Consider the following 56,624-nt stretch of genomic DNA (forward strand, 5'->3'; position numbering starts at 1 on the left):
CAGCAGCGTCGCCGACGGGGGAAGCCGCGAGATGGCCTCCTTGTGTCCGACGAAGGCCGAGAACGACGCCGGCATGCCCGCCACCAGCGGATCCGCCCGGCCGTCGTCCGTGAGCGTCACGTCGACCACGCTGATCGGTTCGGAGTGGACGCGGTCGATGACCGCGCCCTGGTGCGCACCGAGCGTGCCCACGCCGTAGCACGCACCCAGGAACGGGATGTCCCGTGCGACGACGTCGTCGAGCAGCGTCGCGAACTCGCGCTCCACGCGGACCTGGACGCTCGACTTCCGCTCCGCGGGATCGGACGCGTTGAAGGGGCCGCCGCCGACGAAGATGCCTGAAAGCGAATCGAGGTCGAACACGGGCATCGGGCGGGATTCCAGCCGCACCCGGAGGAGGTCCCGTTCCTCGAGGCCGGTGTAGCGCAGGAACAGCGCATACTCCTCATCGGCGGGTACGTCCTCGGCACGCGTGGACAGGAGGACGAAGGGCTTCACGTGACCACGATAGTCGGCCGCGCGCAAGTGCCTCATCCCGCCGGTGGGGGCGGACTATGCTCGCGGCATGGCTATCGCACGACTGCATCAAGGACCCCTCGACGGACAGCTTCTCCCTCTGGAGGAGGACGACCTCGAGCGCCTCATCGTCCCCTACAGCGAGACCCAGGTCGTCTACGAACGCAAGGGTGAGCCGGAGCACACCGGGGACAGCGACGGACCGACCGAGATCAACTTCTGGTTCGTCGAGGCCGCGGACGTCATTGATCCCGCGGGCGATTCGGTGTGAGCGCAGCGACCGATCCGGCGGCGTCGTCGTCCGCCGACGGGGAGCCGTCGCGGACGGTGGAGATCGAGCTCAAGTTCGATGTCGATGACACTGTCTCCCTTCCGGACTGGACCGCGCTGCCCGGCGTGGCGACGGTCGGCGATCCGGAGCTCCGCGACCTCGACGCGCTCTATTTCGACACGCTCGACTTCGCCCTCGCCCAGCGCGGCTACGCTCTGCGGCGTCGCCTGGGCGGACCCGACGCCGGGTGGCACATCAAGGGCCCGCGCGTGCGGGGCGCTCGCGTGGAGATCGGCTGGCCGCTGGGAGACGAGGATTCGGCGACCCCAGCAGAGGCGGAGGGCATCGGCCTCGTCCCGGCGATCCCGGACGAGGTCCGGGCGGCGGTCGCGGAGATCGTCACCGGAACCGTGGGTCCCATCGCCCGCCTGCGCAACACGCGCACGGCGTACGCTCTGACGGATGCCGCGGGCGACACGGTGGCGGAGGTCGTCGACGACCACGTCGCGGCGCTGGACGCACGCACCGGCGCCGAGCGCAGCTGGCGCGAATGGGAGGTCGAGCTCGGTCCCTCGGCCCCGGCGGACGATCACGAGCGCGCGGCGTTCTTCGCCGCCGTCGTTGAGGCGGTCACCTCCGCGGGCGGCCGGGAAGCCGCCTCCGCATCAAAGCTCGCCCGCGCCCTCGGCTACTGACGCCGGGCGCCCGCGCGGAGCCGCCTCTAGCGACGCGGCGGGCGGTCTGCGGGGAAATGGGCCAGAACGGTAGCCGACCCTCGTCTCGCGCGCTCTCGCAGCGCGGTCAGGCTGTGGAACGGGCGCATCGACATCGTCATTCCGGTGCGCCGGACGAACTGGATGCGTCCTCGTTCGCCGACGTGGAACGCCAAATCGAGATCGTCGTGCAGGTCTGCGTCGTGACGATGGACGTGAGCGCGTACCTCTCGCCAGCACGACGCACGGATGCCGAGGTTGGAGCCGAAAAGCGGGAGATGGCCGAGCAGGGGCGTCATCACCGCGGCGTAGGCGAGAAGATACGCCGCGGCGAGCGGCCCGCGCAAGAGCGCAGGACTGTCGGCGAACCGGGCCCCGCCCGTGACCGCCACCGTGCCGGGGTGGGCATCGAACGCATCGGCCATCGTCCGCACCCACGCGGGGCCCGGGTGGCAGTCGGCATCGAGGCGGAGCAGGACGTCGCCCGAGGCCGCGTCGTACCCGGCCGCGCTGGCGGCGGGGATGCCGGGCTCCTCACACACGATGACGCGCGCACCGTGGGCCTGCGCCACCCGGGCGCTGTCGTCGCGCGAGCCGTTGTCCACGACGAGCACTTCGTCGGGAACGCGATCCTGTCGGCGGAGAGCGCGCAGACACCGCGCGAGGTGCGGTGCGTCGTCGAGGACGGGGATCACAACGGTGACGCGGGAACGGTGCGGCTGCGGCATCCGTCGACCCCATCGGAATTGTGTCGATCCGGCGAGGGGGTTGACTCCGCCCGGACACCTTCACGCCGATACGCGGCGGCGGGGCACGGGCTCGTGCCCGTGCCCCGCTCGATCGTTTCGGATCAGAGGTTGATCATGTGCCCCGCGAGGCCGTGGAACGCCTCCTGGAGGCCCTCCGACAGCGTGGGGTGGGTGTGGATGTTCCGGGCCGCCTCGAGCGCGGTGAGGTCCCACTTCTGCGCGAGCGTGAGCTCGGGGAGAAGCTCCGAGACATCGGGGCCGATGAGGTGACCGCCGAGGAGCTCGAGGTGCTCTCCGTCGGCGATGAGCTTGACGAAGCCGATCGGCTCGCCGAGACCGTTGGCCTTGCCGTTCGCGGAGAACGGGAACTTCGCGACCTTCACGTCGTAGCCGGCGTCGCGCGCCTGCTGCTCGGTGAGGCCGAAGGACGCCACCTGCGGCGAGCAGAACGTCGCCCGCGGCATCATGCGGTAGTCGCCGAGGGTCATCGTCTCGGCCTTGCCGATGGTCTCTGCGGCCACAACACCCTGCGCTTCGGCCACGTGCGCGAGCTGGAGCTTCGCAGTGACGTCGCCGATCGCGTAGATGTGGGGCACGGAGGTGCGCATGTGGTCGTCGATCTCGATGGCGCCGCGGTCGGTCAGCTTCACGCCGGTGGTCTCGAGGCCGAAGCCCTCCACGTTGGGCGCGAACCCGATCGACATCAGAACCTTGTCGGCCTCGATCGAGCCCTGGGCGCCGTCCTTGCCGGTGTAGGTGACGGTGACCTTGTCGCCGGAGTCGACGACCGTCTCGACCTTGGTGGAGGTCAGGATGTCGACGCCGTACTTCTTGTACTGACGGGCGATCTCCTTGGACACGTCGGCGTCCTCGTTCGGCAGTGCACGGTCGAGGAACTCGATGATCGTGACCTTCACGCCGTAGTTGGTCATCACGAAGGCGAACTCCATGCCGATTGCGCCGGCGCCGACGATGACGATCGACTCCGGAAGTTCGCGCGTCATGATCTGCTCTTCGTAGGTCACGACGTTCTCGCTCAGCTCGACGCCCGGCAGCAGTCGCACCTTCGAGCCGGTCGAGATGATCGCGTTGTCGAAGGTCACCTCGTCGGTGGAGCCGTCGCTCTTGGCGACCGTGAGGGCGTTCGGGCCCGTGAAGGTGCCACGCCCTTCGTACTCGGTCACCTTGTTCTTCTTCATGAGGAAGTGGATGCCCTTGACGTGGGTGTCCGAGACCTTCCGGCTGCGATCCCACGCGACACCGAAGTCGAAGTGGACGTCACCCGAGATGCCGAACAGCTCGGCCTTGTCGTGGAACGTGTGGGCGAGGTCGGCGTTCTTCAGGAGAGCCTTCGAGGGGATGCACCCGACGTTCAGGCACACACCACCCCAGTACTTCTCCTCGATGATCGCGACCGTGAGGCCGAGCTGGGCGGCGCGGACGGCCGCGACGTACCCGCCGGGGCCTGCGCCGAGGATGGCGACGTCGTAGTGAGGCATGGCTCCCAGCCTATCGCCCGCCGGCGGCGTCGGAACCGTCGCGCGCGCCCGCCCGGGTACGTCGCGCGCGGGACACGATCAGGTACGTCACCGCGGCGGCGACGAGGAGCAGGATCACGACACCGCCGATGATCCAGGAGGTGGCCGAGGACGCCGGCTCGGTCGTCACCGGTTCCGGAGTCGTCGTCTCCACCGGGGTCACCGTCGGCTCCACGGTCGGCGTCGGCTCGACCGTGGCCGTCGGCGACGCCGTCGCGGTGGGGCTCGGTGCCGGCGGAGCGGTCACGATGAAGGAGAGCTCGCCGGAGATCGGGTGCCCGTCGCTGGAGACCACCTTCCACAGGACCGTGACCTCGCCGGAGGCCGTGCCCGCCAGCGCCTGGGACAGGGTGGTGCCTTCGACGACGGGTGCCCCGTCGTTCAGGGCCGTGCCGGCGGCATCCGTCACCTGGATCTCGGACGCCCCTTCGTCGGGCGCGATGTCCGCGCTGAAGGTCAGCGTCAGAGCAGCCGGGAGCGTCTCCACGGCGGATCCGGCAGCGGGGTCGCTTCCGACCAACTCGTCGTGCGCCGCGGCCGGAGACGCGGGAAGGAGCACCGCGGCGAGCAGGACGGCGAACGCCAGCCACGCGGCGGCGAATGTCTGTCGAGGGGAGCGGCGGGCGGGAAGGGAGGCGTGTGCGGTCATCACGCGGACGAGGGTATCGACCCGCGTTCCACGGAACCTGAACGGGTGGGCGCGCAACGGCTCCCGCTCATCGTCCGGCTCTCATCCGGGTCCGCGCATCGGCTAGGCTGGCACCTCGAAAGGAGCACCACGTGGAGGACTACCGCCGGCCAGAGCCGGACGACATCCGTCGCTCTGCCGATGCACGGGGCGACATCGTCGGCTCCGATCGCGGAAGCGACATCACCCAGACATTCGGGCATGACTCCGACCTGTCGTTCGTGCCGTTCGGCAGCGACCTCGGCGAGGCCGAATTGGAGGCGATCGACGCTCTGCCGTCGGGCGCCGCGCTCCTGATCGTCCGGTCGGGTCCGACCGCCGGTGCACGCTACCTCCTCGACTCGGACGTGACGACGGTGGGGCGGCATCCCGAGGCCGACATCTTCTTCGATGACGTCACGGTGTCCCGTCGCCACGCGGAGATCGCCCGCCAGGGGGCTTCGTTCGAGCTCGTGGACCAGCGCTCCCTCAACGGCACCTACGTCAATGGCGAACGGGTCGACCGCGCGACGCTGACCAACGGCGCCGAGGTGCGGGTCGGGAAGTTCCGACTGAACTTCTTCGTCTCGCCCGTCGATCTCGCCGCATCCTCGGAAGGCTGATGCCGGCCGCCGCCGCCCGCGAACGTTCGTCGTCCGCGGGTCTTCTGAGCATCGGTCAGGTCCTGGCCCGGCTCTCGCCGGAGTTCCCCGCGCTCACCTCCAGCAAGCTCCGCTTCCTCGAGGTCCAGGGGATCGTCACCCCGATGCGCACCGAGTCGGGCTACCGCAAGTTCTCCATGGCGGATCTCGAGCGGCTGCGCCTCGCCCTCACTCTGCAGCGCGACCACTATCTGCCCCTCTCGGTGATCCGCGACTATCTCGCCGACGTCGACGCGGGGCGCGACCCGGCGACGCCCACGGCCGTGCCGCCGCCGTCCATCGTCCCCGCGCCGCGGCGCTACCGTCGGGACGAGCTGCTGTCGGCCTCCGGCGCGGCACCGCAGCTCCTCAACGACGCGATCAGCACCGGGATCATCACGGCCGCGGAGTCGTACCCCGAGCAGACCGTCGCGCTGATGCGATCGCTGGTCGCCCTCGACCGGCACGGTATCGAGCCGCGCCACGTCCGCGCCCTCCGCCAGAACGCCGATCGTGATGTGGCGCTCGTGGAACAGGCGCTGGCGCCCATCCTGCGTCGCACCGACGCCGCCTCCCGCGGTCGTGCGGGCGAAGTCGCCGGAGAACTGACCCGCCGTCTCGACGAAGTGCGCTCCACGTTCGTGCGCGCTGCGCTCGAGAGGCTGCTGTCCTGACCGTGGTGGGCGACACGCCGAGACCCGATCGCCGGATGTCGTTGCCGGAGGGCTCCGGCTCACCTAACGTGGAGACATCCGAATCTAAGGGGGGACGAGCATGAGCGCTCGTGAAGCGGCCGACGAACAGCCTTTCGTCGCCGACCTCCTTTTCACCGACGGTCTGCCCCAGATGGACGACGAGGTCGGATACCGCGGGGCCGTCGCCGCACGGGCCGCGGGGATCACCTATCGGCAGCTGGACTACTGGGCTCGCACCGAGCTCGTCGAGCCCACCGTCCGCGGTGCGAGCGGGTCAGGGTCGCAGCGTCTCTACGGTTTCCGCGACATCCTCGTCCTGAAGCTCGTCAAGCGGCTCCTCGACACCGGGATCTCCCTGCAGCAGATCCGCACCGCGGTCGACCAGCTGCGCGCCGCGGGGATCCGCGACCTGGCCGGAACGACGCTCATGAGCGACGGGGCATCGGTCTACCTCTGCACCTCGAACGACGAGGTCATCGATCTGGTCAGCCGCGGGCAGGGTGTGTTCGGCATCGCCGTCGGGAAGGTGCTGCGCGAGGTCGAGTCCACACTCGTCGACTTCGACGCGCAGACGCCCGAGATCATGGACGAGCTCTCCGCTCGTCGCGCCGCGCGCACGGCCTGAGTCGCCTCGCGATCACCCTGCATGGGCTGCGCCTTCAGGCGCAGCATCGGTCGAGATCGCGTGGCCGATCGCCGAAACAGCTGTTGTCGGCGCGCTTCGTGCGCGTGTCATCCCGCGTTCTCGACGGCGCGCGGTCGCTGATCGGCCGATCTCCCGGTGGAGGTCGACCCTGATGCTCAGGCGGTGGTGGCGCCGGGGACGGGGATGCGTCCGGTGCGGATGATGCGGTCGAGGAGGGCGTCGAAGTCGGCCGCGAGCTCTTGAGCGGAGTCGCCGGGCCAGATGTGCAACGGCTTCGCCGCGCCCTGAGCCTGCTGGAGCGAGGTGCGCTCGGGCAGCTGGGGCGTCAGCACGAGCGGGCCGAACATGTCGCGGAGCTCCTTGATGCGGAACTGATGCTCGATCGACTGGGGGCGCACGCGGTTGACGACGATCCCGAGCGGCTGCAGGCGCGGGGAGAGGCCGCGGCGGATCTCTTCGATCGCCCGCAGCGCACGGTCGGCGGCGGCGACGGAGAACAGGCCGGGCTCGGTGACGACGACGACCCGATCGGATGCCGCCCATGCGGTGCGGGTGAGCGCGTTGAGCGACGGGGCGCAGTCGATGAGGACGAGGTCGTACTCGTTCTCGATCGTCGCGAGCGCCTCCTCGAGCTTCCACACGTCGCGGACGGAGGGGTGCGGACCGTCGAAGTTGATCGCGGACGGACTGCCGATCATCACGTCGATCGTGCCCGGGTGCACCTTGGCCCAGCCACTGGAGGTGATCGCCTGCTTGACGACCTTGTCCTTCGGATTCGCCAGGACGTCGGCGACGTTCAGACGCCCCGCCACCTGGATGTCCATGCCCGTCGACACGTCGGACTGCGGGTCGAGGTCGACGACGAGCGTCCGGACTCCCCGCGCGAATGCGGCGGAAGCGAGTCCCAGCGTCACGGTCGTCTTACCCACCCCGCCTTTGAGCGAGCTGACGGAAAGTACGTGCACAAGGCCCTACGTTACCGTCCCCTAGGCTGAGAGCACACTCAGCCCGTCCGCACCTCACCGCTCGGAGGTCGAATGTTCCGCAAGATCCTGGTGGCCAATCGTGGAGAGATCGCGATCCGCGCCTTCCGCGCGGCATTCGAGTTGGGAGCCCGCACGGTCGCGGTGTTCCCGTACGAGGACCGCAACTCCCTCCACCGGCTGAAGGCCGACGAGGCGTACCGGATCGGCGAGGAGGGGCACCCCGTCCGCGCCTACCTCGACGTCGACGAGATCATCCGCGTCGCCCTCGAATCCGGCGCGGACGCGGTCTACCCGGGCTACGGCTTCCTCTCCGAGAACCCCGAGCTGGCCGAGAAGGCCGCCGCGCACGGGATCGCGTTCATCGGGCCGCCGGCATCCGTTCTCGAGATGGCGGGCAACAAGGTCACGGCCAAGGCGCATGCCGTCGCTGCCGGCGTTCCCGTGCTCCGCTCGACCGAGGCCTCCGACGACGTCGACGTCCTGCTCGGCCAGGCCGAGGACATCGGCTTCCCGATCTTCGTCAAGGCGGTCGCCGGCGGCGGCGGTCGGGGCATGCGCCGCGTGGAGACCGCGGGGGAGCTCGCGCCGGCTCTCGCCGAGGCGATGCGCGAGGCGGGGAGCGCCTTCGGCGACGCCCGGGTGTTCCTCGAGCAGGCCGTGCAGCGGCCCCGCCACATCGAGGTCCAGATCCTCGCCGACACGGCGGGGGAGACGGTCCACCTGTTCGAGCGGGACTGCTCGCTGCAGCGCCGGCACCAGAAGGTCATCGAGATCGCGCCGGCTCCGAACCTCGACCCGGGCGTCCGCGACGCGCTACACGCCTACGCCGTGGCGTTCGCCCGTTCCATCGGGTATCAGAACGCCGGGACCGTGGAGTTCCTCCTCGAGACCGCGGGCCCCCGCGCGGGGGAGGTCGTCTTCATCGAGATGAACCCCCGGATCCAGGTCGAGCACACCGTCACCGAAGAGGTCACCGACGTCGACCTCGTCCAGTCCCAGATGCGCATCGCCGCGGGGCAGTCCCTCCAGGACCTCGGGCTCACGCAGGATCGCATCCACCTGCGGGGGGCGGCGCTGCAGTGCCGCATCACGACGGAGGATCCGTCCCAGGGGTTCCGACCCGACACGGGCAAGATCACCACCTACCGTTCGCCGGGCGGTGCCGGCATCCGCCTGGATGGCGGTACGACCGCCGCCGGCGCGCAGATCAGCCCCCATTTCGACTCGATGCTCGCCAAGCTCACCTGCCGCGGGCGCGACTTCGGTGCCGCGGTGGTCCGCGCCCGGCGCGCCCTGGCGGAGTTCCGCATCCGCGGGGTGTCCACGAACATCCCGTTCCTGCAGGCGGTCCTCGACGACGCGTCCTTCATCGCCGGCGATGTCAGCACCGCGTTCATCGACGAACGGCCGCACCTCGTCCGCGGCCGCGAATCCAAGGACCGCGGTACGAAGATCCTGAACTGGCTCGTCGACACCACGGTCAACAAGCCGCACGGCGACAACCCGCTCACGGTGGACCCGCGCCTGAAGCTCCCCGCCCTCGACCTGACGGCTCCGGCGCCCGAGGGATCGCGTCAGCGTCTTCTCGCACTCGGACCCGAAGGCTTCGCGCGCGACCTGCGGGCGCAGACCGCCCTCGCCGTCACCGAGACGACATTCCGCGACGCGCACCAGTCCCTCCTCGCCACGCGCGTGCGGACGAAGGACCTCGTCACCGTCGCGCCCTACGTGGCGCGACTGACCCCGCAGCTCCTCAGCGTCGAGGCGTGGGGAGGCGCGACCTACGACGTCGCGCTTCGATTCCTGGGCGAAGACCCGTGGGAGCGGCTCGACCGCCTGCGGCAGGCCTTGCCGAACGTCGCGATCCAGATGCTGCTGCGTGGCCGGAACACCGTCGGATACACCCCGTACCCGACGGAGGTCACCGATGCGTTCGTCGCCGAGGCGGCTGCGAGCGGCATCGACATCTTCCGGGTGTTCGACGCGCTCAACGACGTCGCTCAGATGCGTCCGGCGATCGACGCCGTGCGCGCGACGGGAACCGCCGTCGCCGAGGTGGCCCTGTGCTACACCGGCGATCTGCTGAACCCGGCGGAGGACCTGTACACGCTGGACTACTACCTCCGGCTCGCGGAGCAGATCGTCGAGGCGGGCGCGCACATCCTCGCGATCAAGGACATGGCGGGTCTGCTGCGGCCGGCTGCCGCGAGCCGCCTGGTGTCGGCGCTGCGCGAGCGCTTCGACGTCCCCGTCCACGTGCACACGCACGACACCGCGGGCGGTCAGCTCGCGACGCTCCTCGCCGCCAGCGCCGCCGGAGCGGATGCGGTCGACGCAGCCGCCGCACCGATGTCGGGCACGACCAGTCAGCCGTCGCTTTCGGCGCTGGTGGCTGCCCTCGCCCACACCGAGCGCGACACGGGGCTCGATCTCGACGCGGTCGGCGACCTCGAGCCCTACTGGGAGGCCGTGCGGCACCTCTACGCGCCGTTCGAGTCCGGGCTGCCCGGACCGACCGGTCGGGTCTACCACCACGAGATCCCGGGTGGGCAGCTGTCCAACCTGCGCCAGCAGGCGATCGCGCTCGGCCTGTCCGAGGACTTCGAGCTCATCGAGGACATGTACGCCGCGGCGAACCGCATCCTCGGCCGCGTGCCGAAGGTCACCCCATCGTCCAAGGTCGTCGGCGACCTCGCGTTGCACCTCGCCGCGGTCAAGGCCGATCCGGCCGACTTCGAAGCGAACCCGGGTGCGTACGACATCCCCGATTCCGTGATCGGCTTCATGGCCGGCGAACTCGGCGACCTCCCGGGCGGCTGGCCGGAGCCTTTCCGCAGCAAGGTGCTCGCGGGCCGCGACGTCCGTATCGCGATCACCCCGCTGACGGATGCCGAGGCCGAGGCGCTGACCGAGGACCGCGCCACGCGCCGGCAGACGCTCAATCGCCTGCTCTTCCCCGGGCCCACCCGCGCCTTCGCGCAGGTGCGCGAGGTGTTCGGCGACGTGAGCGTCCTCGACACCGCGGACTACCTGTACGGGCTTGCGCCGGGCACCGAGCACGTCGTGGAGATCGAGCGCGGCGTGCAGCTGTTCGTCGGGCTCGAAGCCATCGGCGAGGCTGACGACAAGGGCATGCGGACCGTCATGACCACCCTGAACGGTCAGCTGCGACCGGTGTTCGTCCGCGACCGGAGCATCCAGGTCGAGGCGCGGCAGGCGGAGAAGGCGGACACGACGCGACCCGGTCAGATCGCCGCACCGTTCTCCGGCGTCGTGACGCTCAAGACCGGTGTCGGTGAGCGCGTGAGCGCCGGCGACGCGGTCGCGTCGATCGAGGCGATGAAGATGGAGGCGGCGATCACCGCCCCCGTCGACGGGGTGGTGGAGCGGCTCGCGATCGGGCCGACCGCGCAGGTCGAGGCCGGAGACCTTTTGGTCGTCATCCGCCCCGCCCAGTAGCCTGGAGCGCGGCGAGATCGCCGCCCCCTTGCTTTTTGGAGACACCCGCAGTGACGCCCGACCATCCCGACCAGCCCGCCGACGACGCCGAGAACGGCATCCTCGCCGACACGGGCAGCATCGACTCCGCACCCCTCGGGCTGCTCGGAACCCCGACGGCGCACGTCCCCGTGCAGCTTCCGAGCGAACCCGAGGAGGATGACCTCGACGAAGACGAGGTCATCAGCGGTGAGGTGCCTTTCGTGGTCGAGATCCCGGCTGACACGGCCGAGGCGGAGATCGTGGACGACGCCCACGACACTGCCCCCGCGCTCGACGCGCCCGTGGAGGACCGCCCCGACACCGAGCCCGCCGCAGACTCCGTCGGTGAGGATGTCGAATCCTCGCCGGTGATCGAAGACGGGGGGAGCGACGTCGCCCTCTCCCGCCACGACGACGAGGACATCCACGACGCGGAGATCGTCCAGACCGGTTCCGTCGCCGCAGCTCCGGTGACGGCATCCGTGCCGGTGCGGCCCTCCGACGCCCCCGTCACGGGGGCGCAGCCGGTGGTCCCGGCTCCCGCGCCCTCGACGACGCCCGCGCCGGCGATGACGCGGGCGGAGGCGCACGCCGCCGCGGCCCACGACAAGCCTCGTCGTCGATCCGAGGTGGCGTTGACGTCGAAGCGGCTCGGTGAGTTCGAGCCGGACCGGGAGACCGCCGACCTCCTCACCGCCGACCGGCTGCTCGATCCGAGCCGCACCACGCGTCCCGAGCCGGACGGCGTGTGGCAGCACCTGATCTATTCGCTCTCCGGTCGTCGCATCAATCTCGGCGACGGCAAGCGTGCGCGGGCGCGCAAGGAGCTCGACCGCCGCATCTCCGCACCTCTGGCCGGCGGTGCGCGGTTCGTCCCCGTGCTCTCGCGCAAGGGCGGGGTCGGCAAGACGACCATCACCACCCTTCTCGGCATGGCGCTCGCGGACGCGCGCGACGACCGGATCATCGCCGTCGACGCGAACCCCGACCGTGGAACGCTCGCGGAGCGGATCTCGCGCACGAGCAACCGCACGGTCCGCGACCTGGTGCGCTCCCGCGCCGACGTCTCCGGGTACAACAACCTGTCGGCGATCGTCGCGCGCGACGAGACCCGCCTCGACGTCCTCGCGTCGGACACCGACCCGCACGTCTCGGAAGCCTTCAGCGACACCGACTACCGGCAGGTGGCCGAACTCGCCGCCCACTACTATTCGGTGGTCCTCACGGACACCGGAACCGGCATCGTCCACTCGGTCATGGGGGCGACCCTCGACCTCGCCGATCAGGTGGTCATCGTCGCAGGACTCAGTGTGGATGAAGCGCGCCTGGCGTCGGAGACCCTCACGTGGCTCGAGACCAACGGGTACGCGGAGCGCGTGCGTTCCGCCGTCGTGGTGCTGAACAACTCCCGTCCCGGGCGCCCGGTCGTCCAGCTCGAAGAGTTGGAAGCCCACTTCCGCTCGCGTGTGCGCAGTGTCGTGCGGATGCCGTACGACCCGCTCATCGCGGCCGGGAGCGCGATCACCTTCCGCGATCTTCAGCCCGAGACGCGGCAGGCGGCGCGCGAGATGGCGGCGACCGTGGTCGAGGGACTCCGCTCCCTGGCGTCGGCGGCCTGAGCATGGCCGTACGACCCATCCGCGTCTTCGGCGACCCGGTGCTGCGTGCCGTGTGCGCGTCGATCGACACGATCGACGACGGGGTGCGCGCGCTCGTCCAGGATCTTCTGGACACCGTCGCCGTCCCCGGCCGCGCCGGCGTCGCCGCACCGCAGATCGGTGTCGGCGTCCGCGCCTTCAGCTACAACATCGACGGCGACATCGGCTACGTGCTCAACCCTGTTCTGGTCGAGGTGGCGGGGGAGCCCTCCCGCATCGGCGAGGGCTGCCTGTCGGTGCCGGGTCTCTGGCACGACGCCCTGCGGTACCCGCGGGCGAAGGTGGTCGGCATCGACCTGAACGGCGACGAGGTCGTCCTGGAGGGGGAGGGCCTCATGGCGCAGGCGCTCCAGCACGAGACCGATCACCTCGACGGGACGCTGTATCTGCAGCGCCTTGCGCCGGAGGACCGACGCCAGGCGATGAAGCAGATCCGGGAGTCTGAGTGGTTCTGACCCTGCGGGTCAGAACCACTCAGACTCCCGGCTACGTCTGCTTCTCGGCGATCCTCAGCTGATCGACGTGGACGTCGTGTTGACGGGAACCGTGTAGAGCTCTTCGATCTGCGCCGCGAAGTCGTCCATGATGACGTTCCGCTTGATGCTCATCTTCGGCGTGAGATGCCCGCTCGCCTCGGTCCACTCGGTGGGGAGGATGACGAACTTCCGGATCGACTCGGCGCGCGAGACGCTCTTGTTGGCGACGTCGATCGCCCGCTGTACCTCGGCGCGGACGGCGTCGTTCTTCGCGGCATCCTCCAGCGACATGTCTGAGGGGAGGCCGTTGTTTCCGAGCCAGGTCGGGAGCATCTCCGGGTCGAGGGTGATGAGGGCGGAGATGAACGGCTTCTGATCACCCACGACGACCACCTGACCGACGATCGGGTTGGCGCGGATGGGATCCTCGAGCCCGGCGGGGGCGACGTTCTTGCCTCCGGCGGTGACGATGATCTCCTTCTTGCGCCCGGTGATCTTGAGGAAGCCCTCCTGGTCGAACTCACCCAGGTCGCCCGTCCGGAACCATTCACCGTCGAACGCCGCAGCGGTCGCCTCGGGATTGCGCCAGTACTCCTTGAACACGTTGATGCCGCGGACCTCGACCTCGCCGTCGTCCGCGATCCGGACACCGACGCCGGGCAGTACGGGGCCGACGGTGCCGATCTTCGACTTCGTCACGAGGTTCACCGTGGCCGGCGCGGTCGTCTCGGTGAGGCCGTATCCCTCGAGGATCACGACTCCCAGGCTGTGGAAGAAGTGCCCCAGACGCGGCCCGAGCGGCGCCGATCCCGACACGGCGTGGCGGACACGGCCGCCCATCGCCGTGCGCAGCTTGCTGTACACGAGCTTGTCGAACAGTGCGAACTTCAGCCGCATGCCGAGGGGGATGCGCGCGCCCTCCTGAAGCAGGCGAGAGTGCTCGATCGCGGTGTGCGCCGCGGCCCGGAAGATCTTCCCCTTGCCGCCGGCCTCGGCCTTCTGCTCGGCGGAGTTGTAGACCTTCTCGAAGACGCGCGGGACGGCGAGGAGGTAAGTGGGCTTGAAGGAGCCGAGGGCCGGCAGTAGCTGCTTGGTATCGGGCTGGTGTCCGGTCTTCACGCCCGCGTGGACGTTGAGGATCGAGATGAACCGGGCGAACACGTGCGCCGTGGTGATGAAGAGCAGCGTGGACGCGTCCGGCTCGGCGACGACCTCCTGCAGGGCCTTCCCGGAGTTGCGGGCGAGCTCGACGAAGTTGCTGTGGGTGAGGACGCAGCCCTTCGGGCGCCCGGTCGACCCGGACGTGTAGATGAGCGTGGCGATGTCGGAGCCGACGGCGATCTTCCGCCGACGTTCGATCTCGGCATCCGTCACGGCCGCACCCTGAGCGACGAGGGCGTCCAGGTCGCCCGCGTGCATCTCCCACACGGAGGTCACGAGGGGAACGTCCGAACGGACCTCGGCGAGCCGCGCGGAGTGGTCCGCGGACTCGGTGATGCAGGCCACGGCGCCGGAGTCGCTGAGGATCCATCCGATCTGTGCCGCAGAGCTGGTCTCGTAGATGGGGACCATGACCGCGCCGGCGAAGAACAGTGCGAAGTCGACCAGCGTCCAGTCGTACGTGGTGCGGGCGATGAAGCCGACCTTGTCGCCGGGCTGGATTCCCGCGGCGGCGAATCCCTTCGCGAGGGCGATCACCTGCGCGTGGAACTGCGCGGCGCTGATGTCGCGCCAGCCGTCTCCGTCGGGCACGGCGAACAGTGCACGCTGCGGGGTCTGGCTCACGCGGTCGACCAGCAGGTCGCTCACGTTCGCGGTGGGATCGGCGGGGACGATCGCGGGGACGTCGAATTGTGCCACGGCAGCTCCTTCGGTACCGGTACGGAATCTCGGGTTCGTTCGTACTGAGTCTAATCAGAGCATGAGCCGGGCACACCGACGCCCGCTCGCGCGTGAGCGGGGACCGGCATGCCGCGGGGGCGATCTCGACGCGCCACTAGACTTCAAGGCGCCGTCGCGCGCGCGTCGGCGGAGAGGAACGCGGTGCTCAAGGTCGGAATCGACATAGGCGGCACGAAGATCGCCGGCGGTGTGGTGGATGCTGAGGGGCGGATCGTGGAGAAGCTGCGCGTCGACACGCCCAAGGACACCGGTGCGCTCGCGCGGGCGGTCATCGACATGGCCGCCCACTTCCGGGCCGCACACGAGATCTCCGCGGTCGGTGTCGCCGCCGCCGGTTTCATCGACCGCGACCGCGCCGTCGTCATCCACGCCCCGAACATCGCCTGGCACAACGAGCCGCTCAAGGCGACCCTCGAGCAGGGCATCGGTCTGCCCGTCACCATCGAGAACGACGCCAACGCCGCGGGGTGGGCCGAGTTCCGGTTCGGGGCGGGACGCGACGTCGACCACATGGTGATGCTCACGATGGGCACCGGCGTCGGTGGAGCGGTCGTCCTCGACGGCGCGCTCTTCCGCGGCGGACACGGAATCGGCGGCGAACTCGGCCACACGCGGTTCGCCCGGGACGGACGCGCCTGCGGCTGCGGTCAGAACGGATGCCTCGAACAGTACGCATCCGGGCGCGCGCTCCAGCGGGAGGCGAATGCGATCGCCGACGGCGGCGGCATCGGAGAAGCCCTCGCCCAGCTCCGGGAGGAGAACGGCGTGATCAGCGGGCCGGCGGTCTCGCGTCTGGTCCTCGCGGGTGATGCGGGTGCGATCGAAGCACTGCGCCGGGTCGCCACGGCCCTCGGGGAGGCGTGCGGCGGCTTCCAGGCGGTCCTCGACCCCGAGCTCTTCGTCATCGGGGGTGGCGTCGCCCAGCTGGGGGATGATCTGCTGGAGCCCGTGCGCATCGCCTACGAGACCTCGCTGCCGGGCTACGGGGATCGCCCGGTGGCGCGCTTCGCCATCGCCCAGCTCGTCAACGACGCCGGCGTCATCGGCGTCGCCGACCTCGCGGGGGAGCAGGTCTAGTCCGATGTTCTATTGGCTGATGAAGTACGTGGTGATCGGGCCGATCGTGAAGGCGATCTTCCGACCCTGGATCGTCGGCCGCCGGAATGTCCCCGCCGAAGGCGGCGCGATCCTCGCCAGCAACCATCTCTCCTTCGTCGACTCGGTCTTCCTGCCGCTGATGATCGACAGGCCGGTGGCGTTCCTCGCCAAGAGCGACTACTTCACCGGCAAGGGGCTGAAGGGCTGGGCCACCCGGGTCTTCTTCAAGGCGACCGGTCAGCTTCCGATCGACAGGTCCGGCGGCAAGGCGTCGGAGGCGTCCCTGAACACCGGTCTCCAGGTGCTCGGGAGAGGGGAGCTCCTCGGGATCTACCCGGAGGGCACCCGCAGCCCCGACGGCAAGCTCTACCGCGGCCGCACCGGCATCGCCCGGATGGCGCTCGAAGCGCGCGTCCCCGTCGTCCCCGTCGTGATGGTCGACACCGACACCATGATGCCGATCGGCACCCGCATCCCGCGCGTCGCCCGGGTCGGGGTGGTCATCGGCGAGCCGCTGGACTTCTCTCGCTTCGAGGGGATGGAGGGGGACCGCTACATCCTCCGTTCGATCACCGACGAGATCATGGTCGCGCTGCAGCGGCTCGGTGAGCAGGAGTACGAAGACGTCTACGCGTCGACCGTGAAAGACCGCCTCGTCACCCGCCCCCGCCGCCGCTGAAACGTGCATCTGCCCGCGCGTCGGCGCGGATAGACTGAGCGGATGCTCCAGCAGCTCGATCCCCTCGACCACTGGCGGACCCTGCCCATCAAGCAGCAGCCGTCGTGGCCCGACCCCGAGGCGGTCGCCGCGGTGTCCGCAGAACTGGCGACCCTCCCGCCGCTCGTCTTCGCCGGTGAAGTCGACAACCTTCGCGATCGGCTCGCGCGCGTGGCCTCAGGTCGCGCCTTCCTGCTCCAGGGCGGCGACTGCGCTGAGACGTTCGCCGGCGCGACGGCCGAGAAGATCCGCAACCGCATCAAGACCGTGCTCCAGATGGCCGTCGTGCTCACCTACGGCGCGTCGATGCCGGTCGTGAAGATGGGGCGCATGGCAGGGCAGTTCGCCAAGCCCCGCTCGAGCGATTCCGAAACGCGCGGCGATGTCACCCTGCCGGCCTACCGCGGTGACATCGTCAACGGGTACGACTTCACCGAGAACTCCCGTCAGGCCGACCCCGCCCGCCTGCTCAAGGGCTACCACACCGCGGCATCGACGCTGAACCTCATCCGCGCCTTCACCCAGGGCGGGTTCGCCGACCTCCGCGAGGTGCACTCGTGGAACAAGGGATTCGCGGAGAACCCGGCGAACCAGCGCTACGAGCGTCTCGCCACCGAGATCGACCGCGCCATCAAGTTCATGGAGGCGGCCGGAGCGAACTTCGACGAGCTCCGCGGGGTGGAGTTCTACACCGGCCATGAGGGTCTCCTCATGGATTACGAGCGCCCCATGACGCGCATCGATTCGCGCACCAGCACGCCGTACAACACCTCGGCCCACTTCCTGTGGGTGGGGGAGCGCACGCGCGAGCTCGACGGCGCGCACATCGACTACTTCTCCCGCATCCGCAACCCCATCGGCGTCAAGCTCGGACCGGCGACGTCACCAGACGTCGCTCTTCAGCTGATCGACAAGCTCGACCCGGAGCGCGAGCCCGGTCGTCTGACATTCATCACGCGCATGGGGGCCGGCAAGATCCGCGACGCGCTCCCGCCGCTGCTGGAAGCGGTCAAGGATGCCGGGGCCACGCCGGTCTGGGTCACCGACCCGATGCACGGCAACGGCATCACCACGCCCACCGGCTACAAGACGCGTCGCTTCGACGATGTGGTGGACGAGGTCCGTGGGTTCTTCGAGGCTCACCGCTCCGTCGGGACCTACCCCGGCGGCATCCACGTGGAGCTCACGGGCGACGACGTGACGGAGTGCCTCGGCGGCTCGGAGATGATCGACGAGGCCACCCTCGCCACACGCTACGAGTCGCTGTGCGACCCGCGTCTGAACCACATGCAGTCGCTGGAGCTCGCGTTCCTCGTCGCCGAGGAGCTCGAGAAGCGCTGATCGGCCGCGACGGCGTCGACCCGGATCGTCGGGGTCGGCGCCGTCAGCCGCTGACGGAGATCTCGATGTACACGCGCGTCCCCCGCAACAGCAGGGAGCCCGCGGCGGGGTTCGAGCTCGACACCCGCGTGATCGCGTCGGGGAACGGCGCCCACAGTGCCGAGTAGTCGACCTGGAAGCCGGCGTCCTCGAGGGCTCCGATCGCCTGATCGCGGGTCTGTCCGACCACGTCGGGGACCTCGAACAGGGGGGGACCGGTGGAGATGATCAGGGAGATGGAGTCTCCAGGACGCCACCACCCGCCTCCTTCGCGATCGGTCGTTCCGACCACGAGCCCCGCTGCGATGTCCTCGCTGGACTGCTCGAGTGCACCCTCGGCCACCTCGAGCCCCGATGAGGTCAGGGTGGCGCGTGCATCCTCAGCGCTCATGCCACGCACGTTGGGGAGCGTTCCGAGCGAAACCCACAGCGTGGCGGCGTCGCCCTGGGTAGCGGTGCATCCGTCGCCGCACGGCACCTCTTCACCGCCCGCGCTCGGCCGGATCACGACGCCGACGACGCTGTCGCGTGCGGCGTCGGTGTAGAACCCGGACTCGCCGTCCGCGGTGATGTCCTGCTGGGCGAGGGCCTCGATGGCCTCGGTCTTGGACGTGCCGACGAGAGCGGGCACCTGCACCTGCGCGGGGCCGAGCGAGACGATGACCTCCACCGCGGCATCCTGCTCGAGGCGTGTTCCCGCTTCGGGATCTGTCCCGATCGCCTGGCCTGCGGGGACGTCGAGGCTGTGCTCACCTCGTTCCCGGGCCACCAGGCCTTCGTCGGCGAGTCGCTCGCTCGCCGTCTCGAAAGTGAGTCCGGCCACGTCGGGGACGGCGACCAGGCTTCCGGGGCCGGAACCGAACCACCACCCGGCGCCGGCGGCCGCCGTCGCGAGCAGGACGATGAGGAGGAAGACCCACCCGCCCACCGCACGCCGGCGCCGCGAGGCGCGACGCAGGCGCGCGGCGTTGTCGTTCCCCTCGGACGCGGCTGCCGGTGCGGTGCCGGTCGTGGCGGGAAGCACGGCGGTGAGGTCGCCCGAGGCGATTCCGTCGCCACGGGTCGCCGAGATCGGGCCGGTCCGGGTGACGACGGGGGTGATGTCGAGGTGGCGCTCGATCTCGCGCAGACGGTCGAGCATCTCCTTCGCATCCGCCGGTCGGTCATCGGGGACCTTCTCGGTCGCCCACAGAACGAGCTCGTCGAGCGGTTCCGGCACGGCCGGGTTCTTCACACTGGGCCGGGGAACCGAGTCCGTCGCGTGCTGGAAGGCGATCTGCATCGGCTGCTCGCCCTTGTAGGGCTGCTCGCCGACGAGCATCTCGTAGAGCATGATGCCGAGGGCGTAGATGTCACTGCGCGCATCCGCGGTCCCGCGCGTGACCAGCTCCGGGGCGAGGTAGGCGATGGTTCCGAGCAGTTGCGCCCCGGTCGCGGTGTTGGCCGTGGTCGCGCGCGCGAGGCCGAAGTCGCCGATCTTGATGCGACCGTCCTCGGCGAGCAGGACGTTCTCCGGCTTGACGTCGCGGTGGATGATGCCGGCCCGGTGCGCGGCCGCCAGGCCCGAGAGGATGGCGTCCATGATGGTCACCGCCTGAGGAACGGTCAGGCGTCGCTGGTCCCGGAGCAGGTCGCGCAGGGTGATCCCGGGCAGGTACTCCATGACGAGGTAGGCCATCTCGCCGTCCTGGCCCTGATCGAAGACGTTCACCACATGGGGGTCCGCCAGGCGGGCGGCGGAGCGGGCCTCCTGGATGAACCTGCTCTGGAACACGCTGTCGTCGCTCAGGTGGCCGTGCATCACCTTCAACGCCACGCGCCGTTCCAGCCGCAGGTCGGTCGCGACGTAGACCGTCGCCATGCCGCCACGGGCGATACGAGCACGCACCCGATACCGGCCGTCGACGAGACGGCCGATCAGCGGGTCGGTCTGCTGACTCGTGCTCACGCTCAGAGTCTACGGACGCCGAGCCGTGAGTCCGCGGAGCGGCTCACCCCAGCGCGGCCAGCCATTCGTACGCCGCGTGCTCCCAGGCTCCGTAGCGGTCGGGGTACGCAGAGATCTGCACGGCCTGGGCCGCATCGGCGAACGACATCTGCTCCCACCCGGGGATATCGAGCAGACCGCGCGTCGCGGGGCCGTTCGGGTCGGCCGGGCCGCCGTAGAAGACGCGGATCGCGTGATCGGGCGTCCGGAGCTGAGCTTCCGTGCCCCAGCCGGTGCTCGGCCTCTGCTGGAAGAGCCCGAGGGAGTCGCGGTCGCCCCAGTCGAGGTTCCGGATCCACGATTCCTGCATCGCCGCGCCCAGGGCGATCGCTATGCCGCGGTCGGGAACCCCCAGTTCGCGTCCCACCGCGATGATGTGACGGGCGTGGGTGGACTGCTCGTCGTCCAACGGCACCGACAGCCCGACCGGGGCGGGCGTCGTCGCGGCCGCGGGCGTCGCCGCCAGCGGGAGCGCCAGTGTCTGACCCGGATAGATGATGGACGACCACTGGAGCCCGTTCGCCGCCAGGATGCTCTCCACGCTCACGCCGTGTCGCCCGGCGATCCCGCTGATGGTGTCGCCCGCGACGACGGTGTGCGACGCGGCGGCGGGGGTGGGGGTCGGCGCGGCGGCGGCGCGCACGACGAGCTCCTGCCCCGGGTGGATCACGGACTCCCACGCGAGACCGTTGAGCGCGAGGACGTCTTCGGTGCGTACGCCGAATCGGGAGGCGATGCCGCTGACGGTGTCGCCGGCGACGACCGTGTGGCGGGTCGCGGCACCCGTCTCGGCGCTGCCGATCACCGAAACCGCGGCCCGGGGGGCCTCGACGGGACTCGCCGTGCTCTTCGGGTCGGCGTGCGTTCGGAGGGTGTCCGCGTGTGACGGGGGAGCTGCGGAGAGGGCGACGGCGAGCGAACCGACGACGGCGAGGGGGAGGGCGGGGCCGCGGGTGGGAGCGGTGAGATGACGCATGGGGTCTCCTTCGTCGAGGGCACACGATGCGTGTCGCGCGCGGGCGTCCGGCTTTCCCATGTTAAAGGTGTGGCGAATGAGGTTCATGAGGGCTGTGTGAGAGTTGGGTATCAGCGGTCGATTGCGGCAGTGAGATAGTTGACGGGTGACTGCCGATGCTTCCCCTCTCGCCACCGAGTGGCTGACGCTCCCTGATCTCGTCGAGGTCCTCGACGAACCGCTGGGTCGGGTGCGGCGCCTGCTCGACGATCACCACCTCGTCGGAACGCGACGCGACGGATCCCTGAAAGTCCCCGCGCTCTTCGTCATGGACGGTGCACCGCTCCCGTCCCTCCGGGGCACGGTCATCGCCCTGCACGACGCGGGTTTCAGCGACGATGAGGCGATCGATTGGCTGCTCGCGGACGAGGACTCCATCGGCATGGCGCCGATCGAGGCGCTCCGCGCCGGCCGCAAGAGCGAGGTGCGCCGCGTGGCGCGAGCTCTGGCCTGACCGTCTTCTCCATCCGATCAGGCTCATCCCGTCGGGTCAGGTGACCCGGACGGTCGCCGCCCGTGCCAGCTCGCGCAGGTCTCCGACGGCCGCGTTGTCCAGGCGTGCGCCGGACAGCGCGCGCTCCGCCTGTCGGGCGTAGTCGGCGATCAGCTGCTCCACGCGCTCCAGAGCGCCGGCGTCGATGATCGTCTGCTGAAGGGAGGCGATCTGGGTGTCCTCGAGGGAGGGGTCGCCCAGGAGATCGTCCACGACGCGCCGCGCGGGAAGGGGTAGAGCCTCGCGCGCATAAGCGATCAGGACGGTGCGCTTCCCCTCGCGCAGGTCGTCGCCGGACGGCTTCCCGGTCTCCTTCTCATCGCCGAAGACGCCGAGGACGTCGTCTCGGAGCTGGAAGGCCATGCCGAGCGGGTGCCCGAATGCCGCCAGCGCGGCGGACTGTGCTTGGTCGGCTCCTGCGATCGCCGCGCCGATGAGGAGGGGTTGCTGGATGCTGTAGCGGGCGGACTTGAGCGACGCGACGCGCAGTGCGCGTTCGGCGTGGCGCTCGTCCGGTTCGGTGCGGAAGGCTGACTCCTCCGCGACGTCCAGGAACTGGCCGATCGTGACTTCGCTCCGCATCTTGGCGTACTCGGCCCGGGCGGCGCGGGCGCGCGACGCGTCCACCGACCCGACGGCCTCTTCGAGAAGGTCATCGCTCCACGCGACGAGCAGGTCGCCGAGGAGGATCGCCCCGGAACGACCGAACGCCTCCGCGTCGCCCTGCCACTGCGCTGCGCGGTGCGCGGCCTCCAGCGCCCGGTGGGCGGAAGGGTGCCCTCGACGGGTGTCGGAGTTGTCGACGACGTCGTCGTGGACGAGGGCTGCGGCGTGGAAGACCTCGAGGGACGCGGCGACGCCGATCAGGGCGTCGGGGAAGTCCTCGACGGGTGAGCGCAGCGCCTCCACGGCACGCCATCCCGCGACGCAGAACCTGCCGCGCAGGCGCTTGCCGCCCGCCAGAGCGGCGCCGGCTGCGTCGGTCAGAAGGCGCGCTTCGGGGCCGAACTCGGCCGTCGTCGCGCGCTGGAGACCCAGGAATGTGTCCAGACGCTGGGAAATGGCTTCGATCGGAGCGCGAGAGGGTGACACGGGCCTAGCCTAGTGATCTACGGGCCACGTAGAATCGACGAACCACAGCCTTTAGAGGGGGACGCATGCCACTCTCCGAACAGGAGCAGCGCCTGCTCGATGAGATGGAACGCCATCTCATGCGGAACGACGCCGATGTCGTCAGTGCGCCTCGCGACGGACGCACGCTCAGTTACCGGAACATCGTCTACGGCACGATCCTCGTGCTGCTGGGCCTCGGCGGACTCATCGTCGGCGTCTCGCAGCAGCTGATCGTGGTGGGCGTGATCGGGTTCGTCGTCATGCTGGGCGGCGTGATCTTCGCGGTCACTCCGGGCAAGGCATCCGGCAAGGCTCCGGCCGAGCCCGACGTGTCTCGAGCCCGGGCGCCGAAGCAGAGTTCGGCTTCCTTCATGGATCGCATGAACGACCGTTGGGACAAGCGTCAAGAAGGACGCTGACCCTCCTCTCTCCAACAAAAAGAGCACCGACCTTCGGGTCGGTGCTCTTTTTCGTGCGCCGTGGGGGAGGAGGGTGGATCCGGGGTGCGAATGGGTATCGAAGTGGAGGAAAGTGGAGTAAAGTGGCGTGAAACTTCGGGGCCGGACGAAGGGGGTGGGATGAGCCGATGCTGCTGGGCACGCACACTCCCAAACTCGACGACAAGGGTCGCGTCATCCTTCCGGCGAAGTTCCGCGACGACCTCGGAGACGGCGTCGTGGTGACCCGCGGGCAGGACCGCTGCCTCTATGTCTTCTCCACGGCCGAGTTCGAGCGTGTCCACGAACGCATCCGCGAGGCCCCTCTCGCGAACAAGCAGGCGCGGGACTTCCTGCGCATGTTCCTCTCCGGCGCCAGCGCGGAGAAGCCGGACGGGCAGAACCGCATCACGATCCCCGTGCCCCTCCGCGCGTACGCGGGTCTCGGAAAGGACCTCGTCGTGACGGGTGTCGGTGCGCACGCGGAGATCTGGGACGCCGAGGCCTGGAACGCCTACGCCGAAGCGAACGAAGAGACGTTCGCCGAGCTGGAGCAGGAGGTGATCCCGGGACTCTTCTGAGCCCTCGACCGTGACTCCCAGCCGCTTCGCCCTGACGCACTTCCCCGGCGCCAGGTCAGAGCGGATGGGGATCAGGGCCGAGGAACGGAACCCCCTCATCATGAACCTCCGCGACATCCACACCCCCGTTCTCCTCGAGCGATGCGTCGAGCTCCTCGGCCCCGCCCTCGAGTCCGACGACGCGCTCCTCGTGGACGCCACCCTGGGCATGGGCGGACACGCCGAAGCCTTCCTCGACCGTTTTCCGTGCGCCCGTCTGATCGGACTCGACCGGGACCGCGACGCCCTGCGGATCGCGGGCGAGCGGCTGTCGCGCTTCGGCGACCGGGTACACCTGGTGCACACGGTGTACGACGGCATCGCGGACGCGGTGGCGTCCGTGGGCCTCGGCGCGCCGACGGCGATCCTCTTCGACCTCGGCGTCTCCTCCCTCCAGCTCGACGTCGCCGACCGCGGCTTCGCCTACTCCCGTGATGCACCGTTGGACATGCGGATGGACCAGAGCGACGGGATCACCGCCGCCGAGGTGGTCGCCACCTACGGCGAGGGGGATCTTCGCCGCATCTTCGAGCGGTACGGGGAGGAGAAGCTCGCCGGACGGTATGCGCGGGCGATCATCGCCGCGCGGAACGAGGAGCCCATCGAACGGTCCGGTCGACTCGTGGACATCCTCGTCGCCGCGACCCCGCACGCCGTCCAGCGGGCCGGGCATCCCGCCAAGCGCGTCTTCCAGGCGCTGCGGATCGAGGTCAACCGCGAGCTCGCCGTCCTCGAGCATGCGATTCCCGCCGCGCTGGAGATCCTGCCCGTCGACGGCCGGATCGTCGTGCTGTCGTACCAGTCCCTCGAGGACCGCCTCGTCAAGCGCGAGTTCGCGGCGGTCTCGGCGTCCACCGCCCCGCGTGGCCTGCCCGTCGAGCTGCCCGAGCACGCGCCGCGCTTCCGGCTGCTCTCCAAGGGCGCAGAACTCGCGACCGAGGAGGAGCGGGCGGTCAACCCCCGCGCGACTCCCGTGCGCCTGCGCGCCGCCGTCAGAATCCGGGAGGACGCATGAGTGCCGCCGCTCAGCCGTGGGGGTCGGCGCTTCCTCACCGCGCCCCCGACGCACGACCGGACGGCATCCGTCCGCTCCGCGTCGTGGACGCGCCCGCGCGTCGCCGTCGCCCGCGGCGTGCGTTCGGCGTCATCGCCGTCGTCGGCGCCTTCGTGATCGCCGGGGCGCAGATGGCCTTGTCGATCCTCACGACCCAGGGCGCGTACGAAGTGGCCGCCCTCACTCAGCAGCAGCGTGATCTGACCTACCAGTCGCAGATCCTCTACGACGAGGTCGCGGGCCTGTCCTCGCCCCAGTACCTCGCGGCCAATGCGTCGGCACTCGGCATGGTGATCGGCGACGCGCCCAGCTACCTCCGGCTCAGCGACGGCGCCTTCCTCGGGGCGGGGGAGATGGCGGGCGGCTCGGCCTCGATCGATGCCGCCACGCGGGGAAGCGTGCCCAACGCCCTGATCACGGGAACCCCGCTCGTCACCGATCCGGACGCGACGATCGCCGGGGCCCCTGTGCTGGACGCGGTCATGGGTGCCGACGGCACGGTCTCCGACACGCCGCCGCCGATCACCGACGGGTTGCCCACACCGAGCACACACTGATCCCACCGGCCCGCCACGACGATGCGAGAGACATGACCACCCGCACCACCCGCAGCCCGCGCAGGCGCACCGTCGTCGCGCTCGCCGTGGTCCTCGCGGTGCTCGCGGGCTTCATCGTGCGTCTGGTCGACATCCAGATCGTCAACGCCGACGAGCACGTCGCTGATTCGATCGAGAACGCCCTCGGCGGCTCGCAGACGCTCTACGGCGCGCGCGGCGAGATCGTCGACGAGCAGGGAGACACCCTCGCCGGCAGCATCCTCCTCTACGACTGCCAGCTCGACCCGCTGCTCATCACTCAGATCGACACCCAGATCCTCGACGGCACCTCCTCCCGGCGCCCGTGGATCGAGGTCTCCGACGATGTCGCGGAGATCACCGGGCAGGATGTCGCGGCGGTACGGGCCATCGTCGCCGACGCGCTGGCGGAGAATCCCGACTCGCGCTTCGCCTACCTCGAGCGCCGCGTGACCACCGAGCAGTACCGGGCGCTCGCCGATCTGGCGATGCCGTACATCGTGTGCGTGCCCCACCCGGCCCGCGCCTACCCGGACGGGGCGGTGGCGGGCAACCTCATCGGATTCGTGGGATCCGACGGTACGGCTCTCGAGGGCTACGAGCTTTCCGCGAACTCCTGCCTGGCGCCTACCGAGGGGTCGCGCACCTTCCAGCGGGGCAAGGACGGGGTCTTGATCCCGGGCACCGAGAAGGTGCAGGCCGCCGAGGACGGCGGTACCCTCGCACTCACCATCGACCGCGACCTGCAGTGGTATCTCCAGCAGCTCATCGGCGAACAGGTGCAGGACATGGGGGCGCAGCGCGGCGGCATCCTCGTCGTGGAGACGAAGACCGGAAAGATCCGCGCGGCGGCGGAGTACCCGAGCGTCGATCCCAACGACCCGCTCGCGAGCGAGCTCGACGATCGAGGCAACTGGATCTTCCGCGGCACGTTCGAGCCGGGGTCGACCTTCAAAGCCCTCACCGCCGCCACGGTCGTGGACGCCGGGGGGCAGAACACCGAGTCGACGGTCGTCGCGTCGAGCCAGGAGACCTTCGCCAACGGGGCCCGGGTGCGCGACGCCTTCGCCCACCCCGCCTACGCCTACACCCTCACCGGCGTCCTCATCGACTCGTCCAACGCGGGCATCTCGAAGTTCAGCGAGAAGGTCGACGCGCAGACGCGGTACGACTACTTCCAGAGGTTCGGCATCGGGGAAGGCAGCGCCGTCTCGTTCTACGGCGAGGAGCAGGGTGTGCTGCGCCCGTCCGACCAGTGGGACAACCAGACGCTCTACAACACCTCGTTCGGACAGGGGCTCACCACGACGATGCCCGAGCTCGCCGGGGCGTACGCGGCGATCGCCAACGACGGCGTGCGGATGCCGCTCTCGCTCGTCGAGTCGTGCACCGCCGCCGACGGCACGGTCACCACGCCCGACCTGCCCGAGCCGGAGCGGGTCATCAGCGAGGATTCCGCGTCGCAGGTGCGGGCGATGCTCGAGAACGTCTTCCTGCAGGCGTCCTACTCGCCGCAGGTGGCGATCCCCGGTTACCGTGTCGCCGGCAAGACCGGAACGGGTGAGAAGGTCGACCCCGTGACCGGCGGCTACAAGTCCGGCGTCTACTACACCTCGATGGTGGGATTCGCCCCCGCCGAGGACCCCGAGTACCTCGTCGTGGTCACCCTCGACGAGCCGACGAAGGTAACATCGTCTGCGGCCAACGCGACGGCGTTCCAGAAGGCCATGACCCAGGTCCTCAAGACCTATCGCGTCATGCCCTCCACGACGTCGCCCGAGGTTCTGCCGAAGTTCGGATGAGCACTCCGACCCGGCCGGAGAACACATGATCCCTCTCACCATCGCCCAGATCGCCCGCGCCACGGCCGGCGACCCACTCCTTTCCGGTGACGACACGCTCGACACCGTCGTGTCGGGGACGGTCGACACCGACTCCCGCCTCATCCGCCCGGGCGACGTCTTCGTCGCCAAGCCGGGGGAGACCACCGACGGGCATCGGTTCGTGGCGACGGCGGCCGAGGCCGGCGCGGCGCTCGCCCTGGTCGAACGTCCCGTGGATGCTCCGCTGACGCAGATCGTCGTCGCGGATGCCGTGACCGCGCTGGCCGATCTCGCCCGCGCCGTCGTGGCCGACGTCCGGGAGCGCGGTGATCTGCGCATCGTCGGGATCACCGGCTCGAACGGCAAGACGACGACGAAGAACCTCCTCGCCCGGATCCTCGAGGGCGAAGGAGAGACCGTGTCGCCCCGGGCCTCGTTCAACAACGAGGTGGGGGCGCCGCTGACGATGCTCCGCGTCGGTGCCGACACCCGGTATCTCGTGAGCGAGTTCGGCGCGAGCGCGCCGGGGGAGATCGCCCGCCTCGCGGGTCTCGTCCACCCCGACGTCGGCATCGTGCTCATGGTGGGGATGGCGCACGCCGGCGGGTTCGGCGGCATCGAGGCCACGTTCCACGCCAAGTCCGAACTCGTCCGCGCGGTCCGGGCCGGCGGGCTCGCCGTCCTCAACGCGGACGACGCCCGCGTCGCGGCGATGGCACCCATCGCCGCGGAGGGCGAGGTGAACGTGCGGTGGTTCGGCCGCGGCGCCGACGCCGACGTCCGCGCCGAAGCCGTCGAGGTCACCGCGTCCGGCACCCACTGCACGGTGGTGGCGGACGGCGTCTCGGCGCCCCTGCACCTGCGCGTCCTCGGCGAGCATCACGTGATGAACGCCCTCGCCGCGATCGCCGCGGCAACGGCCCTCGGAGTGAGTCTCACCGACGCCGTGGCGCGCGTGGAGACACTGGAGCTCGCCGAGCGCTGGCGCATGCAGCCCCTCGGGTCCGAGCGGGTGCGCATCATCAACGACGCCTACAACGCCAGCCCCGACTCCATGGCCGCCGCGCTGCGGACCCTCGCGCAGATCACCCGCCCCGGCGAGCGCACGGTCGCCGTCCTCGGGGCGATGAGCGAGCTGGGTGAGTACGCGGAGGACGAGCACGACCGGATCGGGCTCCTGGCGGTCCGCCTCGGCATCCAGCGCATCGTCATCGTCGGGCCCGAGGCGCGGCGCATGTACCTCGAAGCGATCGCGCAGGGGTCCTGGGACGGCGAGGCGGTCTTCTTCGCCACGGCGGACGAGGCGTACGACTACCTGCTCGGCGAGCTGCGCGACGGGGATCGCGTGCTGGTGAAGTCCTCCAACTCGGTGGGGCTGCGGTTCCTCGGCGACCGTCTGGGAGAATCCTTCTCGTGAGATCCCTTCTGACCGCGGCGGCGATCTCGCTGGCATTCACCCTCTTCCTCACCCCCGTCTTCCTGAGGCTCTTCCGACGGTGGGGCTGGGGACAGGTGATCCGGACCCCCGAGAACCTGCACAACCCCAGCCACGGGGAGAAGCGCGGAACGCCCACCATGGGCGGCACGATCTTCATCGTCGGCACGATCGTCGGCTACCTCGTCGGCGGCTACACCGGGAACAACCCGCCCACGATCTCCGGTCTCCTCGTCCTCTGGCTCATGCTCGGCTTCGGCACCGTGGGCTTCATCGACGACTACATGAAGGTGCGGCAGCAGCGGAGCCTGGGCCTCTCGGGCTGGCGGAAGATCGTCGGCCAGATCCTCGTGCTCGTGCCGTTCGCGATCGTGGCGCTGAACTTCCCCAACCAGTGGGGTCAGACGCCGGCATCCCCGTACATCTCGGTCTTCCGCGACGTACCCGTGCTGTCCTTCATGGTCCTCGGACCCATCCTCGGCTGGCTGCTGTATCTCGCCTGGATCTCCTTCATCGGCACGGCGTTCTCAAACTCCGTGAACGTCAGCGACGGCCTGGACGGCCTCGCCGCGGGCGCGGGCATATTCGTCGCGGGCGCCTACAGCCTCATCGCCTTCTGGCAGTTCAACCAGGCCTGCTGGGGCGGTGAGGCGCTCTCCGCGACCGCGCAGCCCGCGTGCTACGCCGTGCGGGATCCCTTCGATCTCGCGATCGTCTCCGCCGCGTTCGTCGGTGCGCTCGTCGGGTTCCTCTGGTGGAACGCGCCCAAGGCGAAGGTCTTCATGGGCGACGTGGGCTCGATGGCGATCGGCGGCGTCCTCGCCGCCATGGCGATCCTCACCCGCACCGAACTCCTCGCGGTCCTCGTCGCCGGCGTCTACGTCATCGCCTCCGGTTCGGTGATCCTTCAGCGCGCGTACTTCAAGGTGACCCGTGGAAAACGCCTCTTCCTCATGAGTCCCCTCCACCACCATCTCGAGATGCGCGGCTGGCCCGAGATCACGATCGTCGTGCGGATGTGGATCATCGCCGGGCTCCTCGCCGTCTCCGGTGTCGGCTTCTTCTACGTCGAATGGCTGACCCGCACGTGAGCGCCGAGCGTCTGCAGGGGCTGACCAGCTGGTACGCGGACTGGACGGGTCTGCGCGTCGCCGTCCTCGGCCTCTCGGTCACCGGCTTCTCCGTCGCCGACACCCTCGCCGAACTCGGCGCCGAGGTGCTGGTCGTCAGCGAGGGCGCTGACGAGCAGTACGCGCGCCTCCTTCCGGTCATCGGCGTCGGGGCATGGACCGGACCGCTCGACGAGGTTCCGGACGATCTCGTGGCGTTCGCCCCCGACGTCGTCGTCGCCTCGCCGGGATTCGCGCCGAACCACCCGCTCGTGCGGTGGGCGGAGGACGCGGGGATCCCGCTCTGGGGAGACATCGAGCTGGCGTGGCGCGTACGCGACAAGGTCGTCCGTCCGGACGGACGTCCGGCGGACTGGGTGCTCATCACCGGCACCAACGGGAAGACGACGACCACGCGGCTCACGGCCACGATGCTCGTGGCGGGCGGCCTGCGCGCCGCTCCGGTCGGCAACATCGGGACGCCCGTCCTCGACGCGATCCGCGATCCCGGGGGCTTCGACGTCCTGGTCGTGGAGCTGTCGAGCCACCAGCTGTGGTACCTCGGCCGCCAGGACTCGCCCGAGCCGGTCTCGCCGCACGCCGCGGTGTGCCTGAACCTCGCCGCCGATCACCTGGAGTGGCACGGTTCCTTCGACGCGTACCGCGACGCCAAAGCCCATGTCTACGACCGGACCCGCGTCGCGTGCGTCTACAACAAGGCCGATGCCGCCACCCGCGCCATGGTGGAGGACGCCGAGGTCGTCGAGGGTGCGCGCGCCATCGGTTTCGACCTGGGCGTCCCCGGCCCGAGCGACCTCGGCGTCGTCGACGGCATCCTGGTCGACCGCGCGTTCCTCGAGGAGCGGCGGACGAGCGCGCTCGAGCTCACCACGGTCGCCGAGCTCGACGAGGCGGGGCTGGCGGCTCCGCACATCGTCAGGAACATCCTGGCCGCGGCGGCCCTGGCGCGATCGCTCGACGTCGAACCCGCCGCCATCCGCGACGCCCTCCGCTCCTTCCGTCTGGATCCTCACCGCATCGAGATCGTCGCGCGGCATGCCGGGATCACCTGGGTCGACGACTCGAAAGCGACGAATCCTCACGCGGCGGCGTCTTCGCTCGCCGCCTACCCGGGAGCGGTCTGGATCGTGGGGGGACTCCTCAAGGGGGTCGACATCTCCGAGCTGGTAGCCGCACGCGCGTCGTCGATCACGGCGGCGGTCGTCATCGGCGAAGACCGTTCCGCCGTGGTCGACGCGTTCACGCGACACGCGCCGGGGGTGCCCCTGTTCGAGGCGGTCGCCGCTCAGACTGAAGACGTCATGGCGAGGGCTGTCGAACTGGCCGCCGGGATCGCGCGTGACGGCGACGTGGTCCTCCTCGCGCCGGCCGCGGCATCCTTCGACCAGTTCTCCTCCTATGCAGACCGCGGGCGCAGATTCGCCGCCGCGGTGCACGATCGGATCCGGACGGGAGCGCAGGGTGAGCACGACGCATCCCCGGAATCTCCCGACCTCGGCCCCTGAGCCCGAGCGTCGCGGACTCTCCGCCCGGGTCAGCCTCGGCCGCGTGTTCGCGCCCGTGCCGAGCGAGTTCCTCCTCATCGCCTCCACGGCGTTGCTGCTGACCCTGTTCGGGCTCGTGATGGTGCTGTCGGCGACCTCGGCGACGACGACGGCGGCGGGGGTCGCGCCGTGGGATGCCGCGGTCAAACAGCTCGTCTTCGCGGCGCTCGGCATCCCGCTGATGTTCATCGCCAGCCGGCTGCCGCTGGCGTTCCTCAAGCGCATGGCGTGGCCGGCGCTCATCGGCGCGACGGTGCTCCAGCTCCTCGTGTTCACACCCCTCGGCGTCTCGAACGACGGAAACCGCAACTGGATCAACATCGCCGGCCTCCAGGCGCAGCCGTCGGAGTTCCTCAAGCTCGCCCTCGCCCTGTGGGTGGGCTATGTGCTCTATCGCAAGCAGACGCTCATGGCGCTGTGGCGTCACGTCTACATCCCGCTCGTGCCGGTGGCGGTGCTCGTGATCGCCACCGTTCTCGCCGGTCATGATCTCGGCACGGCGATGATCCTCGCCCTCCTCGTCCTCGGAGCCCTGTTCTTCTCCGGGGTGCGACTGCGGATCTTCGTCCTTCCCGCGCTCGGCGCCGCGGCGGCGGTGGCTTACCTCGCCGTCGCGAGCCCCGACCGCATGCGGCGCTTCATGAGCTTCCTCAACACCGATTGCCTCTCGGATTACCTCAACGACTGCTACCAGCCGCTGCACGGCATGTGGGCGCTGGCCGGCGGCGGAGTCTTCGGGCTCGGGCTGGGGAACTCGCGGGAGAAGTACGACTGGCTCCCCGCGGCGGCGAACGACTACATCTTCGCCATCGTCGGCGAAGAGCTCGGCCTGATCGGCTGCGCGGTCGTGCTCGGTCTCTTCGCCCTCTATGCGGTCGGTGCGTTCCACATCATCCGCAAGACCGACGACCCGTTCGTGCGGATCGTCTCGGGGGCGATCACGGTGTGGATCGTCGGCCAGGCGCTCATCAACATCGGCGTCGTGCTCCGTGTCTTCCCCGTCCTCGGCGTCCCGTTGCCCTTCATGTCGCAGGGGGGGACGTCTCTCATGTCGGTGCTGCTCGCGAGCGGCGTGCTGCTGGCCTTCTCCCGAACGCTGCCGGACGTCGCACGGCGACGCGAAGCGGCGATCGCCGCGGCACGTCGCCCCCGGGCGCGCTGACCTCACAGCGTCCCGCCGGTAGGGTCGATGCGGTGACGACGTATCTTCTGGCCGGCGGCGGGACAGCCGGACATGTCAACCCCCTGCTGGCCCTGGCGGACGGTCTGCGCGAGCGGGAACCCGAGGCCCGGATCCTCGTCCTGGGAACGCGGGAGGGTCTCGAATCCCGTCTCGTCCCGGCGCGCGGGTACGAGCTGCTGATCGTCGACAAGGTGCCCTTCCCGCGCCGCCCGGATCGCGCCGCGGTCGGCTTCCCCGCGCGTTTCCGTCGTGCCGTCGCTCAGGTCCGCGAGCACATCCGCGCGCATGGGGTCGACGTCGTCGTCGGGTTCGGCGGCTATGCGGCGGCTCCGGCCTACGTCGCCGCGCGTCGGGCCGGCATCCCCGTCGTCGTGCACGAGGCCAATGCCAAGCCCGGTCTCGCGAACGTGCTCGGTGCCCGCCGGGCCGCCGCCGTCGGGGTGGCCTTCGAGGGGACGCCGCTGCGCGGCGGTCGTTTCGTCGGGATGCCGCTCCGGCGCGAGCTGGTCGACCTCGACGTGGAGTCCGTGCGCCCGCGCGCGGCCATGGATCTCGGGCTCGACCTCGACCGCCCGACGCTGCTCGTCTTCGGCGGTTCGCTCGGCGCGCAGCGATTGAACGAGGCGTTCGGCGAGGGACACGACGCCGCGTGGCGGGATGTCCTGGACGCCGGCTGGCAGCTCGTGCACGTGACGGGGGAGAGGTCCGAGCTCACCGATCCCGGTGTCCGCGGCTACGTCGTCCGCCGCTACATCGACAGGATGGACCACGCCTTCGCGGCGGCCGACTTCGTCGTCTCGCGTTCCGGCGCGGCCACGGTGAGCGAGATCAGTGCACTCGGCCTCCCCGCGGTGTACGTGCCCTACGCCGTCGGGAACGGGGAGCAGGCGCTCAATGCGGCATCAGCAGTGGACGCCGGTGCCGCCGTCCTCGTGGACGACGCGGGGTTCGACGGCGACACGGTTCGGCGTGACATCGTGCCGCTCCTCATGGATTCCCCACGTCGCGCCGCGATGGCCGACGCCGCTGCGCGCGTGGGCACGCGACACGGCACGGAGAATCTGATCGCGGTGGTCGACGAGGTCCTCGCGGCACGCGTCACGAGGTGACGGGACCGTCGTCCGCGGCGGGTGATCGCAGCGCGGCGGTCACGAGGGCGACGGCGGTGGCTCCATCGACCCGCAGTGCGCGCATCTGTGCGACGAAGTCGGCGGCTGCACGTTGCGCACGTCTCTCGGTCTCGTCGCCACGGGGAGCGACGAAGGTTCCGTTGCGGCCTCGCGTCTCGATGAAGCCCGTCGATTCGAGTTCGCGATAGGCGCGCGCGACGGTGCCGGGAGCGATGCCCAGATCCTCGGCGAGACGACGGACGGTGGGCAGTCGGGATCCGGGCGCCAGCTCGCCCGACACCATCGCGTCGGTCATCTGTGTGCGGAGCTGCTCGAACGGAGGCACCGGGGAGCGCGGGTCGATGACGATCATGCCGGTCTCCCGCCGGCGGTCGCACGCGGCGCGCAGGGGAGGAGATCCGCGCGGAGCCGGCCCTGTCCGACCGTGTACAGCACCTGGAGCGCCGGAATGCCCCACCACGGGAAGACGCCGAGGACCGCCCCCGCGTCGGACGAGGCGAGGGGAAGACCCGCACGCAGCAGCACGGCGAACGACAGGCCGACGGGAACCCATGCCGCGAGTGCCGCGCTCATCCGCAGCGAGCGGAGTGCGTCGGTGCGGAAGAGATCGTCCCATGCCAGCTCGAGCCCGTCCGTCGCCGGCTGCGGATGCGCGAGCACCCGCCGCTCCATCGCGGTGGACGCCACCCGTACGGAGAGCGCGAAGGCGAGGGTGAGGAGTCCCACGCCGGACCAGACTGGCGCGACGAGTCCGAGGAAGCCGGCCGCGAGCACGACGACCGTCATGCCGGCGCCGCAGACGAGGAGCACATCGGGTGTTCGTGTCCGCCAGCCGTCCAGATACTGCCGCACACCGACGGTGGCGAGGCGGGCGACCCGGGTGTCGGACGGGGTGGGGTGGAAGGTCGTGTCCCGCAGCTGATCGATCACGGTGCTGCCGGCGATGACCACCACGAGGATGACGAACGCGAGGGCCCACAGCAGATAGGGCGAGCGGGCCGCGGGAAGGGCGAGCCACACGGTGGCCGTCAGCACGACGGCGACGAGGGTCGAGATCAGGCTCACGGCCGCACTGCGCCGCACCCGCGCGATCACGGCGTCGTGCACCGAATCGGACCCGAACGGCAGACCCGCGCGCTCCGACAGTCGGTACGCCTGGCGCTCGGCCCACGACGGTCGACGCGTGAGGAGAAGCATCACCGCCGAGACCACGGCGAGCACGAGGAGCAGCAGCGCGGTGAGCACCTGGATCGGGTCGCCGAGATCGATGGCCATGCCTCCTTTGTACCATCCATGTATCAATGTGTCGATACAGGCGTCGCTCTCCGCGCGCCCACAGGCGAGGCGGAGCGAGCGGACCTAGGATTGTCGGGCCATGATCAGACCCGACCTCAGCCTCCCGATCCCCGATCGCATCGACGCCGCCCACTTCATCGGGATCGGCGGTTCGGGCATGTCCGGACTCGCGCGCATGTTCCTCGCGCACGGCATCCGCGTCTCCGGGTCCGATCGCGCCGACAGTGCGGTCCTGCGCGAGCTGGCGGCGCTCGGCGCGGACGTCCACATCGGTCACGATGCCGCCCACCTGCCCATGGATGCCGACACGGTCGTCCACACCGGCGCGATCTGGCCGGAGAATCCCGAACTCCTGCTCGCCCGCGAGCGCGGACTCGCCGTGATCCACCGATCCCAGGCGCTGCACTGGCTCATCGGCGGTCGACGCCTGGTCGCGGTCGCGGGGGCGCACGGGAAGACGACGTCGACCGGCATGGTCGTCACCGCCCTCCAGGGCCTCGATGTCCACCCGACCTTCGTCAACGGCGGTGTGATCGCGCAGCTCGGGGTCTCCAGCGGAACGGGATCGGACGACCTGTTCGTGATCGAGGCGGACGAGTCCGACGGGACGTTCCTCCTCTACGACACGGCCGTCGCCCTCGTCACCAACGTCGACCCCGACCACCTCGACCACTGGGGCTCGCGCGAGGCGTTCTTCGACGCCTTCGTGCGCTTCGCCGACCGCGCGTCGGAGGCGGTGGTGATCTCGTCGGATGATCCCGGGGCCCGGGAGGTGCGGACGCGCCTGTCCCATGAGCGAGTGATCACGTTCGGCGAGTCGGAGGACGCCACGGTACGCGTCCATGACGTCGACACCGAGGGCGGGCTCCGCTTCTCCTTGACGGCGGACGGCCGCACGGTCCACACGGAGCTGCCGGTGCCGGGAGTCCACAACGCGATCAACGCCGCGGGCGCGGTGGCGGTCCTCGGCGCGCTCGGCATCGGGTTCGAGGATGCCGTCCGTGCCGTCGGAGGCTTCGCCGGGACGGTGCGGCGGTTCGACCTGCACGGTGTGCGACGCGGTGTCAGCGTGTACGACGATTACGCGCATCACCCGACCGAGGTGGAGGCGGCCCTCGCGGGTGCGCGCAGCGTGGTCGGGACGGGTCGCATCATCGCCATCCAGCAGCCGCACACCTACTCGCGGACGCAGGAGATGTACCGCGAGTTCGCGGACGTGCTCGAGCGCTTCGCCGATCACACGGTCATGCTCGACGTCTACGGTGCCCGCGAAGACCCGGTGCCCGGTGTGACGGGCGAGCTCGTCAGCAGCGCGTTCCGCGACCCTTCGGCTGTGCACTATGTGCCCGATTGGCAGCAGGCGGCCGATTACGCCGCGTCCGTGGCGCGAGAGGGCGACTTCATCATCACCCTCGGCTGCGGCAACGTGAACCTCATCATCCCCCAGGTCTTGGGCGCCCTCGAGGATGTCGGCGACCGAGGCGGGCGCTGAGGAATGCGCCGGCCGACGCCTCTTCCACCGCCGGTCGACGACGGCGGCGCTCGGCGCGATCGGCCTGAGGCTTCCCCGGCTCCGGAGAGCGGCGCCCTCGAGGGCGGCGGCACGCCGACGGAGGAGTCGATCCTCGCCACGGTGATCCCGTTGGAGGCGGCGCCCTCCTCGCCCTCGCCGCCGACGTCCTCGGAGGATGCGCGGGCGCAGGCCCCCGGTCCGGTGCGCGTGAGGGACGTGTGGCGTGCCGCGCGAGCGCGGCGGAAGGCCCTGCGCGCCGAGGTCCGCCGGTTCACGGTGCGGCAGCGGCGACGGCGTGCGGTGTGGCTGGGCGCCTGCGGTGCGGTGCTCCTTCTGGGCCTCGCCACCCTCGGCGTCGCCTACAGCCCGCTGTTCGCAGTCGAGCAGGTGCGGGTGATCGGCGCCGAGCAGTTGGATGCGACACGGGTCGAGGCCGCCCTCGGCGATCAGATCGGGACACCGCTGCCCCTCGTGGACGCGGATGCCGTGCATGAGGTGCTGGCGGAGTTCCCCCTCATCGAGACATACGCGATCGAGGCGCGTCCGCCGCATGAGCTCGTCGTCCGCGTCGTGGAGCGCACGCCCATCGGCGTGTTCGAGAGCTCCTCCGGGTTCACCCTCGTGGATGCGGCCGGCGTGGTGCTGTCCACGACGGCCGAGGCGGGGCCCGGGACCCCGATCCTGCGGATCGACGGGGGTGCGCAGGGGGACGCGTTCGATGCGGCCGGACGTGTGGTCCGCTCCCTTCCGCAGGGCATCGCGGCGCAGGTGACCGAGGTCGAGGCTTCCACCGCGGATGACGTCACCCTCGTTCTGGGCGCGACCGATACGAGGGTCGTGTGGGGGAGCGCCGAGGACTCCGGGCTGAAGGCCGTGGTCCTCGAGGCGGCGATGACCGCCCGCCCGCCGGCGGATGTCCGTGTCTACGATGTCTCTTCCCCGTCATCCGTCGTCTTCAGCTGACCAGAGCGAGACATCCGCGGGCGATGTCGCGACACGCCCATGTCGGTCCGGGCTCGGTGGGGAGCGCGGCCTACCTTCGAGCTAGGAATTGCATACCGGGTAATTCTTTATACCTCAACGAGAAGTTGAAGGTTACGCAGGTTTAGGGCGCTACGGAGGCCGGCATGAGCCAGAACCAGAACTACCTCGCTGTCATCAAGGTGGTCGGCGTGGGTGGAGGCGGCGTCAACGCCGTCAACCGCATGATCGAGCTCGGGTTGCGCGGGGTGGAGTTCATCGCGATCAACACCGACGCTCAGGCGCTGCTGATGAGCGATGCCGATGTGAAGCTCGACGTCGGACGCGAGCTCACGCGCGGTCTCGGCGCCGGTGCCGATCCCGAGGTCGGGCGCCGCGCCGCGGAGGACCACACCGAGGAGATCGAAGAGGCTCTGCGCGGCGCCGACATGGTCTTCGTGACGGCCGGCGAGGGGGGCGGAACCGGTACGGGCGGAGCGCCCGTCGTCGCCAAGATCGCCAAGTCGATCGGAGCGCTCACGATCGGTGTCGTGACCAAGCCGTTCTCCTTCGAGGGTCGCCGCCGCCAGAGCCAGGCCGAAGCGGGTGTCTCGCGACTCAAGGAAGAGGTCGACACCCTCATCGTCGTTCCGAACGACCGCCTCCTGGAGATCAGCGACCGCGGGATCTCGATGATCGAGGCCTTCGCCACGGCGGACCAGGTGCTGCTGGCCGGTGTCCAGGGCATCACCGACCTGATCACCACGCCGGGTCTGATCAACCTCGACTTCGCCGACGTCAAGTCGGTCATGCAGGGCGCGGGTTCGGCTCTCATGGGCATCGGCTCCGCCCGCGGTGCGGATCGCGCGATCAAGGCTGCCGAGCTGGCGGTCGAGTCGCCCCTGCTCGAGGCCTCGATCGAAGGTGCACACGGTGTCCTGCTGTCCATCCAGGGCGGGTCGAACCTCGGCATCTTCGAGATCAACGACGCTGCCCAGCTGGTGAAGGAGGCCGCGCATCCCGAGGCCAACATCATCTTCGGAACCGTCATCGACGACACGCTCGGCGATGAGGTGCGCGTGACGGTCATCGCCGCCGGATTCGACGGCGGCGAGCCCCAGGCGCGGATCGAGCCGATCACCGCGGCCCGCGTCATGACGCCTCCCGCGATGCCGGTGGCCGTCCCCGAGGCCCCGGCACCCGAGCGCGCCGAAGCGGCACCTGTGCCCGTGAGCGTCACCGCGGACACGAGCTACGACTCCGCCTTCGGCGATGACGACCTCGACATCCCCGACTTCCTGAAGTGACGCCGATCCAGCCGTGATCGATGCTTCCGCTCGCGACGGCGCCGAGACCCTGACCGGTCGTCTCGGCGCCGTCGACGCGCGCATCACCGCGGCGGCACGCGTGCACGGCCGGGACCCGGCGGAGATCACCCGGATCGTGGTGACCAAGTTCCACCCCGCCTCTCTCGTACGGGAGCTCTACGCGGCGGGTGTCCGGGACGTCGGCGAGAACCGCCAGCAGGAGCTGAGCGCGAAGGCGGGCGACCTCGCCGACCTCGCCGACTTGCGCTGGCACTTCGTCGGGCAGGCTCAGACGAACAAGGCCCGCGCGATCCGGTCCGCCGCCGCCGCCGTGCACTCGGTGGATCGGCCGCGGATCGCCGACGCTCTGAATGCGGCCGCGGAGAAGCCGGAGGAGGATGTCCTCGACGTGTTCCTCCAGATCAACCTCACCGACGATCCGGGGCGTGGCGGTGTCCATCCCGACGGTCTCCTGGCCCTGGCCGAGCATGTCGTGGGCCTGGGCGCCCTGCGCCTGCGCGGCGTGATGGCCGTGGCGCCTCTGGACGAAGAGCCGGCGCGCGCTTTCGCGCGCCTCGCCCGGATGTCCGAGTCCGTCCAGGGCGTGGCGCCGTCCGCCTCCGCGATCTCGGCGGGGATGACCGGCGATTTCGAAGAGGCGATCGCCGCCGGCGCGACACACCTGCGCATCGGCTCGGCAATCACGGGTCCGCGCCCGCTCCGCGGTTAACCTCAGAACAGATGAGCACAACGGAGGATGCGATGTCGAACCCGCTCAAGAAGACCATGGTGTACCTGGGTCTGGCCGACGAGGAAGAGGTCTACGAGGAGCCGGCTCCGCAGCCGACGAATCGGAACAAGACCGCCACCGTCGAAAAGGCCGCTCCCGTGACACCTCTCCACCGTCCCGCCGTGGTCCGTCAGCCCGCGCCCGCGACCGTCAGCGAAATCCTGACCGTCCACCCGAAGCAGTACCGGGATGCGCAGACGATCGCCGAGAACTTCCGCGACGGCATCCCCGTCATCATCAACCTGTCGCAGATGAGCGACGCCGACGCGCGCCGTCTCATCGACTTCGCCAGCGGGCTGTCTCTCGGCCTGTACGGACGGATCGAGCGCGTCACCAGCAAGGTCTTCCTGCTCTCGCCGGAGAACGTCGCGGTGTCGGGCGACGGCGCCGTCGCGCATGCCGACGCGGACGCCGTGCCCTTCACACAGCCGTAGTCTGGCTACGTGGCCGTCGTCCAACTCATCGCATCGATACTCAACTTCCTGCTTCTCCTGTACGTCTTCGTGCTGTTCGCCCGACTCGTGCTGGAGTGGATCCCGATCTTCAACCGCGAGTGGCGTCCGCGTGGAGCGGGGCTCGTCGCGGCGGAAGTCGTGTACACCGTCACGGACCCTCCGATCCGGACCTTCCGTCGCTTCATCCCGCCGTTGCGCGTCGGCACTGTCGCGATCGACTTCGGCTTCGCGCTGACGATGTTGCTGTGCTTCATCCTGCTCAGCGTGACGCGGAGCATCGCCGGGGCCTGATCACCACACCGCCGCGGTCGGCGTCTTCGACAGTGTCCGCACCCGGCGACTATGCTTTCCAGATACGACCGGCCGCCCAGGTCGGCCGCCCGGACATCGGCCAGCGACCAGAGCGCTCGAAAGAGGAATCACCATGGCATTGACCCCGGATGACGTCGTCACCAAGCAGTTCCAGCACGTTCGCTTCAAGGAGGGCTTCGACCCGGACGAGGTCGACGACTTCCTCGACGAGATCGTCGTTGAATGGCGTAAGACGATCGCGGAGAACGAGGAGCTGAAGGCCAAGCTCGCCGCGTACGAGTCGGGCTCCGCGCCGGAGGAGGCCGCCGAAGAGGCGTCCGTCCCCGCCGAGGAAGAGAAGCCCGCGCCCGCCGTCGAGGCTGCTCCGGCTCCGGAGGCGACGAGCTCCACTGCTCCGAGCGCCGCCAGCGCCGGCATCATCGAGCTCGCCCAGCGCCTCCACGACGAGCACGTCGCGGAGGGGCGCGCACAGCGCGATCAGCTCATCGCCGACGCGCAGGCGCAGGCTGCGTCGATCATCTCGGAGGCCGAGACCCGCGGACGCGAGGAGGTCGCACGCCTCGACCGCGAGCGCGCCACGCTCGAGAACCGCATCTCCGAGCTTCGTCAGTTCGAGCGCGACTACCGCTCGCAGCTGCGCAGCTACATCGAGGGGAAGCTCCGCGACCTCGAGACGACGGCGACGACGTCCGGCGCGCAGCCGGTGTCTGCCATCGGCCTGTAAGAACTTGGCGGCGAAAAGACCGCTTCGTCGTTCGGCGGCCGGCGCCCTCATCGCGATCCTCGCGGTGACGGTGCTGGCCGCCGATCAGTTCACGAAGCACCTGGCCCTCGAGAACCTCCCGTACGCGGAGACCGTGCCGGTCCTCGGTGACTTCCTGTCGTTCTACCTCATCGGCAATCCCGGTGCCGCCTTCTCCTTCGGCGAGGGGGCCACGTGGGTGTTCACGCTGGCACTCGCCGTCGTGGCCGTGATCATCGTCTGGCTCGCGGCGACGCGTGTGTCTTCCCGTCTCTGGGCGGTCGGGCTGGGCCTCCTGCTCGGCGGCGTGCTCGGCAATCTCACCGATCGCCTCATCCGTGAACCGGGCTTCGCCGTGGGGCACGTGATCGACTTCATCAACACCCCGTGGATGTGGCTCGGATTCCCTCCTGCGATCTACAACATCGCCGACATCTTCATCGTCTCCATGATGATCGGTGTCGCCATCCTCGTCGTCTCCGGCCTCCGGATGGACGGCACGAGGGAGAGCCGCGCCGTCGAGGAGGATCCGGCGTCGGACGCCGACCCCGCGGGTCGGGCCGGCTGATATGGAATCCCGGAGTCTTCCGATCCCCGACGGGCTGGACGGCGCGCGCGTCGACGCCGCGCTGGCCAAGATGCTCGGCTTCTCCCGCTCCTTCGCCGCCGAGGTCGCCGACGGCGACGGCGTGCGGATGGACGGCCGAGCGATGTCCAAGTCGGACCGTCTGCGTGCGGGAGCGTGGCTCGAGGTCTCCTGGACCCCGCGCGCCGAACCCCGAATCGTTCCGGTCGCCGTCCCGGACCTCGGCGTCGTGTACGACGACGACGACATCGTGGTCGTCGACAAGCCGACGGGGGTCGCCGCGCACCCGTCCGTCGGCTGGGACGGGCCGACGGTCCTCGGGGCCCTCGCCGCCGGCGGATACCGGATCGCGACGACCGGAGCGGCGGAACGCCAGGGAGTCGTCCACCGCCTCGACGTGGGAACGAGCGGGCTCATGGTGGTCGCCAAGACGGAGTCGGCGTACACCGCCCTGAAGCGCGCATTCAAGGAGCGCGAGGTCGAGAAGATCTACCACGCGGTCGTGCAGGGGCACCCGGACCCGCTGTCCGGCACCATCGACGCACCCATCGGGCGGCATCCGTCGCACTCGTGGAAGTTCGCCGTGACGCCGGACGGCAAGGACTCGGTGACCCACTACGAGACGCTTGAGGCCTTCCGCGGCGCAGCCCTCCTCGAGATCCACCTCGAGACCGGACGCACCCACCAGATCCGGGTGCACATGGCGGCGCACCGCCATCCGTGCGTCGGCGATCCGCTGTACGGAGCAGACCCGACGCAGGCCGCGCGTCTCGGACTGACGCGGCAGTGGCTGCACGCGCACCGGCTGGCCTTCACCCACCCGGCGACGGGGGAGTGGTCCACGTTCGAGTCTCCCTACCCGGCAGACCTCGCCGGCGCGCTGGACATCCTGCGCAACGGATGACGCCTCGAGGGCGTCAGCGGCCGCCTTCGAAGCGAGCCGGGTCGTCTTCGGCCATCGCGTGCGCGATGCGACGCCGCATCTCCGCGGACACCGCGTCGAGGTCGTGGAGGTCGAACCAGCCGACGTCCGTCATCTCCCCGTCCACCGGCTCGGGCGTCCCGGAGACCCACGTGCATCGGAAGGTCAGATCGAGGTAGTCCGCCTGGTCGCCGTTCCCGTAGGTGATCCGCGGGATCTGGTGCACCCAGGCCAGGCGATCGACGTGGATGACGACGCCCGCCTCCTCCCGCGCCTCGCGTGCGGCCGCATCCGCCGGCTCCTCGCCGGGGTCCACGATGCCGGTGATCGGTGTCAGGGCGCCGTTGTCGCTGCGTCGGCCGAGCAACACCTTCTCGTCGCGGAAGATCACCGCCGTGACCCCCACCAGCGGGAGCGGACGGGTTCCGATGTGCCGACGCAGGTCGAGGACGAAGTCAGGGGTCGCCATCCCCTCACCCTAGGGTGCGTGCGTGCCGAGTCTCACCCTCTGGTTGAGCGTCAGGTGACCTGGGCGCGGGATTCCGCGGCAGGCGAGGACGGGCCGCGGAGCACGTCGGCGACGTTCGTAGACTCGAGGGGTGGCTGCCGACTCTTTCGTTCACCTGCACGTGCACAGCGAGTACTCGATGCTCGACGGAGCGGCGAAGATCGGAGCGATGACCCAGGCCGCCGCCGACTACGGCATGCCCGCCATCGCCGTCACCGACCACGGAAACACCTTCGCCGCATTCGAGTTCTACAACGCCGCGAAGGCGGCGGGGGTGAAGCCGATCATCGGGCTGGAGGCCTACGTCACGCCGGGGACGCATCGCAGTGACAAGTCCCGCGTCGCGTGGGGGAGTCCGGAGCAGAAGAGCGACGACGTCTCCGGGTCGGGTGCCTACACCCACATGACGATGTGGAGCCACAGTACGGAGGGCATGCACAACCTCTTCCGACTGAGTTCCCTGTCGAGCATCGAGGGGTACTACTTCAAGCCGCGTATGGACCGGGAGCTGCTCCAGACGTACGGGAAAGGCCTCATCGCCACCACGGGCTGCCCGTCGGGCGAGGTGCAGACGCGTCTGCGCCTCGGGCAGTATGACGCGGCGCGCGCGGCCGCGGCGGAGTTCCAGGACATCTTCGGCAAGGAGAACTACTTCGCCGAGATCATGGATCACGGGCTCTCGATCGAGCGGCGGGTGATGAGCGACCTCATCCGCCTGTCGAAAGACCTCGGCATCCCCCTGGTCGCCACGAACGACTCCCACTACACGCACCAGCACGAGGCCGACGCGCACGCGGCGCTCCTGTGCGTCCAATCGGGCTCAACGCTGGACGATCCGAACCGGTTCAAGTTCGACGGCGACGGCTACTACATCAAGACGGCGCAGGAGATGCGCCAGATCTTCCGCGAGCATCCCGAAGCGTGCGACAACACCCTGCTGATCGCGGAGCGCTGCGAGGTCGAGTTCAACACCAGCGCCAACTACATGCCCCGCTTCCCCGTGCCCGAGGGGGAGACCGAGGACAGCTGGCTGGTGAAAGAGGTCGAGGCCGGCCTGCACTACCGCTACCCGGACGGCATCCCGGACCGCGTGCGCCGCCAGGCGGAGTACGAGACCGGCATCATCCTGCAGATGGGGTTCCCCGGCTACTTCCTCGTCGTCGCCGACTTCATCAACTGGGCCAAGGACAACGGCATCCGCGTCGGCCCCGGGCGGGGCTCGGGTGCCGGCTCGATGGTCGCCTACGCGATGCGCATCACCGATCTCGATCCGCTCGAGCACGGCCTCATCTTCGAGCGCTTCCTCAACCCCGACCGCGTCTCGATGCCCGACTTCGACGTCGACTTCGACGACCGGCGCCGCGGCGAGGTCATCGACTACGTGACCGAGAAGTACGGCTCCGAGCGCGTGGCGCAGATCGTCACCTACGGCACGATCAAATCGAAGCAGGCGCTCAAAGACGCCGGCCGGGTCCTCGGATTCCCCTTCAGCATGGGGGAACGGCTGACCAAGGCGATGCCGCCGGCCGTGATGGGCAAGGACATGCCCCTGAGCGGCATGTACGACAATCAGCACCCGCGCTTCAAGGAGGCCAGCGAGTTCCGCGCGCTGATCGACGGCGACCCGGAGGCGAAGACCGTCTTCGACCGTGCTCTGGGGCTCGAGGGCCTCAAACGCCAGTGGGGTGTCCACGCGGCGGGCGTCATCATGTCGAGCGAGCCCCTCCTCGACATCATCCCGATCATGCGCCGCGAGCAGGACGGGCAGATCGTCACCCAGTTCGACTATCCGTCGTGCGAATCCCTCGGGCTCATCAAGATGGACTTCCTGGGGTTGCGGAACCTCACGATCATCTCCGACGCCCTCGACAACATCCGCACCAACCGCGGAGAGGAGCTCGATCTCGAGCACCTGGAGCTCGACGACCGCGCCGCCTACGAGCTGTTGGCGCGCGGCGATACGCTCGGCGTCTTCCAGCTCGACGGCGGTCCGATGCGATCGCTCCTGCGCCTGCTGAAACCGGACAACTTCGAAGACGTCTCCGCCGTCATCGCGCTGTACCGACCCGGTCCGATGGGCGCGAACTCGCACATCAACTACGCGCTGCGCAAGAACGGGCAGCAGGACGTCACCCCGATCCACCCCGAGCTCGAGGAACCGCTGCGCGAGATCCTCGACATCAGCTACGGCCTGATCATCTACCAGGAGCAGGTGATGGCGATCGCGCAGAAGGTCGCCGGCTTCTCCCTGGGTCAGGCCGACATCCTCCGCCGGGCGATGGGCAAGAAGAAGAAGTCCGAACTCGACAAGCAGTACGAAGGCTTCTCCGGGGGGATGAAGGAACGCGGATTCGGGGAAGCTGCCATCAAGGCGCTGTGGGACATCCTCCTGCCGTTCTCGGACTACGCCTTCAACAAGGCCCACTCCGCGGCGTACGGGTTGGTCTCGTACTGGACCGCGTACCTGAAGGCCCACTATCCCGCCGAGTACATGGCGGCGCTGCTCACAAGCGTCGGAGACTCCAAGGACAAGATGGCGGTCTACCTCAACGAATGCCGTCGTATGGGCATCAAGGTGCTCCCGCCGGATGTCGGTCAGTCGATCCGCTTCTTCGCCGCCGTCGGCGACGACATCCGCTTCGGCCTCGGCGCCGTGCGGAACGTCGGCACCAACGTGGTCGACGGAATCGTCGCGTCTCGGGGGGACGGGGGATTCGCGAGCTTCCACGACTTCCTGGCGAAGGTCCCGGTGCACGTGGCCAACAAGCGCACGGTGGAGTCCCTCATCAAGGCGGGCGCCTTCGATTCCCTCGGGTCGACGCGGCGCGCGCTCATGGAGATCCACGAGGATGCGACCGAAGCCGCCGTGCTGGACAAACGCCGCGAGGCGCACGGCGAGGTCGGCTTCGACTTCGACTCGCTGTGGGGGGACGACGAACCCGCGCAGGCGCAGAAGGTGCCCGAACGCCCCGAGTGGACGAAGAAGGACAAGCTGGCGTTCGAACGCGAGATGCTCGGTCTGTACGTCTCCGATCACCCGCTCGCGGGCCTGGAGATCCCGCTGGCCAAGCACGCATCGACCAGCATCCACGATCTCCTCGCGTCGGAGACGATCGACGACGGTGATCAGGTGACCGTCGCCGGGCTCGTCACCAGCGTCCAGCACCGCGTGGCCAAACAGAGCGGCAACCCCTACGGGATGATCACCGTGGAGGACTTCGACGGCGAAGTGACGGTCATGTTCATGGGCAAGACCTACACCGAGTTCTCCTCGATGCTGCAGGCGGACTCGATCCTCGTGGTGCGAGGGCGCGTCTCGCGCCGCGACGACGGGCTGAACCTGCACGCCCAGTCCGCCTTCGTCCCCGACCTCGGCGCCGTCGACATCACGGGGGCGCTGACCCTCCTGATGCCGGAGAACCGTGCCACCGAGCGCGTCGTCGGAGAACTCGCCGCCGTCCTGGGGCGGCATCCGGGAGACACAGAGGTCACGCTCAAGCTCCACAGAGGTCGTGCGGCCAAGGTGTTCGAGGTGCCCCATCCGGTTCGGGTCACCGCTGATCTGTACGGAGAGCTGAAGGGGCTGCTCGGGCCGCAGTGCCTCGGGTGATCTCACGGTGGTCTCATCCGCCGAAGGTAGGATCGGCGACGGCGCGCGCCGCGTCGAAGGAACGCAGAAGGGAACACCGTGACGGACGAACAGAGGGATCTCACGACCACCGAGTCGGAGGACGTGACCGCGAGCACGACCGAGGACCCGCAGTACGGTGTCGGTCCCTTCTCCATCCGCGAGGTCGCGATCGGGGCCGTCTGGCTGGTGGCCTTCATCCTGTCCTTCGTGTCGATCACGACGGTGGGGTTCAATTCGGTCTGGACCTCGGGTCTGCTGTGGGTGCTGACCATCGGGGTTCCGACCGTGGCGGTGTTCCTGATCGCCCTGCGCCGGCTCTCGCCGCAGGGGATCCGTCGCGTCGGCTCGCTCGGCATCGACCAGTTCGCCTCGGTGGCGTTCTCCGTCGCGACCGTGCTGTGGATCCAGCTCCTCTGGGAGACGGTCTCGATCGCGATCGACGGCGGCCCGTGGGTGCGCAACTGGGTGACCTGGATCATGGCCGTCCTGATGCTCGCCGGTGTCGTCCTCACGGTCTTCGCGCCGCTCATCCCGCCGTTGAGCGAGGACTTCCGCGGTCGCCGCGAGATCCCCGCGCACCGCAACGCCCGACCCATCCGTCCCGTCTCGCCCCGCCCGGCCCCGGTGCGCCCGGAACCGGCGGTCGCGACCGAGATCGACGAGGCGCCCGTGGTCACCGCCGATGAGACCGACACGCGCACTGACGCGGACTTCTCCCAGACCGCCGTGTGGGAGCCCGTCCAGACCCGCGACACCTACGAGCCCGTCACCGTCGTCGACGTGACCGAGGAGGAGCCTGTCGCCGAGCCTCTCGAGGACGACGTCGAGGACACCGACACCGCGACGGGCACCCCCGTCAGCAACCAGGCCTTCTGGGCACTGGCGCCGGAGGAGCGGGACGTCGTCGACGAGATCGGCATCCCGCTGTTCCGCATCGGCCCCACCGCGTGGGCTCTGGTGATCGAGGACCGGGGCGAGGTCTTCGTCATCCGCCACGAGGACGGGCGGGTCGGCTACCTGCATGACGTATCGGACGTGACCCGCGGCTGATCCCCGCGCGCGGCCCGAGCCGAATGGGCGCGCTAGCGTAGAAGGATGCTTCGCACCATCGATCTGCGCGGGCGCGCCCTTTCGCCTGCCGACCTGACGGCGCTCGTTCCGCGCGCCACCGTGGCACGTGAGGAAGCCCTCGCCGTCGCCACGGCTGTCGTCCATGACGTCGCCGAACGAGGGGAGACGGCGCTCCGCGAGCAGGCCGCCCGCTTCGACGGAGTAAGCGACCACGCCATCCGGGTGCCCGCCTCCCACTTCGACGAAGCGCTGGCGAGCCTCGATCCGGCGGTTCGCGCTGCCCTGGAGGAGGCGGCCGGGCGGGTCCGCCGGGGTTCCGCGGCGCAGGTCCCCGCGCCGGTGACCACGGACATCGCGCCGGGCGCACGCGTGCACCAGCGGTGGCAACCCGTCCGCCGCGTGGGACTCTACGTTCCGGGCGGGAAGGCCGTGTACCCCTCGAGCGTGGTCATGAACGTGATCCCCGCCCAAGTGGCCGGTGTGCAGGAGATCGCGCTCGCATCCCCGCCCCAGAGCACGCACGGCGGCCGGGTGCACCCCGTCATCCTCGCCGCCGCGCGTCTGCTGGGCGTGGACGAGGTGTACGCGATGGGCGGTGCCGGCGCGATCGGCGCCTTCGCCTACGGCGTTCCGTCGCTGGGACTCGCGCCCGTGGACGTCGTCACCGGCCCGGGCAACAACTTCGTCGCGTCGGCGAAGCGCGCGGTGGCGGGTCGCGTCGGAACCGACTCGGAAGCGGGGGCGACCGAGATCCTCATCGTCGCCGACGCGGATGCCGACCCTCGGCTGATCGCGGCCGACCTCATCTCCCAGGCCGAACACGACGAACAGGCGTCGGCCGTCCTCGTGACGACGTCGACGGATCTCGCCGACGCGGTCGTCCGCGAGGTGGCGGATCGCGCACCGCGCACGCGGCACTCCGCTCGTGTGGCGGAGGCGCTCCGCGGCGAGCAGTCGGCGATCGTCCTGGTCGACGATCGCGAGACGGCGACGGCATTCAGCAATGCCTACGCTCCCGAGCACCTCGAACTGCACCTTAACGACCCCCGTCCGGAGGATTTCGTGCACGCGGGCGCCGTCTTCGTCGGCGCACACACGCCGGTGAGTCTCGGCGACTACCTCGCCGGAAGCAACCACGTGCTCCCGACCGGGGGACAGGCCCGATACGCGCCCGGGCTCTCGGCGGCGACGTTCCTCCGCCCGCAGCAGATCGTCGAATACGACCGGGAGGCGCTTCGGGCCGTCCACGGGGCGATCGTGACCTTGGCGGACGCAGAAGCCCTGCCGGCGCACGGGGAAGCGGTCACCGCGCGTTTCGAGGGCGACGCGCAGGCGACGACGTAGGCTCGGGTGTCATGCACTGCCCGTTCTGCCGCCACCCGGACTCGCGCGTCATCGATTCCCGGACCAGTGACGACGGCCTCAGCATCCGTCGCCGTCGTCAGTGTCCGCAGTGCGGAGGACGGTTCACGACGGTCGAGACGGCCAGCCTCAACATCATCAAGCGTTCCGGGGTGATCGAGCCCTTCAGTCGTGAGAAGGTGATGTCGGGGGTGCGCAAAGCTTGTCAGGGGCGCCCCGTGACCGAGGCGGACCTCGCGCTCCTGGCGCAGCGGGTCGAAGAGACGGTCCGCCAGACCGGCGCGTCGCAGATCGATGCCAACGAGATCGGGCTCGCCATCCTCGGACCCCTCCGCGACCTCGACGAGGTCGCGTACCTCCGGTTCGCGAGCGTCTACCAGGCCTTCGATTCGCTGGACGACTTCGAAGCCGCGATCGAGCAGCTGCGGATCGACCATGCCCGGGGCGCGCAGGATCCCGACGTCACGGACGATCGGGAGTAGTCGCACCCGGCGATACTCTGGAGCGGATGTATCCCTTCTTCTTCCGGACCGTTCTCAGCCGTATCGACCCGGAGACCGCGCACCACGGTGCGATGACGGTGATCCGCGTCCTCGGGATCCCGCCTTTCGCGTGGATCGCGCGCGGCCTGACCGCGCCCGCGCCGGAGCTGGCCACGACAGCCCTCGGCCTGCGGTTCGCCTCGCCCTTCGGCGTCGCCGCCGGGTTCGACAAGGACGTCATCGGCGCTCCGGGGCTCGATGCGCTCGGTTTCGGGCACGTCGAGGTGGGGACCATCACTGCGGTGCCGCAGGAGGGCAACCCGCGGCCTCGACTGTTCCGTCTCGTGCCGGATCGCGCGGTGATCAACCGGATGGGCTTCAACAACGGCGGCGCAGAGGCGGCCGCCGCACGTCTGGAGCGTCTCCGTCGACGCCGTCGTCGTCCCGTGCTGGGTGTGAACATCGGCAAGAGCCGAGTGGTGGACGTCGACGCGGCCACGGATGACTACGTCCGGAGCGCGTCACTCCTCGCACCCCTCGCCGACTATCTCGTCGTCAACGTCTCCTCGCCGAACACGCCGGGCCTTCGTGGCCTCCAAGCGGTGGAGACGCTGCGTCCTCTGCTCGAAGCCGTGCGTGACACGGCGGGCACCACACCGCTGCTGGTGAAGATCGCTCCCGATCTCCCCGACGACGAGGTCGTCGCGGTGGCGCGCCTGGCCGTCGATCTGGGCCTCGCGGGGCTGATCGCGACGAACACGACCCTCTCCCGGGAGGGACTGCGCACTCCCGAGGACGTCGTGTCGGCGGCGGGTGCGGGAGGACTCAGCGGCGCGCCGCTGCGCGCGCGCTCCCTCGAGGTTCTGCGTCTGGTGAGGCAGAACGTCCCCGCCGGATTCTGTGTGGTCTCCGTGGGCGGTGTCGACACCGCTGAGGACGTGCAGGAGCGACTGGATGCAGGAGCGGACCTCGTTCAGGGCTACACCGCGTTCCTCTACCGAGGCCCCCTGTGGGCCCGGCAGATCAATCGGGGTCTCGTCCGGCTCAGGGCTTCCGGCCGCGCTTGACCTGCGGCTTCGGAAGACGGAGGAAGCGCATCTGGATGGTCCGCATGGCGGCGTACCAGCCGAGCCCCTTCTCCATCCGATCGGCGCCGAAGCGCTCCTTGACGCCCGCCTTGGCGCGGATCGACGTGATGATCATGTCTCCGATGACGAAGAGGATGAAGATCCAGAGCCCGACGAAGGAGTAGAACTGCACGGCCGGCACCGGAATGAAGGTGGCGAGGATCACGACGATCATCGCGGGCATGACGGCCTCGCCGAGGTGCCAGCCACCGTCGACGAAGTCGCGGACGAACTTCCGCTGCGGCCCCTGGTCACGGGCGGGGAGGTAGCGCGGGTCGCCGTTCGCCATGCCCTGACGGGCCTTCTCCCGCTGGGCCTGGAGCTCGGCGCGCGCACGGGCCTTCGCTTCTTTCGTGTCGGCGACGAGTGGACGCTTGCGGGCCGCTTCGCGCTCAGCGCGGGTGGGCGTGGGGCGGCCCTTTCCCGAGACGGAGTCGCCGGTCTCGCCGCTCGTCGCGTCGTTCGGTGCAGGGGCAGCGGGTGTCTTGGCCACGATCATCCTCGGGGAAGCGGTCAGGGGTGCGCTTAAGATTACCCGCATGGTCTCCGAACACACCCGGGAGTCCGCTGTCCACGAGGCAGTCGACTCCGGCATCCCCTCCGCTCTGGCGGATCTCGGCGCTCTCGTGCGCATCCCCTCCGTCGCCTTCCCGGGGTTCGATCCCGCTCAGCTGGAGCGGAGCGCGGAGGCGGTCGCGGAGCTCGCGCGCGCGGTCGGTCTGTTCGACACGGTGGAGATCCGTCGCGCCGCCGTCCCCGACTCGGACGAGGTCGGAGCGCCCGCCGTCGTGGCCCGCCGCGCCGCGAAGAACGGTCGCCCCACGATCCTCCTCTACGCCCACCACGACGTGCAGCCCGTCGGCGACGACGCACTCTGGGAATCGCCGCCCTTCGAGCCCACCGTGCGGGACGGGCGTCTCTACGGGCGCGGTGCGGCGGACGACAAGGCGGGCATCATGGCCCACATCGCGGCGCTCCGAGCGCTTGCGCAGGTGTCGGAGGACCCGGATCTCGGTGTGGCCCTCTTCTTCGAGGGCGAGGAGGAGGCCGGGTCCCGCTCCTTCGCCGCCTTCCTCGCCGAGAACGCCGACATCCTCCGGGCTGACGTCATCGTGGTGGCGGACTCGGGCAACTGGGATGCGCGTACCCCGGCGCTCACGGTGTCGCTGCGCGGCAACACGAGGTTCACTCTCCGGGTGCGCACATTGGAGCACGCATCCCACTCCGGCATGTTCGGGGGAGCTGTGCCTGACGCGATGATGGCGGGCGTGACGCTGCTCTCGACGCTGTGGGACGCCGACGGTGCCGTCGCCGTCGACGGCCTCCGTGCGCGGGACGCGCAGACGCCCCCGTACTCGGAGGAGACGTTGCGGGACGAGGCGGGACTCCCGGCGGGCGTCCAGCCGGTCGGGCGGGGGAGCATCCTCTCGCGCATCTGGAACCAGCCCTCGATCACGATCACCGGGACGGACGCTCCCAGCCTCGCCAACGCGTCCAACACCCTCACCCCCGAGGTGTCCTTCGTCATCAGCGCACGAGTGGCCCCCGGCCAGCCGGCGCGGGAGGCGTACGCGGCCATCGAGCGGCACCTGCGCGAGCGGGCTCCGTGGGGAGCCGAGCTGCAGTTCACGGATGCCGATTTCGGCGACGCGTTCCTGGTGGACACCGGGGGATGGGCGGTCGCCGATGCGCGGGACGCGCTCGCGCGCGGATACGGCGTGGACCCGGTCGACATCGGGGTCGGCGGTTCGATCCCCTTCATCGCGGATCTGGTGAGGGAGTTCCCGTCGGCGCAGATCCTCGTGACGGGAGTGGAGGACCCGCACTCCCGCGCGCACAGTCCGAACGAGTCGCTCCACCTGGAGACGTTCCGCAACGCAGTGCTCTCCGAAGCGCTGCTGCTGGAACGCCTCGACCGGCGTGTCGCGGACTGATCGCGACGTCGCCCGCCCGGCGACCCCCGGACGGAATCGGGACGCGTAGAATCGATCGCATCCGCCATGAACGGCGGCTTCGACGAGGAGTGCCATGACCGACACCGCGCTGACCACCGATCAGACCGCCCGCGAACACGGCGTCCTGTTGACCGACGCCGCCGCGCTCAAGGTGAAGACGCTGCTGGAGCAGGAGGGGCGTGACGACCTCCGTCTGCGCGTCGCCGTCCAGCCCGGCGGCTGCAGCGGTCTCATCTACCAGCTGTACTTCGACGAGCGTTACCTCGACGGAGACAAGACCGTCGACTTCGACGGGGTCGAGGTCATCATCGACGACATGAGCGTCCCCTACCTCGACGGTGCGACGATCGACTTCAAGGACACGATCTCGGAGCAGGGCTTCACGATCGACAACCCCAACGCTGCCGGCAGCTGCGCCTGCGGCGACAGCTTCCACTGACCCGTCCGGCCGGAATCCCGGCGTTTCGAGGGGGCTCCGAAAGGATGCCGGACCCGGCATTTCCCGCGTCCCGACCCCCGCGGAACCTGGGTAGATGGCCTGAATACCCTGGGCGCTTGCCCTAGACTGGCGGATGAAATATCCGCGACCCGGAAAGGTGCATCGTGCCCCCGAAACGTCGAATCCGCTGGGCCGTTCTCCCTGTCGGGATCGCAGCGGCAGCAGTCCTCGCCGGTTGCACCCCGACGGAGCTCAACGGCTTCCTCCCCGGCTTCGTCGAGGACGGTACCCCGGCCACGAACCACACCGAGATGGTGTCGGGTCTGTGGGTGAACTCCTGGATCGTGCTCCTGGCCGTCGGGTTCATCACCTGGGGCCTGATGGGCTGGGCCGTGATCGCATACCGCCGGCGCCGCGGACAGGTCGGCCTGCCCGTGCAGCTGCGCTACAACATGCCGATTGAGATCTTCTACACGATCGTGCCGCTCATCCTCGTGATCGGGTTCTTCGCCTTCACCGCGCGTGACCAGGCGATCCTCGAGACCCAGACCGAGGACCCCGACGTCTCGATCACCGCGATCGGCAAGCAGTGGGCCTGGGACTTCCAGTACGACGGTGAGTCCGAGTCGGACACCGTGTGGAGCATGGGCGTCCAGGCGCAGACCGACGCCCGCGGCGACATCGTCTCCGAGCTGCCGACCCTGTACCTCCCCGTCGACCAGACGGTGAAGATCAAGCTGCAGTCGCGCGACGTGATCCACTCCTTCTGGATCATCGACTTCCTGTACAAGAAGGACATGTACATCGGCAAGGACAACTACTGGTCCTTCACGCCGACCCGTGAGGGCACGTACGCCGGGAAGTGCGCCGAACTCTGCGGCGAGTACCACTCGATGATGCTCTTCAACGTCGAGGTCGTCAGCCAGTCCGAGTACGACAGCTACCTCGCGTCCTTGCGTGCGGCGGGTCAGACCGGCGACATCAACGACGCGTACGACCGACTTCAGAACCTGCCCGGCACGGGCGGTTCCGCTCCCGAGGGACAGGACTGACCATGGCGACGACGCTTCCGCTCCAGGAATCGGGCTCCAGCAGGCCCACCACCCTCCCTCCGCGCCAGGCGGCTCTGCTGAGCCGCAACCGCACGGAGCAGAAGGGGAACATCATCGTCAAGTGGATCACCTCCACTGACCACAAGACCATCGGGTACATGTACCTGATCTCGTCCTTCACGTTCTTCCTGCTCGGCGGCGTGATGGCGCTCATCATCCGTGCCGAACTGTTCGAGCCCGGGATGCAGATCATCCCGACCAAGGACCAGTACAACCAGCTGTTCACGATGCACGGCACGATCATGCTGCTGATGTTCGCGACACCGCTGTTCGCCGGGTTCGCCAACGCGCTGCTCCCGCTGCAGATCGGCGCGCCGGACGTCGCGTTCCCGCGACTGAACGCCTTCGCCTTCTGGCTCTTCCTCTTCGGCTCGACCATCGCGGTCGCCGGATTCCTCACCCCCCAGGGCGCGGCGGCGTTCGGATGGTTCGCCTATCAACCGCTGGCGAATGCGAGCTTCTCTCCAGGCGTCGGGGGAAACCTCTGGATGCTCGGTCTGGGTATGAGCGGTTTCGGAACGATCCTCGGTGCCGTCAACTTCATCACCACGATCATCACGATGCGCGCCCCCGGCATGACGATGTGGCGGATGCCGATCTTCACCTGGAACACGCTCGTCACCAGCATCCTGATCCTGATGGCGTTCCCGATCCTCGCGGCCGCGATCTTCGCCGCGGCGGCGGACCGCGTGCTGGGCGCGCACATCTACGACCCGCAGAACGGCGGGGTCCTGCTCTGGCAGCATCTCTTCTGGTTCTTCGGGCACCCCGAGGTGTACATCATCGCGCTGCCGTTCTTCGGCATCGTCTCCGAGATCTTCCCGGTCTTCAGCCGGAAGCCGATCTTCGGGTACAAGACGCTCGTCTACGCGACCATCGCGATCGCCGCGCTGTCCGTCGCGGTCTGGGCGCACCACATGTACGTGACGGGTGCCGTCCTGCTGCCGTTCTTCGCGTTGATGACGATGCTCATCGCCGTTCCGACGGGCGTGAAGATCTTCAACTGGATCGGCACGATGTGGCGAGGATCCGTCACCTTCGAGACGCCCATGGTCTTCTCCCTCGGATTCCTCATCTCGTTCGTCTTCGGTGGTCTCACCGGCGTGATCCTCGCGTCGCCGCCGCTGGACTTCCACCTCTCGGACTCCTACTTCGTCGTGGCGCACTTCCACTACGTGGTCTTCGGCACGGTCGTCTTCGCGATGTTCGCCGGCTTCTACTTCTGGTGGCCGAAGTGGACGGGCAAGATGCTCAACGAGCGCCTGGGTATGGTCCACTTCTGGCTCCTGTTCATCGGCTTCCACATGACGTTCCTCGTCCAGCACTGGCTGGGTGTCGACGGTATGCCCCGCCGGTATGCGGACTACTCGAGCTTCGACAACTGGACGTGGCAGAACCAGCTGTCGACGATCGGCTCGATCGTCCTGGCGGCCTCGATGATCCCGTTCCTGTTCAACGTCTGGATCACGGCACGCAAGGCACCGCGCGTGACGGTGAACGACCCATGGGGCTACGGTGCGTCGCTCGAATGGGCGACGTCCTGCCCGCCTCCCCGTCACAACTTCACCTCGATTCCCCGCATCCGCAGCGAGCGTCCCGCGTTCGACCTGAACCACCCCGAGGCGGGTATCCCGGTCGGTGTGGGGCCGGCGAAGGACGCGCCCGAGGCTCCCGTGGTGGACGTCGCCGAAGGAAAGGTCAAGTAAGTGCGCACCAATACCGGTCTATGGTGGATTCTGACCGTCTTCTTCACCATTGTCGCCGCTGTGTACGTCGCTTGGAACCTCGTCGCCCATTGGTCGACGGAGGCCGCGGCCGATCCTGGCGCGGGTACTTGGATGATCTTCACCAACTCCGTTGAGTGGGTGGGGAGCGTGGCCCTGGTCTTCTTGGCCTTGATGTCCGCGCTGATCGCCTTCTATATCGGCAAGGTGCACAAGGCACAGGGCGGGGAGCTGCCCGAAGACACGCTCACGGCCGATATCGACGACGGTGACCCGGAGCTCGGAGAGTTCAGCCCGTGGTCGTGGTGGCCCATCGTCCTCGCCGCTTCCGCCTCCCTGGCGATCCTCGGACTCGCTGTCGGCGTGTGGATGTTCCCGATCGGTGTCGCGGTCTTCCTGGTCGCCATCGTCGGCTGGGTCTTCGAGTATTACCGCGGATACTTCGCTCGCTGATCATCACTCGCGAGACGGAGAAGGCCCCCACACATCAGTGGGGGCCTTCTCCGTTTCTGCCGTTCCTGTCAGCGACGCATCACGGTGACGAGGGGATCGAAGGTGCGGGGGAGTGGGCCGTCGTCGGCGACGGTGGGGAGGCCTTCGCGCGACCAGTACTCGAAGCCGCCGATCATCTCCTTCACGTCGTATCCGAGAGAGGCG

Annotated in this window: 55 protein-coding genes (2 of these 55 cut by a window edge); 41 read left to right on the forward strand and 14 right to left on the reverse strand. The window is 69.4% G+C overall.

What is annotated here, in order from left to right:
• On the reverse strand, positions 1-498 hold the 5' portion of the coding sequence (locus KZC50_RS09905; RefSeq protein ID WP_301132482.1) for a glutamine amidotransferase. 234 nt of this gene lie to the left of the window's left edge; only the first 498 of its 732 coding nucleotides appear in the window; the start codon lies at positions 496-498; the stop codon falls past the left edge of the window.
• A 67-nt stretch (positions 499-565) separates the two neighbouring features.
• On the opposite strand from KZC50_RS09905, the gene KZC50_RS09910 reads away from it, so the two are divergent.
• Both KZC50_RS09910 and KZC50_RS09915 read left to right on the forward strand, forming a co-directional pair.
• Positions 566-787 (forward strand): response regulator, encoded by a 222-nt coding sequence (locus tag KZC50_RS09910; RefSeq protein WP_301132481.1) that lies wholly within the window; start codon positions 566-568, stop codon positions 785-787.
• Positions 784-1,482, forward strand: coding sequence for a CYTH domain-containing protein (locus KZC50_RS09915; RefSeq protein ID WP_310891588.1), 699 nt, complete (start codon positions 784-786; stop codon positions 1,480-1,482). The genes KZC50_RS09910 and KZC50_RS09915 overlap by 4 nt, the downstream gene beginning before the upstream one ends.
• 26 nt (positions 1,483-1,508) lie before the next feature.
• On the opposite strand, the gene KZC50_RS09920 is transcribed toward KZC50_RS09915, so the two are convergent.
• The 3 genes from KZC50_RS09920 to KZC50_RS09930 form a co-directional block, all read right to left on the reverse strand.
• A complete protein-coding gene (locus KZC50_RS09920) occupies positions 1,509-2,228 on the reverse strand; it encodes a glycosyltransferase family A protein (RefSeq protein ID WP_310891589.1) in 720 nt (239 codons plus the stop codon).
• Positions 2,229-2,350: 122 nt separating this feature from the next.
• Positions 2,351-3,748 carry a dihydrolipoyl dehydrogenase gene (gene lpdA, locus KZC50_RS09925; protein WP_236968556.1) on the reverse strand — a complete coding sequence of 466 codons (1,398 nt, stop codon included), beginning with the start codon at positions 3,746-3,748 and terminating at the stop codon, positions 2,351-2,353.
• A gap of 10 nt (positions 3,749-3,758) precedes the next feature.
• Positions 3,759-4,436, reverse strand: coding sequence for a copper resistance CopC family protein (locus KZC50_RS09930; protein WP_310891590.1), 678 nt, complete (start codon positions 4,434-4,436; stop codon positions 3,759-3,761).
• Between the two features lie 131 nt (positions 4,437-4,567).
• On the opposite strand from KZC50_RS09930, the gene KZC50_RS09935 reads away from it, so the two are divergent.
• The 3 genes from KZC50_RS09935 (at position 4,568) to KZC50_RS09945 (ending at position 6,415) form a co-directional block, all read left to right on the forward strand.
• Complete coding sequence (locus KZC50_RS09935) at positions 4,568-5,077, forward strand: FHA domain-containing protein (RefSeq protein WP_310891591.1); 510 nt, start codon at positions 4,568-4,570, stop codon at positions 5,075-5,077.
• The gene (ftsR, locus tag KZC50_RS09940) at positions 5,077-5,769 is read left to right on the forward strand and encodes a transcriptional regulator FtsR (RefSeq protein WP_310891592.1); all 693 of its coding nucleotides are present in this window, start codon (positions 5,077-5,079) and stop codon (positions 5,767-5,769) included. Before KZC50_RS09935 ends, ftsR begins: the two co-directional genes overlap by 1 nt.
• A gap of 100 nt (positions 5,770-5,869) precedes the next feature.
• A complete protein-coding gene (locus KZC50_RS09945) occupies positions 5,870-6,415 on the forward strand; it encodes a MerR family transcriptional regulator (RefSeq protein ID WP_053547253.1) in 546 nt (181 codons plus the stop codon).
• Between the two features lie 176 nt (positions 6,416-6,591).
• Here the strand turns inward: KZC50_RS09945 and KZC50_RS09950 are convergent, their stop codons facing one another.
• Positions 6,592-7,401: a ParA family protein gene (locus tag KZC50_RS09950; RefSeq protein WP_053547254.1), complete on the reverse strand. Its 810-nt coding sequence runs from the start codon at positions 7,399-7,401 to the stop codon at positions 6,592-6,594.
• 72 nt (positions 7,402-7,473) lie between these two features.
• Between KZC50_RS09950 and KZC50_RS09955 the strand changes: the two genes are divergently transcribed.
• The 3 genes from KZC50_RS09955 to KZC50_RS09965 are packed head-to-tail and all read left to right on the forward strand — an operon-like array spanning position 7,474 to position 13,015.
• A complete protein-coding gene (locus KZC50_RS09955; protein ID WP_310891593.1) occupies positions 7,474-10,881 on the forward strand; it encodes a pyruvate carboxylase in 3,408 nt (1,135 codons plus the stop codon).
• A gap of 50 nt (positions 10,882-10,931) precedes the next feature.
• Positions 10,932-12,521, forward strand: a complete 1,590-nt coding sequence (locus tag KZC50_RS09960) for a MinD/ParA family ATP-binding protein (protein WP_310891594.1) — start codon at positions 10,932-10,934, stop codon at positions 12,519-12,521.
• A gap of 2 nt (positions 12,522-12,523) precedes the next feature.
• The gene (locus KZC50_RS09965) at positions 12,524-13,015 is read left to right on the forward strand and encodes a peptide deformylase (protein ID WP_053547257.1); all 492 of its coding nucleotides are present in this window, start codon (positions 12,524-12,526) and stop codon (positions 13,013-13,015) included.
• Between the two features lie 54 nt (positions 13,016-13,069).
• Here the strand turns inward: KZC50_RS09965 and KZC50_RS09970 are convergent, their stop codons facing one another.
• Complete coding sequence (locus KZC50_RS09970) at positions 13,070-14,896, reverse strand: AMP-dependent synthetase/ligase (protein ID WP_310891595.1); 1,827 nt, start codon at positions 14,894-14,896, stop codon at positions 13,070-13,072.
• 183 nt (positions 14,897-15,079) lie between these two features.
• Between KZC50_RS09970 and KZC50_RS09975 the strand changes: the two genes are divergently transcribed.
• Genes KZC50_RS09975 through KZC50_RS09985 form a run of 3 tightly spaced genes read left to right on the forward strand, consistent with a single transcriptional unit; the run spans position 15,080 to position 18,095 of the window.
• On the forward strand, positions 15,080-16,015 hold the full coding sequence (locus tag KZC50_RS09975) for an ROK family protein (RefSeq protein WP_310891596.1): 936 nt from the start codon (positions 15,080-15,082) through the stop codon (positions 16,013-16,015).
• A 4-nt stretch (positions 16,016-16,019) separates the two neighbouring features.
• Positions 16,020-16,715 carry a lysophospholipid acyltransferase family protein gene (locus KZC50_RS09980; RefSeq protein WP_236968548.1) on the forward strand — a complete coding sequence of 232 codons (696 nt, stop codon included), beginning with the start codon at positions 16,020-16,022 and terminating at the stop codon, positions 16,713-16,715.
• Between the two features lie 42 nt (positions 16,716-16,757).
• On the forward strand, positions 16,758-18,095 hold the full coding sequence (locus KZC50_RS09985) for a class II 3-deoxy-7-phosphoheptulonate synthase (protein WP_053547261.1): 1,338 nt from the start codon (positions 16,758-16,760) through the stop codon (positions 18,093-18,095).
• Positions 18,096-18,138: 43 nt separating this feature from the next.
• On the opposite strand, the gene pknB is transcribed toward KZC50_RS09985, so the two are convergent.
• On the reverse strand, positions 18,139-20,082 hold the full coding sequence (gene pknB / locus KZC50_RS09990) for a Stk1 family PASTA domain-containing Ser/Thr kinase (RefSeq protein ID WP_310891597.1): 1,944 nt from the start codon (positions 20,080-20,082) through the stop codon (positions 18,139-18,141).
• Between the two features lie 43 nt (positions 20,083-20,125).
• Positions 20,126-21,097 (reverse strand): LysM peptidoglycan-binding domain-containing protein, encoded by a 972-nt coding sequence (locus KZC50_RS09995; protein ID WP_310891598.1) that lies wholly within the window; start codon positions 21,095-21,097, stop codon positions 20,126-20,128.
• Positions 21,098-21,242: 145 nt separating this feature from the next.
• Here KZC50_RS09995 and KZC50_RS10000 point away from each other — a divergent pair, with 145 nt between their 5' ends.
• The gene (locus tag KZC50_RS10000; RefSeq protein WP_310891599.1) at positions 21,243-21,590 is read left to right on the forward strand and encodes an Rv2175c family DNA-binding protein; all 348 of its coding nucleotides are present in this window, start codon (positions 21,243-21,245) and stop codon (positions 21,588-21,590) included.
• A 36-nt stretch (positions 21,591-21,626) separates the two neighbouring features.
• Here KZC50_RS10000 and KZC50_RS10005 read toward each other — a convergent pair whose 3' ends face one another.
• Positions 21,627-22,721 carry a polyprenyl synthetase family protein gene (locus KZC50_RS10005; protein ID WP_310891600.1) on the reverse strand — a complete coding sequence of 365 codons (1,095 nt, stop codon included), beginning with the start codon at positions 22,719-22,721 and terminating at the stop codon, positions 21,627-21,629.
• 65 nt (positions 22,722-22,786) lie between these two features.
• On the opposite strand from KZC50_RS10005, the gene KZC50_RS10010 reads away from it, so the two are divergent.
• The 10 genes from KZC50_RS10010 to KZC50_RS10055 all read left to right on the forward strand — a co-directional run bounded on the left by KZC50_RS10010 (position 22,787) and on the right by KZC50_RS10055 (position 33,652).
• Positions 22,787-23,161, forward strand: coding sequence for an SCO2097 family morphological protein (locus tag KZC50_RS10010; protein WP_053547266.1), 375 nt, complete (start codon positions 22,787-22,789; stop codon positions 23,159-23,161).
• Positions 23,162-23,328: 167 nt separating this feature from the next.
• The gene (gene mraZ / locus KZC50_RS10015) at positions 23,329-23,760 is read left to right on the forward strand and encodes a division/cell wall cluster transcriptional repressor MraZ (RefSeq protein ID WP_053547267.1); all 432 of its coding nucleotides are present in this window, start codon (positions 23,329-23,331) and stop codon (positions 23,758-23,760) included.
• Positions 23,761-23,860: 100 nt separating this feature from the next.
• Positions 23,861-24,814, forward strand: coding sequence for a 16S rRNA (cytosine(1402)-N(4))-methyltransferase RsmH (gene rsmH / locus KZC50_RS10020; RefSeq protein ID WP_310891601.1), 954 nt, complete (start codon positions 23,861-23,863; stop codon positions 24,812-24,814).
• Positions 24,811-25,410, forward strand: a complete 600-nt coding sequence (gene ftsL / locus KZC50_RS10025; protein WP_053547269.1) for a cell division protein FtsL — start codon at positions 24,811-24,813, stop codon at positions 25,408-25,410. The genes rsmH and ftsL overlap by 4 nt, the downstream gene beginning before the upstream one ends.
• Before the next feature lie 32 nt (positions 25,411-25,442).
• On the forward strand, positions 25,443-27,230 hold the full coding sequence (locus KZC50_RS10030) for a peptidoglycan D,D-transpeptidase FtsI family protein (RefSeq protein WP_310891602.1): 1,788 nt from the start codon (positions 25,443-25,445) through the stop codon (positions 27,228-27,230).
• Positions 27,231-27,255: 25 nt separating this feature from the next.
• Complete coding sequence (locus KZC50_RS10035; protein WP_053547271.1) at positions 27,256-28,668, forward strand: UDP-N-acetylmuramoyl-tripeptide--D-alanyl-D-alanine ligase; 1,413 nt, start codon at positions 27,256-27,258, stop codon at positions 28,666-28,668.
• Positions 28,665-29,777 carry a phospho-N-acetylmuramoyl-pentapeptide-transferase gene (gene mraY, locus KZC50_RS10040; protein ID WP_053547272.1) on the forward strand — a complete coding sequence of 371 codons (1,113 nt, stop codon included), beginning with the start codon at positions 28,665-28,667 and terminating at the stop codon, positions 29,775-29,777. The genes KZC50_RS10035 and mraY overlap by 4 nt, the downstream gene beginning before the upstream one ends.
• Positions 29,759-31,321, forward strand: coding sequence for a UDP-N-acetylmuramoyl-L-alanine--D-glutamate ligase (gene murD, locus KZC50_RS10045; RefSeq protein ID WP_310891603.1), 1,563 nt, complete (start codon positions 29,759-29,761; stop codon positions 31,319-31,321). The genes mraY and murD overlap by 19 nt, the downstream gene beginning before the upstream one ends.
• Entirely contained in the window at positions 31,278-32,522 is a 1,245-nt protein-coding gene (gene ftsW, locus KZC50_RS10050; protein ID WP_310891604.1) for a putative lipid II flippase FtsW, read from the forward strand. Before murD ends, ftsW begins: the two co-directional genes overlap by 44 nt.
• Positions 32,523-32,554: 32 nt before the next feature.
• Complete coding sequence (locus KZC50_RS10055; RefSeq protein ID WP_310891605.1) at positions 32,555-33,652, forward strand: UDP-N-acetylglucosamine--N-acetylmuramyl-(pentapeptide) pyrophosphoryl-undecaprenol N-acetylglucosamine transferase; 1,098 nt, start codon at positions 32,555-32,557, stop codon at positions 33,650-33,652.
• Here the strand turns inward: KZC50_RS10055 and KZC50_RS10060 are convergent.
• Positions 33,642-34,025, reverse strand: coding sequence for a GntR family transcriptional regulator (locus KZC50_RS10060; RefSeq protein WP_310891606.1), 384 nt, complete (start codon positions 34,023-34,025; stop codon positions 33,642-33,644). The genes KZC50_RS10055 and KZC50_RS10060 overlap by 11 nt on opposite strands.
• Entirely contained in the window at positions 34,022-34,948 is a 927-nt protein-coding gene (locus tag KZC50_RS10065; protein WP_310891607.1) for a hypothetical protein, read from the reverse strand. The genes KZC50_RS10060 and KZC50_RS10065 overlap by 4 nt, the downstream gene beginning before the upstream one ends.
• A gap of 100 nt (positions 34,949-35,048) precedes the next feature.
• Here KZC50_RS10065 and murC point away from each other — a divergent pair, with 100 nt between their 5' ends.
• From murC to KZC50_RS10110, 9 genes are all read left to right on the forward strand, one after another.
• The gene (gene murC / locus KZC50_RS10070) at positions 35,049-36,461 is read left to right on the forward strand and encodes a UDP-N-acetylmuramate--L-alanine ligase (protein WP_310891608.1); all 1,413 of its coding nucleotides are present in this window, start codon (positions 35,049-35,051) and stop codon (positions 36,459-36,461) included.
• 3 nt (positions 36,462-36,464) lie between these two features.
• Entirely contained in the window at positions 36,465-37,445 is a 981-nt protein-coding gene (locus tag KZC50_RS10075; RefSeq protein WP_053547279.1) for an FtsQ-type POTRA domain-containing protein, read from the forward strand.
• Positions 37,446-37,609: 164 nt separating this feature from the next.
• A complete protein-coding gene (gene ftsZ / locus KZC50_RS10080) occupies positions 37,610-38,749 on the forward strand; it encodes a cell division protein FtsZ (protein WP_301132455.1) in 1,140 nt (379 codons plus the stop codon).
• A gap of 13 nt (positions 38,750-38,762) precedes the next feature.
• Positions 38,763-39,479 (forward strand): YggS family pyridoxal phosphate-dependent enzyme, encoded by a 717-nt coding sequence (locus KZC50_RS10085; protein WP_310891609.1) that lies wholly within the window; start codon positions 38,763-38,765, stop codon positions 39,477-39,479.
• Between the two features lie 32 nt (positions 39,480-39,511).
• Complete coding sequence (locus KZC50_RS10090; protein WP_053547281.1) at positions 39,512-39,973, forward strand: cell division protein SepF; 462 nt, start codon at positions 39,512-39,514, stop codon at positions 39,971-39,973.
• 9 nt (positions 39,974-39,982) lie between these two features.
• A complete protein-coding gene (locus tag KZC50_RS10095; protein ID WP_053547282.1) occupies positions 39,983-40,285 on the forward strand; it encodes a YggT family protein in 303 nt (100 codons plus the stop codon).
• A gap of 133 nt (positions 40,286-40,418) precedes the next feature.
• Positions 40,419-41,030, forward strand: a complete 612-nt coding sequence (locus tag KZC50_RS10100; RefSeq protein ID WP_236968535.1) for a DivIVA domain-containing protein — start codon at positions 40,419-40,421, stop codon at positions 41,028-41,030.
• Positions 41,031-41,034: 4 nt separating this feature from the next.
• Positions 41,035-41,616 carry a signal peptidase II gene (gene lspA / locus KZC50_RS10105; protein WP_082334633.1) on the forward strand — a complete coding sequence of 194 codons (582 nt, stop codon included), beginning with the start codon at positions 41,035-41,037 and terminating at the stop codon, positions 41,614-41,616.
• 1 nt (position 41,617) lies between these two features.
• Positions 41,618-42,538: an RluA family pseudouridine synthase gene (locus KZC50_RS10110; protein ID WP_236968534.1), complete on the forward strand. Its 921-nt coding sequence runs from the start codon at positions 41,618-41,620 to the stop codon at positions 42,536-42,538.
• Positions 42,539-42,551: 13 nt separating this feature from the next.
• Here the strand turns inward: KZC50_RS10110 and KZC50_RS10115 are convergent, their stop codons facing one another.
• Complete coding sequence (locus KZC50_RS10115; protein ID WP_053547286.1) at positions 42,552-43,025, reverse strand: NUDIX hydrolase; 474 nt, start codon at positions 43,023-43,025, stop codon at positions 42,552-42,554.
• Positions 43,026-43,203: 178 nt separating this feature from the next.
• Here KZC50_RS10115 and dnaE point away from each other — a divergent pair, with 178 nt between their 5' ends.
• The 5 genes from dnaE to KZC50_RS10140 all read left to right on the forward strand — a co-directional run bounded on the left by dnaE (position 43,204) and on the right by KZC50_RS10140 (position 50,677).
• Complete coding sequence (dnaE, locus tag KZC50_RS10120; RefSeq protein ID WP_375294604.1) at positions 43,204-46,674, forward strand: DNA polymerase III subunit alpha; 3,471 nt, start codon at positions 43,204-43,206, stop codon at positions 46,672-46,674.
• A gap of 78 nt (positions 46,675-46,752) precedes the next feature.
• Positions 46,753-47,745 carry a hypothetical protein gene (locus KZC50_RS10125; RefSeq protein WP_053547287.1) on the forward strand — a complete coding sequence of 331 codons (993 nt, stop codon included), beginning with the start codon at positions 46,753-46,755 and terminating at the stop codon, positions 47,743-47,745.
• Positions 47,746-47,790: 45 nt separating this feature from the next.
• Positions 47,791-49,110, forward strand: coding sequence for a histidinol dehydrogenase (gene hisD, locus KZC50_RS10130; RefSeq protein ID WP_310891610.1), 1,320 nt, complete (start codon positions 47,791-47,793; stop codon positions 49,108-49,110).
• 11 nt (positions 49,111-49,121) lie between these two features.
• Positions 49,122-49,610, forward strand: a complete 489-nt coding sequence (gene nrdR / locus KZC50_RS10135; RefSeq protein ID WP_236968530.1) for a transcriptional regulator NrdR — start codon at positions 49,122-49,124, stop codon at positions 49,608-49,610.
• Positions 49,611-49,636: 26 nt separating this feature from the next.
• Complete coding sequence (locus KZC50_RS10140) at positions 49,637-50,677, forward strand: quinone-dependent dihydroorotate dehydrogenase (protein WP_310891611.1); 1,041 nt, start codon at positions 49,637-49,639, stop codon at positions 50,675-50,677.
• Here the strand turns inward: KZC50_RS10140 and KZC50_RS10145 are convergent.
• Positions 50,655-51,230: a DUF3043 domain-containing protein gene (locus KZC50_RS10145; RefSeq protein WP_236968528.1), complete on the reverse strand. Its 576-nt coding sequence runs from the start codon at positions 51,228-51,230 to the stop codon at positions 50,655-50,657. The two genes, KZC50_RS10140 and KZC50_RS10145, sit on opposite strands and share 23 nt — an antisense overlap.
• A 46-nt stretch (positions 51,231-51,276) precedes the next feature.
• On the opposite strand from KZC50_RS10145, the gene KZC50_RS10150 reads away from it, so the two are divergent.
• From KZC50_RS10150 to KZC50_RS10170, 5 genes are all read left to right on the forward strand, one after another.
• Positions 51,277-52,671: a dipeptidase gene (locus KZC50_RS10150; protein ID WP_310891612.1), complete on the forward strand. Its 1,395-nt coding sequence runs from the start codon at positions 51,277-51,279 to the stop codon at positions 52,669-52,671.
• Between the two features lie 94 nt (positions 52,672-52,765).
• Positions 52,766-53,131, forward strand: coding sequence for an iron-sulfur cluster insertion protein ErpA (gene erpA, locus KZC50_RS10155; RefSeq protein WP_053547292.1), 366 nt, complete (start codon positions 52,766-52,768; stop codon positions 53,129-53,131).
• A 164-nt stretch (positions 53,132-53,295) separates the two neighbouring features.
• Entirely contained in the window at positions 53,296-54,183 is an 888-nt protein-coding gene (ctaC, locus tag KZC50_RS10160; RefSeq protein WP_310891613.1) for an aa3-type cytochrome oxidase subunit II, read from the forward strand.
• Between the two features lie 2 nt (positions 54,184-54,185).
• Positions 54,186-55,949 carry an aa3-type cytochrome oxidase subunit I gene (ctaD, locus tag KZC50_RS10165; protein WP_053547294.1) on the forward strand — a complete coding sequence of 588 codons (1,764 nt, stop codon included), beginning with the start codon at positions 54,186-54,188 and terminating at the stop codon, positions 55,947-55,949.
• Entirely contained in the window at positions 55,950-56,420 is a 471-nt protein-coding gene (locus KZC50_RS10170) for a cytochrome c oxidase subunit 4 (RefSeq protein WP_310891614.1), read from the forward strand. It abuts the gene before it with no gap.
• A 68-nt stretch (positions 56,421-56,488) separates the two neighbouring features.
• On the opposite strand, the gene KZC50_RS10175 is transcribed toward KZC50_RS10170, so the two are convergent.
• On the reverse strand, positions 56,489-56,624 hold the final stretch of the coding sequence (locus KZC50_RS10175) for a rhodanese-like domain-containing protein (protein WP_310891615.1). It continues 281 nt past the right edge of the window; 136 of the gene's 417 nt are visible here — the last part of the coding sequence; its start codon lies off the right edge, out of view; the stop codon is at positions 56,489-56,491.

Origin of the sequence: Microbacterium aurantiacum, assembly GCF_031625015.1 — a bacterium.
GTDB lineage: Bacteria > Actinomycetota > Actinomycetes > Actinomycetales > Microbacteriaceae > Microbacterium > Microbacterium aurantiacum.

Bases quoted from the DNA above. Each gene is read 5' to 3' on its own strand.
- KZC50_RS09910 (WP_301132481.1), top strand. From the start codon at position 566: ATGGCTATCGCACGACTGCATCAAGGACCCCTCGACGGACAGCTTCTC.
- KZC50_RS09920 (WP_310891589.1), bottom strand. From the start codon at position 2,228: ATGCCGCAGCCGCACCGTTCCCGCGTCACCGTTGTGATCCCCGTCCTC.
- lpdA (WP_236968556.1), bottom strand. From the start codon at position 3,748: ATGCCTCACTACGACGTCGCCATCCTCGGCGCAGGCCCCGGCGGGTAC.
- KZC50_RS09930 (WP_310891590.1), bottom strand. From the start codon at position 4,436: ATGACCGCACACGCCTCCCTTCCCGCCCGCCGCTCCCCTCGACAGACA.
- ftsR (WP_310891592.1), top strand. From the start codon at position 5,077: ATGCCGGCCGCCGCCGCCCGCGAACGTTCGTCGTCCGCGGGTCTTCTG.
- KZC50_RS09945 (WP_053547253.1), top strand. From the start codon at position 5,870: ATGAGCGCTCGTGAAGCGGCCGACGAACAGCCTTTCGTCGCCGACCTC.
- KZC50_RS09955 (WP_310891593.1), top strand. From the start codon at position 7,474: ATGTTCCGCAAGATCCTGGTGGCCAATCGTGGAGAGATCGCGATCCGC.
- KZC50_RS09965 (WP_053547257.1), top strand. From the start codon at position 12,524: ATGGCCGTACGACCCATCCGCGTCTTCGGCGACCCGGTGCTGCGTGCC.
- KZC50_RS09980 (WP_236968548.1), top strand. From the start codon at position 16,020: ATGTTCTATTGGCTGATGAAGTACGTGGTGATCGGGCCGATCGTGAAG.
- KZC50_RS09985 (WP_053547261.1), top strand. From the start codon at position 16,758: ATGCTCCAGCAGCTCGATCCCCTCGACCACTGGCGGACCCTGCCCATC.
- KZC50_RS09995 (WP_310891598.1), bottom strand. From the start codon at position 21,097: ATGCGTCATCTCACCGCTCCCACCCGCGGCCCCGCCCTCCCCCTCGCC.
- KZC50_RS10010 (WP_053547266.1), top strand. From the start codon at position 22,787: ATGCCACTCTCCGAACAGGAGCAGCGCCTGCTCGATGAGATGGAACGC.
- mraZ (WP_053547267.1), top strand. From the start codon at position 23,329: ATGCTGCTGGGCACGCACACTCCCAAACTCGACGACAAGGGTCGCGTC.
- rsmH (WP_310891601.1), top strand. From the start codon at position 23,861: ATGAACCTCCGCGACATCCACACCCCCGTTCTCCTCGAGCGATGCGTC.
- ftsL (WP_053547269.1), top strand. From the start codon at position 24,811: ATGAGTGCCGCCGCTCAGCCGTGGGGGTCGGCGCTTCCTCACCGCGCC.
- KZC50_RS10030 (WP_310891602.1), top strand. From the start codon at position 25,443: ATGACCACCCGCACCACCCGCAGCCCGCGCAGGCGCACCGTCGTCGCG.
- KZC50_RS10035 (WP_053547271.1), top strand. From the start codon at position 27,256: ATGATCCCTCTCACCATCGCCCAGATCGCCCGCGCCACGGCCGGCGAC.
- murD (WP_310891603.1), top strand. From the start codon at position 29,759: ATGGCTGACCCGCACGTGAGCGCCGAGCGTCTGCAGGGGCTGACCAGC.
- KZC50_RS10060 (WP_310891606.1), bottom strand. From the start codon at position 34,025: ATGATCGTCATCGACCCGCGCTCCCCGGTGCCTCCGTTCGAGCAGCTC.
- KZC50_RS10065 (WP_310891607.1), bottom strand. From the start codon at position 34,948: ATGGCCATCGATCTCGGCGACCCGATCCAGGTGCTCACCGCGCTGCTG.
- murC (WP_310891608.1), top strand. From the start codon at position 35,049: ATGATCAGACCCGACCTCAGCCTCCCGATCCCCGATCGCATCGACGCC.
- KZC50_RS10075 (WP_053547279.1), top strand. From the start codon at position 36,465: ATGCGCCGGCCGACGCCTCTTCCACCGCCGGTCGACGACGGCGGCGCT.
- ftsZ (WP_301132455.1), top strand. From the start codon at position 37,610: ATGAGCCAGAACCAGAACTACCTCGCTGTCATCAAGGTGGTCGGCGTG.
- KZC50_RS10090 (WP_053547281.1), top strand. From the start codon at position 39,512: ATGTCGAACCCGCTCAAGAAGACCATGGTGTACCTGGGTCTGGCCGAC.
- KZC50_RS10100 (WP_236968535.1), top strand. From the start codon at position 40,419: ATGGCATTGACCCCGGATGACGTCGTCACCAAGCAGTTCCAGCACGTT.
- KZC50_RS10110 (WP_236968534.1), top strand. From the start codon at position 41,618: ATGGAATCCCGGAGTCTTCCGATCCCCGACGGGCTGGACGGCGCGCGC.
- KZC50_RS10115 (WP_053547286.1), bottom strand. From the start codon at position 43,025: ATGGCGACCCCTGACTTCGTCCTCGACCTGCGTCGGCACATCGGAACC.
- dnaE (WP_375294604.1), top strand. From the start codon at position 43,204: ATGCTCGACGGAGCGGCGAAGATCGGAGCGATGACCCAGGCCGCCGCC.
- hisD (WP_310891610.1), top strand. From the start codon at position 47,791: ATGCTTCGCACCATCGATCTGCGCGGGCGCGCCCTTTCGCCTGCCGAC.
- nrdR (WP_236968530.1), top strand. From the start codon at position 49,122: ATGCACTGCCCGTTCTGCCGCCACCCGGACTCGCGCGTCATCGATTCC.
- KZC50_RS10140 (WP_310891611.1), top strand. From the start codon at position 49,637: ATGTATCCCTTCTTCTTCCGGACCGTTCTCAGCCGTATCGACCCGGAG.
- KZC50_RS10150 (WP_310891612.1), top strand. From the start codon at position 51,277: ATGGTCTCCGAACACACCCGGGAGTCCGCTGTCCACGAGGCAGTCGAC.
- erpA (WP_053547292.1), top strand. From the start codon at position 52,766: ATGACCGACACCGCGCTGACCACCGATCAGACCGCCCGCGAACACGGC.
- ctaD (WP_053547294.1), top strand. From the start codon at position 54,186: ATGGCGACGACGCTTCCGCTCCAGGAATCGGGCTCCAGCAGGCCCACC.